The sequence below is a fragment of the Chitinophaga filiformis genome (assembly GCF_021646545.1).
Taxonomy (GTDB): domain Bacteria; phylum Bacteroidota; class Bacteroidia; order Chitinophagales; family Chitinophagaceae; genus Chitinophaga; species Chitinophaga filiformis_A.
The window spans coordinates 1-57,433 of sequence record NZ_JAKIRP010000012.1 but is presented as its reverse complement, the minus strand read 5'-3'; the positions used below and the strand labels follow the sequence as shown (position 1 = coordinate 57,433).

The 57,433-nt window shown below is 45.8% G+C and carries 55 protein-coding genes and 1 tRNA gene (1 of these 56 cut by a window edge); 26 read left to right on the top strand and 30 right to left on the bottom strand.

Annotated features, from left to right (window positions below; genetic code table 11):
* The 4 genes from hemG to L3C95_RS24480 all read left to right on the top strand — a co-directional run.
* Positions 1–890, top strand: the 3' portion of a protein-coding gene (gene hemG, locus L3C95_RS24495; RefSeq protein WP_236391709.1) for a protoporphyrinogen oxidase. It extends 439 nt beyond the left edge of the window; only the last 890 of its 1,329 coding nucleotides appear in the window; its start codon lies beyond the left edge, outside the window; it ends in the stop codon at positions 888–890.
* 291 nt (positions 891–1,181) lie between these two features.
* On the top strand, positions 1,182–1,922 hold the full coding sequence (locus L3C95_RS24490) for a DUF72 domain-containing protein (protein WP_236391706.1): 741 nt from the start codon (positions 1,182–1,184) through the stop codon (positions 1,920–1,922).
* Between the two features lie 3 nt (positions 1,923–1,925).
* Positions 1,926–2,672: a hypothetical protein gene (locus L3C95_RS24485; RefSeq protein WP_236391703.1), complete on the top strand. Its 747-nt coding sequence runs from the start codon at positions 1,926–1,928 to the stop codon at positions 2,670–2,672.
* A gap of 8 nt (positions 2,673–2,680) precedes the next feature.
* Entirely contained in the window at positions 2,681–3,460 is a 780-nt protein-coding gene (locus L3C95_RS24480) for an Fpg/Nei family DNA glycosylase (RefSeq protein WP_236391700.1), read from the top strand.
* 157 nt (positions 3,461–3,617) lie between these two features.
* On the opposite strand, the gene L3C95_RS24475 is transcribed toward L3C95_RS24480, so the two are convergent.
* Positions 3,618–5,072, bottom strand: coding sequence for a hypothetical protein (locus L3C95_RS24475; protein WP_236391698.1), 1,455 nt, complete (start codon positions 5,070–5,072; stop codon positions 3,618–3,620).
* A 181-nt stretch (positions 5,073–5,253) separates the two neighbouring features.
* Between L3C95_RS24475 and L3C95_RS24470 the strand changes: the two genes are divergently transcribed.
* The 5 genes from L3C95_RS24470 to L3C95_RS34995 all read left to right on the top strand — a co-directional run bounded on the left by L3C95_RS24470 (position 5,254) and on the right by L3C95_RS34995 (position 10,747).
* Positions 5,254–6,384: a Re/Si-specific NAD(P)(+) transhydrogenase subunit alpha gene (locus L3C95_RS24470; protein WP_236391695.1), complete on the top strand. Its 1,131-nt coding sequence runs from the start codon at positions 5,254–5,256 to the stop codon at positions 6,382–6,384.
* A 39-nt stretch (positions 6,385–6,423) separates the two neighbouring features.
* The gene (locus tag L3C95_RS24465) at positions 6,424–6,738 is read left to right on the top strand and encodes an NAD(P) transhydrogenase subunit alpha (RefSeq protein ID WP_236391693.1); all 315 of its coding nucleotides are present in this window, start codon (positions 6,424–6,426) and stop codon (positions 6,736–6,738) included.
* A gap of 20 nt (positions 6,739–6,758) precedes the next feature.
* Positions 6,759–8,153 (top strand): NAD(P)(+) transhydrogenase (Re/Si-specific) subunit beta, encoded by a 1,395-nt coding sequence (locus L3C95_RS24460; protein ID WP_236391690.1) that lies wholly within the window; start codon positions 6,759–6,761, stop codon positions 8,151–8,153.
* 107 nt (positions 8,154–8,260) lie between these two features.
* The gene (locus tag L3C95_RS24455) at positions 8,261–9,655 is read left to right on the top strand and encodes a methyltransferase RsmF C-terminal domain-like protein (RefSeq protein ID WP_236391688.1); all 1,395 of its coding nucleotides are present in this window, start codon (positions 8,261–8,263) and stop codon (positions 9,653–9,655) included.
* Between the two features lie 48 nt (positions 9,656–9,703).
* The gene (locus L3C95_RS34995) at positions 9,704–10,747 is read left to right on the top strand and encodes a LysM peptidoglycan-binding domain-containing protein (RefSeq protein ID WP_262915925.1); all 1,044 of its coding nucleotides are present in this window, start codon (positions 9,704–9,706) and stop codon (positions 10,745–10,747) included.
* Positions 10,748–10,829: 82 nt separating this feature from the next.
* Here L3C95_RS34995 and fmt read toward each other — a convergent pair whose 3' ends face one another.
* The gene (fmt, locus tag L3C95_RS24445; RefSeq protein WP_236391686.1) at positions 10,830–11,777 is read right to left on the bottom strand and encodes a methionyl-tRNA formyltransferase; all 948 of its coding nucleotides are present in this window, start codon (positions 11,775–11,777) and stop codon (positions 10,830–10,832) included.
* Positions 11,767–12,933 carry an exo-beta-N-acetylmuramidase NamZ domain-containing protein gene (locus L3C95_RS24440; protein WP_236391683.1) on the bottom strand — a complete coding sequence of 389 codons (1,167 nt, stop codon included), beginning with the start codon at positions 12,931–12,933 and terminating at the stop codon, positions 11,767–11,769. Before L3C95_RS24440 ends, fmt begins: the two co-directional genes overlap by 11 nt.
* Before the next feature lie 135 nt (positions 12,934–13,068).
* Here L3C95_RS24440 and L3C95_RS24435 point away from each other — a divergent pair, with 135 nt between their 5' ends.
* A complete protein-coding gene (locus L3C95_RS24435) occupies positions 13,069–13,497 on the top strand; it encodes a peptidylprolyl isomerase (protein WP_236391680.1) in 429 nt (142 codons plus the stop codon).
* An 84-nt stretch (positions 13,498–13,581) separates the two neighbouring features.
* Here L3C95_RS24435 and L3C95_RS24430 read toward each other — a convergent pair whose 3' ends face one another.
* The 3 genes from L3C95_RS24430 to metE all read right to left on the bottom strand — a co-directional run bounded on the left by L3C95_RS24430 (position 13,582) and on the right by metE (position 16,698).
* A complete protein-coding gene (locus L3C95_RS24430) occupies positions 13,582–13,977 on the bottom strand; it encodes an acyl-CoA thioesterase (RefSeq protein WP_236391677.1) in 396 nt (131 codons plus the stop codon).
* Positions 13,956–14,237 (bottom strand): cysteine-rich CWC family protein, encoded by a 282-nt coding sequence (locus L3C95_RS24425; protein ID WP_236391674.1) that lies wholly within the window; start codon positions 14,235–14,237, stop codon positions 13,956–13,958. Before L3C95_RS24425 ends, L3C95_RS24430 begins: the two co-directional genes overlap by 22 nt.
* A gap of 154 nt (positions 14,238–14,391) precedes the next feature.
* A complete protein-coding gene (gene metE, locus L3C95_RS24420; RefSeq protein ID WP_236391672.1) occupies positions 14,392–16,698 on the bottom strand; it encodes a 5-methyltetrahydropteroyltriglutamate--homocysteine S-methyltransferase in 2,307 nt (768 codons plus the stop codon).
* A 233-nt stretch (positions 16,699–16,931) separates the two neighbouring features.
* Between metE and pepT the strand changes: the two genes are divergently transcribed.
* The 3 genes from pepT to L3C95_RS24405 all read left to right on the top strand — a co-directional run bounded on the left by pepT (position 16,932) and on the right by L3C95_RS24405 (position 19,451).
* A complete protein-coding gene (pepT, locus tag L3C95_RS24415) occupies positions 16,932–18,176 on the top strand; it encodes a peptidase T (RefSeq protein WP_236391669.1) in 1,245 nt (414 codons plus the stop codon).
* Positions 18,177–18,296: 120 nt separating this feature from the next.
* Positions 18,297–19,013, top strand: a complete 717-nt coding sequence (locus tag L3C95_RS24410; protein ID WP_236391666.1) for a MotA/TolQ/ExbB proton channel family protein — start codon at positions 18,297–18,299, stop codon at positions 19,011–19,013.
* A gap of 27 nt (positions 19,014–19,040) precedes the next feature.
* The gene (locus L3C95_RS24405) at positions 19,041–19,451 is read left to right on the top strand and encodes an ExbD/TolR family protein (protein ID WP_236391663.1); all 411 of its coding nucleotides are present in this window, start codon (positions 19,041–19,043) and stop codon (positions 19,449–19,451) included.
* A 160-nt stretch (positions 19,452–19,611) separates the two neighbouring features.
* Here L3C95_RS24405 and L3C95_RS24400 read toward each other — a convergent pair whose 3' ends face one another.
* From L3C95_RS24400 to prmC, 3 genes are read right to left on the bottom strand one after another with little or no spacing between them, the layout of a single operon-like run.
* Positions 19,612–20,301, bottom strand: coding sequence for a hypothetical protein (locus L3C95_RS24400; protein WP_236391661.1), 690 nt, complete (start codon positions 20,299–20,301; stop codon positions 19,612–19,614).
* Positions 20,302–21,579 carry an AAA family ATPase gene (locus L3C95_RS24395; RefSeq protein WP_236391659.1) on the bottom strand — a complete coding sequence of 426 codons (1,278 nt, stop codon included), beginning with the start codon at positions 21,577–21,579 and terminating at the stop codon, positions 20,302–20,304. It lies immediately after the preceding gene.
* A gap of 53 nt (positions 21,580–21,632) precedes the next feature.
* Positions 21,633–22,493 (bottom strand): peptide chain release factor N(5)-glutamine methyltransferase, encoded by an 861-nt coding sequence (prmC, locus tag L3C95_RS24390; RefSeq protein WP_236391656.1) that lies wholly within the window; start codon positions 22,491–22,493, stop codon positions 21,633–21,635.
* Positions 22,494–22,579: 86 nt separating this feature from the next.
* On the opposite strand from prmC, the gene ribD reads away from it, so the two are divergent.
* Genes ribD through L3C95_RS24375 form a run of 3 tightly spaced genes read left to right on the top strand, consistent with a single transcriptional unit; the run spans position 22,580 to position 25,750 of the window.
* Positions 22,580–23,638 (top strand): bifunctional diaminohydroxyphosphoribosylaminopyrimidine deaminase/5-amino-6-(5-phosphoribosylamino)uracil reductase RibD, encoded by a 1,059-nt coding sequence (gene ribD, locus L3C95_RS24385; RefSeq protein ID WP_236391653.1) that lies wholly within the window; start codon positions 22,580–22,582, stop codon positions 23,636–23,638.
* The gene (locus tag L3C95_RS24380; RefSeq protein ID WP_236391651.1) at positions 23,638–25,149 is read left to right on the top strand and encodes a hypothetical protein; all 1,512 of its coding nucleotides are present in this window, start codon (positions 23,638–23,640) and stop codon (positions 25,147–25,149) included. Before ribD ends, L3C95_RS24380 begins: the two co-directional genes overlap by 1 nt.
* Before the next feature lie 4 nt (positions 25,150–25,153).
* The gene (locus tag L3C95_RS24375) at positions 25,154–25,750 is read left to right on the top strand and encodes an IMPACT family protein (protein WP_236391648.1); all 597 of its coding nucleotides are present in this window, start codon (positions 25,154–25,156) and stop codon (positions 25,748–25,750) included.
* Between the two features lie 140 nt (positions 25,751–25,890).
* Here L3C95_RS24375 and L3C95_RS24370 read toward each other — a convergent pair whose 3' ends face one another.
* Both L3C95_RS24370 and L3C95_RS24365 read right to left on the bottom strand, forming a co-directional pair.
* Positions 25,891–26,793 (bottom strand): 3-hydroxybutyryl-CoA dehydrogenase, encoded by a 903-nt coding sequence (locus L3C95_RS24370; RefSeq protein WP_236391645.1) that lies wholly within the window; start codon positions 26,791–26,793, stop codon positions 25,891–25,893.
* Positions 26,794–26,830: 37 nt separating this feature from the next.
* The gene (locus tag L3C95_RS24365) at positions 26,831–27,496 is read right to left on the bottom strand and encodes a carboxypeptidase-like regulatory domain-containing protein (RefSeq protein ID WP_236391642.1); all 666 of its coding nucleotides are present in this window, start codon (positions 27,494–27,496) and stop codon (positions 26,831–26,833) included.
* Between the two features lie 168 nt (positions 27,497–27,664).
* Between L3C95_RS24365 and L3C95_RS24360 the strand changes: the two genes are divergently transcribed.
* Positions 27,665–28,762, top strand: a complete 1,098-nt coding sequence (locus tag L3C95_RS24360; protein WP_236391640.1) for an Mrp/NBP35 family ATP-binding protein — start codon at positions 27,665–27,667, stop codon at positions 28,760–28,762.
* 70 nt (positions 28,763–28,832) lie between these two features.
* On the opposite strand, the gene L3C95_RS24355 is transcribed toward L3C95_RS24360, so the two are convergent.
* Both L3C95_RS24355 and L3C95_RS24350 read right to left on the bottom strand, forming a co-directional pair.
* On the bottom strand, positions 28,833–30,188 hold the full coding sequence (locus L3C95_RS24355; protein ID WP_236391636.1) for a Gfo/Idh/MocA family protein: 1,356 nt from the start codon (positions 30,186–30,188) through the stop codon (positions 28,833–28,835).
* 12 nt (positions 30,189–30,200) lie between these two features.
* The gene (locus tag L3C95_RS24350; RefSeq protein ID WP_236391633.1) at positions 30,201–31,070 is read right to left on the bottom strand and encodes a sugar phosphate isomerase/epimerase family protein; all 870 of its coding nucleotides are present in this window, start codon (positions 31,068–31,070) and stop codon (positions 30,201–30,203) included.
* Positions 31,071–31,294: 224 nt separating this feature from the next.
* On the opposite strand from L3C95_RS24350, the gene pyrF reads away from it, so the two are divergent.
* From pyrF to L3C95_RS24335, 3 genes are all read left to right on the top strand, one after another.
* Positions 31,295–32,122: an orotidine-5'-phosphate decarboxylase gene (gene pyrF, locus L3C95_RS24345; RefSeq protein WP_236391631.1), complete on the top strand. Its 828-nt coding sequence runs from the start codon at positions 31,295–31,297 to the stop codon at positions 32,120–32,122.
* Positions 32,123–32,250: 128 nt separating this feature from the next.
* Positions 32,251–33,429 carry an acyl-CoA dehydrogenase family protein gene (locus L3C95_RS24340; protein WP_236391629.1) on the top strand — a complete coding sequence of 393 codons (1,179 nt, stop codon included), beginning with the start codon at positions 32,251–32,253 and terminating at the stop codon, positions 33,427–33,429.
* A 46-nt stretch (positions 33,430–33,475) separates the two neighbouring features.
* Positions 33,476–34,507, top strand: a complete 1,032-nt coding sequence (locus L3C95_RS24335; RefSeq protein ID WP_236391626.1) for an FAD:protein FMN transferase — start codon at positions 33,476–33,478, stop codon at positions 34,505–34,507.
* Positions 34,508–34,571: 64 nt separating this feature from the next.
* Here the strand turns inward: L3C95_RS24335 and L3C95_RS24330 are convergent, their stop codons facing one another.
* From L3C95_RS24330 to L3C95_RS24300, 7 genes are all read right to left on the bottom strand, one after another.
* On the bottom strand, positions 34,572–35,192 hold the full coding sequence (locus L3C95_RS24330) for an outer membrane beta-barrel protein (protein WP_236391623.1): 621 nt from the start codon (positions 35,190–35,192) through the stop codon (positions 34,572–34,574).
* 24 nt (positions 35,193–35,216) lie between these two features.
* Complete coding sequence (locus tag L3C95_RS24325) at positions 35,217–35,849, bottom strand: DUF4136 domain-containing protein (RefSeq protein WP_236391621.1); 633 nt, start codon at positions 35,847–35,849, stop codon at positions 35,217–35,219.
* Between the two features lie 487 nt (positions 35,850–36,336).
* Positions 36,337–36,984: an HAD family hydrolase gene (locus tag L3C95_RS24320; protein WP_236391618.1), complete on the bottom strand. Its 648-nt coding sequence runs from the start codon at positions 36,982–36,984 to the stop codon at positions 36,337–36,339.
* Between the two features lie 82 nt (positions 36,985–37,066).
* On the bottom strand, positions 37,067–37,948 hold the full coding sequence (locus L3C95_RS24315) for a hypothetical protein (protein ID WP_236391615.1): 882 nt from the start codon (positions 37,946–37,948) through the stop codon (positions 37,067–37,069).
* Positions 37,926–40,271, bottom strand: coding sequence for a DUF2339 domain-containing protein (locus tag L3C95_RS24310; protein ID WP_236391613.1), 2,346 nt, complete (start codon positions 40,269–40,271; stop codon positions 37,926–37,928). The genes L3C95_RS24315 and L3C95_RS24310 overlap by 23 nt, the downstream gene beginning before the upstream one ends.
* Positions 40,272–40,779: 508 nt before the next feature.
* Positions 40,780–41,211, bottom strand: coding sequence for a GNAT family N-acetyltransferase (locus tag L3C95_RS24305; RefSeq protein ID WP_236391611.1), 432 nt, complete (start codon positions 41,209–41,211; stop codon positions 40,780–40,782).
* Between the two features lie 92 nt (positions 41,212–41,303).
* Complete coding sequence (locus L3C95_RS24300; RefSeq protein WP_236391608.1) at positions 41,304–42,782, bottom strand: PLP-dependent aminotransferase family protein; 1,479 nt, start codon at positions 42,780–42,782, stop codon at positions 41,304–41,306.
* Between the two features lie 254 nt (positions 42,783–43,036).
* Between L3C95_RS24300 and L3C95_RS24295 the strand changes: the two genes are divergently transcribed.
* Complete coding sequence (locus L3C95_RS24295; protein WP_236391606.1) at positions 43,037–43,666, top strand: FMN-dependent NADH-azoreductase; 630 nt, start codon at positions 43,037–43,039, stop codon at positions 43,664–43,666.
* A gap of 267 nt (positions 43,667–43,933) precedes the next feature.
* Entirely contained in the window at positions 43,934–45,685 is a 1,752-nt protein-coding gene (locus tag L3C95_RS24290; protein WP_236391604.1) for an SGNH/GDSL hydrolase family protein, read from the top strand.
* Positions 45,686–45,885: 200 nt separating this feature from the next.
* Here L3C95_RS24290 and L3C95_RS24285 read toward each other — a convergent pair whose 3' ends face one another.
* Positions 45,886–46,437 (bottom strand): hypothetical protein, encoded by a 552-nt coding sequence (locus L3C95_RS24285; RefSeq protein WP_236391602.1) that lies wholly within the window; start codon positions 46,435–46,437, stop codon positions 45,886–45,888.
* Positions 46,438–46,655: 218 nt separating this feature from the next.
* Here L3C95_RS24285 and L3C95_RS24280 point away from each other — a divergent pair, with 218 nt between their 5' ends.
* A complete protein-coding gene (locus L3C95_RS24280; RefSeq protein WP_236391601.1) occupies positions 46,656–47,447 on the top strand; it encodes a glycerophosphodiester phosphodiesterase in 792 nt (263 codons plus the stop codon).
* A gap of 44 nt (positions 47,448–47,491) precedes the next feature.
* On the opposite strand, the gene L3C95_RS24275 is transcribed toward L3C95_RS24280, so the two are convergent.
* From L3C95_RS24275 to L3C95_RS24235, 9 genes are all read right to left on the bottom strand, one after another.
* Positions 47,492–48,232: a pirin family protein gene (locus L3C95_RS24275; RefSeq protein WP_236391598.1), complete on the bottom strand. Its 741-nt coding sequence runs from the start codon at positions 48,230–48,232 to the stop codon at positions 47,492–47,494.
* Positions 48,233–48,280: 48 nt separating this feature from the next.
* Positions 48,281–48,877 (bottom strand): isochorismatase family protein, encoded by a 597-nt coding sequence (locus L3C95_RS24270; RefSeq protein WP_236391595.1) that lies wholly within the window; start codon positions 48,875–48,877, stop codon positions 48,281–48,283.
* A gap of 153 nt (positions 48,878–49,030) precedes the next feature.
* The gene (locus tag L3C95_RS24265; protein ID WP_236391593.1) at positions 49,031–49,609 is read right to left on the bottom strand and encodes a Crp/Fnr family transcriptional regulator; all 579 of its coding nucleotides are present in this window, start codon (positions 49,607–49,609) and stop codon (positions 49,031–49,033) included.
* A gap of 114 nt (positions 49,610–49,723) precedes the next feature.
* On the bottom strand, positions 49,724–50,599 hold the full coding sequence (locus tag L3C95_RS24260; protein WP_236391590.1) for an AraC family transcriptional regulator: 876 nt from the start codon (positions 50,597–50,599) through the stop codon (positions 49,724–49,726).
* A 111-nt stretch (positions 50,600–50,710) separates the two neighbouring features.
* Entirely contained in the window at positions 50,711–51,577 is an 867-nt protein-coding gene (locus L3C95_RS24255) for an alpha/beta fold hydrolase (protein WP_236391588.1), read from the bottom strand.
* Positions 51,578–51,783: 206 nt separating this feature from the next.
* Positions 51,784–52,581 carry an MBL fold metallo-hydrolase gene (locus L3C95_RS24250; protein ID WP_236391585.1) on the bottom strand — a complete coding sequence of 266 codons (798 nt, stop codon included), beginning with the start codon at positions 52,579–52,581 and terminating at the stop codon, positions 51,784–51,786.
* A gap of 186 nt (positions 52,582–52,767) precedes the next feature.
* Positions 52,768–53,382 (bottom strand): pyridoxamine 5'-phosphate oxidase family protein, encoded by a 615-nt coding sequence (locus L3C95_RS24245; RefSeq protein ID WP_236391583.1) that lies wholly within the window; start codon positions 53,380–53,382, stop codon positions 52,768–52,770.
* A gap of 391 nt (positions 53,383–53,773) precedes the next feature.
* A tRNA-Leu gene (locus L3C95_RS24240) sits at positions 53,774–53,857 on the bottom strand.
* A 64-nt stretch (positions 53,858–53,921) separates the two neighbouring features.
* On the bottom strand, positions 53,922–55,070 hold the full coding sequence (locus L3C95_RS24235; protein ID WP_236391580.1) for a sensor histidine kinase: 1,149 nt from the start codon (positions 55,068–55,070) through the stop codon (positions 53,922–53,924).
* 115 nt (positions 55,071–55,185) lie between these two features.
* On the opposite strand from L3C95_RS24235, the gene L3C95_RS24230 reads away from it, so the two are divergent.
* The 3 genes from L3C95_RS24230 to L3C95_RS24220 form a co-directional block, all read left to right on the top strand.
* Positions 55,186–56,211: a glycosyltransferase family 2 protein gene (locus L3C95_RS24230; protein WP_236391577.1), complete on the top strand. Its 1,026-nt coding sequence runs from the start codon at positions 55,186–55,188 to the stop codon at positions 56,209–56,211.
* A gap of 51 nt (positions 56,212–56,262) precedes the next feature.
* Positions 56,263–56,463, top strand: a complete 201-nt coding sequence (locus tag L3C95_RS24225; protein WP_236391576.1) for a hypothetical protein — start codon at positions 56,263–56,265, stop codon at positions 56,461–56,463.
* Positions 56,464–56,996: 533 nt separating this feature from the next.
* The coding region (locus tag L3C95_RS24220) for a hypothetical protein (protein WP_236391573.1) at positions 56,997–57,433 on the top strand (437 nt) is incomplete at its 3' end.

Genomic DNA, 57,433 nt, shown 5'->3' with positions numbered 1-57,433 from the left:
GTGAGATTAATGAATATCTGTTTGAGCCTATTTTGTCGGGCATCTATGCCGGTAATCCGGATCTGATGTCTATATCAGAGGTATTACCGATGCTGCCGCAGTGGGAGAAAAAGTATGGCAGTGTAACGAAGGGGCTCATGAAGAATATGAAGACGATGGGTGGCCGTAAGATCATTGCTTTCAAAGGCGGAAATGCAGTGCTGACAGAAAAGCTGCTATCCCTGCTGACTGGTAAGATAAGGTTAAACTGTGCTATCACAGGCGTTACCCGTGGTGCGTCAGATTATATCGTACAATATAATGAAAACGGCAGCACCGGTATGCAGAATGCAGAACGGGTGATCTTCGCGACTCCTGCTTACAGTACTGCTGTTGCTATACAGGGCCTGGATGCTTCGCTGGCATCACAGCTGCATGATATTCCTTATCCCCGTATGGGTGTGTTACACCTGGGATTCGGCGCTGAAGCACAGGGGAAGGCTCCTGAAGGTTTTGGCTTCCTGGTGCCGCATGCAGCAGGCAAACATTTTCTGGGAGCGCTCTGTAATACGGCAGTGTTCCCGTCCCGCGTACCGGAAGGAAAAACGCTGTTCACCGTTTTCGTAGGTGGCGCCCGGCAGGAACAACTGTTTGATCAGTTAGGGGCGGAGAAGTTACAGCAAACAGTAGTGAAAGAACTGATGGAGTTATTGGGCTTGAAAATACCGCCGGAAATGCAGCGTTTCAGTCAGTGGAACAGAGCTATACCGCAATTGAATGTAGGACATGCACAGATAAGGCAGCAGATACACTTTTTTGAGCAGCGGTATCCGGGGATAAGACTGGCAGGGAATTATGTGACAGGAGTGGCGGTACCGGCGATTATTCAGGCCGCGAAGGGGTATAGTTGAAAATGAAAAACAGCACCCCACGGCGAGATTTTTTTATATATAGGCTCTGTTGTTTTTAATAAACAAGCCTTCTCTATACAATAACTGATTGTCATATGGGATGTTCCATTGTTGTGTCAATACCTTTTCAGGTTGGGGCACTTACACCCATACCGGCTGGCTATCGATGATAGCAGCCTTATCGTACGAACTGGACCATATTTACCGGATCTGTGATGAAACAGACAGTTTATAGCAGATCGATTACGCAGAGCACGCCTGTATTGGCACGCTTTTCCGTTGCATATTCGTATGGCAGCAGGTAAAATACATATAGGTACATCGGGATGGAGTTATAAACACTGGCGGGAAATATTTTATCCGGACGAGCTAAAGCCAACAGACTACCTCGCTTATTATGCTGATCATTTCCAGACGACGGAGATCAATACCAGTTTTTATCACTTGCCAAGGCCATCCACTATTGAGAAATGGACGGACACTGTCAACGCCAGATTCCGTTTTTCTCCCAAGATCAGCCGCTTTATCACTCATATCAAAAAGCTGAATGATCCCGAGGATACCCTCCCTAAATTCTTCGATATTTTTGATCCTGTGCACAAGCACCTGGGGCCAGTACTGCTACAGCTTCCACCAAACTTAGGATTCAACGAGGAGAAAGTCGCTCACTTCTTTAAGATACTCAAAACGTATAAAGGTTATACGTTCGCCGTCGAGCCACGTCATGATACCTGGATGGAGGATGCTGCTATTGCGTTGATGGAGAAGTACAAAATAGCGTTCGTGATCGCCGAGTCGGGGAAGCGATGGCCGTACGGAGAATTCGTGACAGCGAAACATATTTATGTGAGATTTCACGGCCCTGACGGTTCTTATGCAAAATCTTACCCCGACAAGGTATTGAAACAATATGCAAAAAAAATGCTGGCATGGCAGGAGGAGGGGCATACCATATGGGTGTATTTCAATAATGATGTTCATGGGTATGCGATTGAGAATGCGAAGACATTGATTGAATTGACAAAACCTTAATTTATGAAGACAGCAGCAAAAAAAACTGCAGCCAAGAAAGCGACTAAGCGGGCAACTGCTACACCAAAGAATCTGGTAAAGAAAAGCGCAGTGGCCCAGAAAAAGGCTGTGAAAGAAGACCTGTCGAAAACATATAATGAGTTCAAGGAATTTGAGGGACAGCAATATACAGGTATGACAATAGGGCGGAGTCATAAGTGGAATTATGATGCAGGTGTGTGGAGAGAGACGAAGATTACGCCCGACCTCTGGGAAATTTCTTATGCTGTAACCAAACGCCGGGCGGGTCGTGCTCCGGAAGGATCAGGCGTGCCCGTAGGAACAGAGTATCACTGGTACATAATGGCTCACCAGAATGTCCGCAAGCTGAATGCGAACGATTATACGACATCGCTGGCCGGCCTGAAGCTAAAGTTGGCGCACAAACGGGCAGACAAAGAAAAGTGGAGCCTTTCAGGAAAAACACAACGGAAGCACCTTATTGAATTTTTACAGGAAATGATTGCGCAACTGGAGAAGGAACCTGCAGCACTTGATTTTACATACAACGAAAAGCATTACCTTGGAGAAGCAATCCCTATCGGGCAAACTTGTCATGACGGTCTCTGTGAAGAATACGATATCATTCTCAATGATGCCAGTATGGGCATTATCAGGCGAATGAAGAGAGGTTGGAAAATAGATGGTGTCGAAGACAAGAAATTTGTCGGTGCGATAGGAGATGCGATAGTACAATCATCACCCAAATAATATTGCATATGCCGGAATTACCAGATCTGCAGGTATTCAGCCATAACCTTGATAAGAAACTGGCAGGAAAAGTAGTGAAAGACGTGGCCTTAGAGAATACCAAAAAAGCAAAAGATACACCTGCCGCATTTAAGAAAGCCATTAAAGGGGAAAAACTGGAGAAGGTATACAGGGAAGGGAAAGAGCTGCGCTTTAAATTTAAAAATGATGTGGTGCTGGGCATGCATCTCATGTTACATGGCAAACTATATTTCTTTGAGGAAAAGAATACAAACAAACATACCATTCTCGAATTATTGTTTGAAGACGGAACAGGGCTTGTGCTGACCGACTATCAGGGGATTGCATTGCCGTCACTGAATCCTGAAGAGACAGATGTTCCAGATGCCTTATCAGATGAACTAACGGTGAAGTACCTGGAAGAACAGTTAGGAAAGAAGAGAACAGCCATTAAAAAGATATTGCTGGATCAGCATATTATTCGTGGTATCGGTAATGCCTATGCTGATGAAATTCTGTGGGAAGCTGGCATTTCCCCGTTTTCTGTCAGCAATAAGATACCTGCAGCAAAGATCAAGGCACTGCATCGCGCTATACAAAAGGTGTTGAAAGAAGCAGAGAAAAATATTCGGAAGGAGCACCCCGATATCATTGCCGGAGAAATACGGGATTTCTTAAAGATCCATCAGCCTAAGGAAACCCACAGCCCCACGGGAGGTGAAATAGAACAAAAGGAACTGAATGGAAGGAAGACTTATTATACGGACGAGCAGGAGTTATTTGATTAAGACCTCCTGTTAATTTTTTAAATGAGGATAATGGAAATGAAATCACTCCTATAGGAAAAGCATTTACAGGATTGCTTATCCGGTATTGTGGTTACAAACAGCGAACTATTATATAAAATGAAGACTGACCAGCAACTATCTGGTCAGTCTTCTTATTTTACGGATAGCGTAATGAAGCCGCTATACTACTCTCAGCCGGCATTTTCTCCTTCTCCAGGATGAATACATCGCCGTTATGGAGAATTGTTTGTGCTATTGCATTATTTAGCAAGCACTCGTCTTTGGGTTGTTCGGTTTCATGGATAACAATCTTATTCTCATTCGCATCAAAAGTACCCCACAGATGCGATCCTTTTTCAACGAACAGGCAGTCTACCTGGCCATAATAAGTGGCCGGGATGACGTCATCGGGTATAGATGAGGTCAGTGCGCCGGCAGAGCCATTGTAATACTTTTCCAATGCAACCTTTTGTCTTTTCTCGTAATAGGGCTGCATTTTTTCTCTTGCCTGTTTATAGATATTCACCGGTTTTTCATGTTCAAAATTGCCGGTCAGAGCCTCCTCTGCTATATTCTGATAGCGGGTGATCTTACGGTAGATTGGTAGCAGGTAATCTACCGCCGCCAGCATCAGCGGGATATGTTTATCGAACAGTACTTCTTTCCAGATGGTCTTATCGACTTCCTCCAGGTAATTGGCGATATCTGTTTTATGATCAGGGTTAGAGTTCATCCCGTGATAATTGGCGCCTTCTCCGGCACCGGAGCTTCCCGTGCGGAATAACATCTGGTTTCCTTTTTCTTCAAAATGTATAACATCGGCCATACCATCGGGCATGCCTTCCACAGTTATTTCCTGCATACTGAATGCATCGGCGAGAAACAGCCTTGCATTGTGCTTGCTGAAGGTCAGAAGATAGAACTGTTCATAGCAGGTGATAATTGGCAGGAGCGGTGTTAACATGAACGAATTATTGCAGTATATCTGCTCCTGCACGGACACCGGAAGCTGCAGATAACAGAATGAATTTTCCGTAATGAAGCAGGCCAGTCCTTCCTGTTGGTTGAGCCAGAACTGGTCATCTCTTAACAACTCATATCCTGGCTGGAGCATCTGCTGTATTAATGAGGCATCTGTTTCCTTTTCCTCAAGCAGCTTCTGCGATTTTTGAAGCATGTTTTTGAATACAATAAGATCCTGCTGCTCATTCACTTCCTTACCGGAGGAATGGGTCGGTAGATAGATCGAGAGGCATATATTGCCCTTTTGTTCCGCTAAACTGGTAAATATTTCCCTATCCGGTCTGCCGGAGATCCTCCTGGCAGCAATAGCCGGACGTTCTTTATCGAATGTCTCCTCGACGGTTTTATCCGCAGGCGCTTCCCTTACATTTTGCTGTTGCACCGCCTTTTTGGCTGTATCCCTGTTGGGATGGCGCATATGAACGGCGGGTTGCAGTTCATCTGGCCCCATTGTGTATTTATCCGTCATTGCAAGATCTGACTCCAGTTCCTCCGGAGAAATGGATTTTCTTAATCCCAGGCCTTCCTTTCCGCTACCCGAAGGTTTCCCCTTAATTGGCGTAAATTTTCCCTTTTGATCTTTTGGCATAATACATAAGTTTAGATTTCTGCTAAAACAAACTCAGCCTGAATAAGGACTGATACTATTTTCAGCACACCAATATCCTGCCAAGCGTGTTCTGATGAGCCGGAGGAGTTTTTTGTTCAACTTGCCGTTAAGCGTTATATTTAGAAAAACTACCGTAAATTCAGCGTATAAATTCCATTAGATGATCGCAGGCGTCCTAAAAGAACAGCCAGGAGAAAACAGGGTTTCTTTAGTGCCGGACATTGTTAAGCAGTTAGGAAAGCAGGGAGTAACGGTTTGGATAGAACCGGATGCCGGAACCCGGGCATATTATCCTGATGAATCCTATATACAGGCAGGTGCTGTTGTAAAGCCTGCCGCTGAAATCCTGCAACAGGCAGACATCATCCTCAGCATCCAGATCCCTGATGAACAATCCTGGAAGTCCATACCGGCGGGCAAAGTACTGACCGGGATCTACCAGCCGTTCAGCAACACTGCAACCATGCAGCAATGGGCTGACAGGCAGCTTACCACTTTCAGTCTTGACAGTATACCGCGTACTACCCGTGCGCAGAGTATGGATGTACTGAGTTCACAGGCGAATATTGCCGGATATAAGGCCGTATTACTGGCAGCGTGGAGTTACAGCCGTTATCTTCCCATGTTTATGACCGCCGCGGGCAGTATTGCCCCTGCAAAAGTGCTGATATTGGGCGCCGGTGTGGCCGGATTACAGGCAATTGCTACCGCGAGGCGCCTCGGCGCTGTGGTAGAAGTATTTGATACCCGCCCGGCTGTAAAGGAGGAGGTAATGAGCCTGGGCGCCAGGTTTATAGAAGTAGAGGGCGCGGCAGATCCGTCTGCTGCGGGAGGATATGCTGTAGAGCAGACCGAGGCATATAAACAGCGGCAACAGGAAAAGATAGCAGAAAGTATAGCCAAATCGGATATTGTGATCACAACAGCGCAGATACCTGGTAAAAAAGCACCCATCCTGATCACTGCAGAAATGCTGGACAAAATGAGACCCGGAGCAGTGATCGTTGATCTGGCAGCAGCTACAGGAGGAAATACGGCGCTTACTGAGAACAATAAGACCGTTGTGCATAAGGGCATTACTATTATCGGTGATTCCAATCTGCAGTCTTCCATGCCTTCGGATGCCAGCAAACTATATGCAAAGAACATTTTTAATTTTTTGCAGTTACTGGTAAAAGATGGCGACCTGGTATTGAATTTTTCTGATGATATCGTGCAGGGAGCCTGTATCACCCATAGCGGTGTCATCACCAATGAACGGCTCAGGCAAGTGGATAGTGTGAAATTATAAAAGCTGTTCATCTATTCCTGAAATCAACGATCCCCAATAATGGATGCTCTTTTTTCTTTTTTACAGCAGCACCTGGACGCGGTGTACATAGTGATTCTTTCCATCTTCCTGGGAGTAGAGGTGATCTCGCGGGTGCCTTCCGTATTACATACACCACTGATGAGTGGCGCTAATGCCATTCATGGCGTTGTGATCATCGGCGCTATCATTGTGATGGGAGAAGCCGAACCTGATAATTACCTGGCCCTGGCATTGGGTTTCCTTGCCGTTATACTGGGTACTATCAATGTAGTGGGTGGTTTTGTAGTGACAGACAGGATGCTTGAAATGTTCAAGTCAAAAAAGACCAAATAATTGTATCTAATCATTACACTATGTTATCGCTGATCTATCTGATAGGCTCTGTTACATTTATCATAGGGTTAAAGATGTTAAGTAATCCCGCTACGGCCCGGAAAGGTAATGCTATTGCTGCGGGAGGTATGACCCTGGCCATATTGGGCACTATCTTTCTCTACAGACACCATGGGCAGGGATTGCATAATTATGGATGGATTATAGCAGGCTTGCTCATCGGCGGTGTTATAGGGTTGGTATCGGCCAGGAGAGTGAAAATGACGGCTATGCCGGAAATGGTCAGCCTGTTTAATGGTATGGGGGGCGCCTGTGCGGCACTGATCTCAGTTGTGGAATTTGAATACATGAGAGCAGTGATTTTCACAGGGGCGCCGGTGAAAATGCAGTTGATGATCATTCTGGCAGGTATGGTGATAGGATCGGTGTCTTTTGCCGGTTCAGTCATTGCCTGGGGGAAACTAAACGGCAGTATAAAAGATATTTCATTTAAAGGCCAGCATATTGTCAACCTGGTTATACTGGCAGTGATACTGCTGCTGGCAGTAGTGGTAACCGTTGCTCTGCCAGCTGCAACGGCTATACTTTTTGTAGTAATACTCTTGTTGTCGCTTGTATACGGTGTATGTTTTGTATTGCCAATAGGTGGGGCGGATATGCCGGTAGTCATATCGCTGTTGAACTCATTTACAGGTGTAGCTGCGGCCTGCGGTGGCTTCCTGTATAACAATCCGGTGATGCTGACAGGAGGGATACTGGTAGGTTCCGCAGGTACTATCCTCACGATCCTGATGTGTAAGGCGATGAACCGTTCTCTGAAGAATGTGCTGATCGGTTCTTTCGGCGGACCAAAAGCAGCGGGGGCCAGCAGGGAACAGGGTGCATACAAGGAGATCTCTTTGTCAGATACTGCAGTTATAATGGCATATGCCCAGAAAGTGATGATCGTGCCGGGATATGGCCTGGCAGTGGCACAGGCACAACATGCTTGTCATGAACTGGAAACCTTGCTGGAAGCAAGGGGCGTAGAAGTGAAATACGCTATTCACCCGGTGGCCGGACGTATGCCGGGCCATATGAATGTGCTGCTGGCGGAAGCAGATGTGCCCTACGATAAATTACTGGAAATGGAACAGGCCAATGGCCAGTTTAACACAACTGATGTAGTCTTAGTGCTGGGAGCCAATGATGTGGTGAACCCCGCCGCCAAAAGTGATCCGGCCAGCCCTATTTACGGAATGCCGATCCTGGAAGTGGAAAATGCCAGAAGCGTAATTGTCAATAAACGAAGTATGAAACCCGGTTATGCCGGTATTGAAAACGATCTGTTCTTCCAGCCAAAGACCTCTATGTTGTTTGGAGACGCCAAGCATGTCCTGCAGCAACTGGTGGCTGAAATAGTTAACTCTCTGTAGTGACGCGGCCTCCAGGCATGGTTGCGTTACGCCTGTTGAACTAACAGCGGCAATGTCACTTTAGCGGTCATCCCTTTTTTTCAGTATTTTGCCGCAAAAATAAGGGGTTGGATTTCTTACCAAAAAAATTTACAGATACACTCATAGGACTGCCAGGCATGGATTTGGCAGCCTTTTTGCGTATACATGAGGCAGGCGAAAAAGTTACTTCTCTCAGGATCAATCCAAACAAAATACAGGATGAAGGCACAGTACAAAAGGTACTTGCCTCGCTGACAGAAGAACCGGTAAGCCGGGTGCCATGGTCACAGTATGGCTATTACCTGCCTTCAAGGCCTTCGTTTACCTTTAATCCTTTTTTTCATGGAGGCGCTTACTATGTACAGGAAGCGTCTTCGATGTTCCTGGAACATGTGATGCGTCATGTCTGCGACCTGCGTGCACCATTGAAAGTGCTGGATCTTTGCGCTGCGCCGGGAGGTAAATCCACGCTGCTGCAATCCCTCCTTAGCCCGGACAGTGTGCTGGTTTCCAATGAGGTGATCAAAAGCAGAGCGGCATTGCTGGCGGACAATATCAGCAAGTGGGGAGCTGCCAATGTGATTGTGACGAACAATGATCCCCGGGACTTCGCAAAACTGCAGGGATATTTTGATGTGATGGTTGTGGATGCACCCTGTTCCGGTTCCGGTCTTTTCCGTCGTGAACCGGAAGCCGTGGCGGAATGGTCGCCCGAGAACGTGATCCTTTGCAGTCAGCGGCAGCAGCGTATACTGGCAGATGTATGGAATGCGTTAAAAGAGGACGGTATCATGATCTATGCTACCTGTTCCTATTCAAGAGAAGAAGATGAGGAGATCATGGAATGGATACAGGAGAACTTCGCAGTAGAGAATATCGCAATACCGGTCGACGATAACTGGCACATTGTAAAAACGAAAGCAGGACCACAGGTAGCTGAAGGATATCGTTTTTATCCTGACAAAGTAAAAGGGGAGGGCTTTTTTATTACCTGTTTCCGTAAGACGGCAGGTGATGTGTACACCGCTAAAAGGCAACGTGATACGCTTCCTGCAGTTGCTAAAAAAGATCAGGGAAAGGTAGCGCAATGGCTGAAAAATATGGACAACCTTTTCCTGATGGACCATCAGGGAGAGGTATTAATATTTCCGGAAAATATGGCGCCTGTTGTTTCTTTATTACAACAGCACTTATATTTGCGGAAAGCTGGCATAAAGGCCGGTCAGCTGGCGGCAAAGGAACTGATACCCGATCACCAGCTGGCGATGAGCACTATGACGAGTGAAACGATCCCGCAGATTGGGTTGACCCGAGAACAGGCCTTGCGTTATCTGAGAAAAGAAGAACCGGAGATATCAACAAATGTGAAGGGCTGGGCACTGATGATGTATGAGGGGATGGCGCTCGGATGGGCGAAAATATTACCGAACCGTATCAACAATTACTATCCTAAAGAACTCCGTATTCTGAAAGAAGTGTAGGCAAATAATTTTTAATCTAGTTACCCGAAAGGTATAAACAGCGTAGTAATGGTAAAAACGTTCATGACAATTGCAGGACTTGTATTATGTGTAGCCGGTGGAGTACAGGCACAGGACAGGTTGCAGGTACAAGGTACCTCTCCCGATCTGTATGTATTGCACACTGTAAAAAAAGGGGAGACCTTTTACAGCCTGGGCAGGTCCTATAGTTTGTCTCCAAAACAAATAGCAACCGAGAACAATATTTCGTTTGAACAAGGTTTGCAATTAGGGCAACAGGTAAAGATCCCGCTAAATAATACCAACTTCTCACAGAAATCGGAAGCAGATCCTCATGGCACGCCTGTATATCATAAGGTAGAGGAAAAAGAAACCCTTTATCGCCTGAGCGTTAATCATAACAAGGTACCCCTGGACAATATTCGTCGCTGGAACAATATGACCGGTGACGGTTTACAGAAAGACAGTTATGTGATAGTTGGATGGCTGAAAGGTGGTGGTATTCCTGCACCTTCAGCACCTGTAGCAAATGTACCGGCAGCTACGCCTCCGGCAAATCATCCGGCGGCTACACCACCAGCTTCCACACCTGCCCCTTCTAACCCGGCACCATCCAATCCGGCGCCGTCAACTCCGGTAGCAACACCTCCGGCAAGCACCACGCCAGCGCCTCCGGTTACTAAACCGGACCAGCCGGCAGCGCCTGCAGAACCAGTAAAAACACCTGATAGTAACAATACCGGTAGTAAACCACCGGTTACGTCTGCGCCGGCAGGATCTTCTTTTGAGCAGTTATACAACCAGCAGACAGGCAACGGTAAGAACGTAACTTCTGAAAAAGGTCCTGGTGGCTGGTTCAAGAGCAATGCGAGCCCCGGTAAATATTATGCGCTGCACAATACTGCACCGAGAGGTACCATTATCAAAGTGACCAATCCACTGAATGGTAGATTTATCTATGCAAAAGTGCTCGAGGCCATTCCGCAGATTAAGCAAAATGAAGGTCTGATCATCAAGCTGAGTGATTCAGCACTGGAGGCATTAGGAACTAATGAAGCGAAGTTCTATTGCCAGTTGAGTTATGAAGACTAAATAAAAAAATCAGGAATTAAGTACCAGGGCTGAATGATTGTTCCTGATGCTTAATTCCTGATTAAATATTATCCGGTTCCCCTTAATTGATCTTGTTGCCCCTTAGGAAAGCCTCAATATCCATCCGTTTTTTCCCTTCCAGTTGGATCTCCAGTAAAGAAAGATAACCGTCTGCTGCTGCAATTTTCAGGTAGGTCTTATTATCACTGATCACTTGTCCGGGTGCTACACTGGGCGTAGCTTGTTCTCTTGTTGCTTTGAAAATTTTCAGTCCTTTGCCATTAAGCGTAGTCCAGGCAGTAGGATAGGGACTAAGGCCACGTACCAGGTTGTAGATCTGTTCTACAGGCTGTTCCCATTTTATCTGGCAATCTTCCTTAAAGATCTTCGGTGCATGTTTAATGTCTTCCGCTCTGATATGCGCCTGTGGTGTTCCTGTGGCAGTACCGGATGCCAGTGCCTGTACCGTCTTCAGTAATAGACCGGCGCCGGTTGCCATCAGGTTGTCATGCAGATCTCCGGCGGTTTCGTCATCGCGGATGTCTACTGACTGACTGAAGAGAATATCACCGGTATCGATCTCGTGCTGCAGTTTGAATGTGGTTACGCCCGATTGCTTTTCACCATTGATGATGGCCCAGTTGATAGGAGCCGCACCTCTGTAATTAGGCAGCAAAGAAGCATGCACGTTGATAGTGCCTAAAGGCGGCATATCCCATACAACTTCCGGCAGCATACGGAAGGCTACCACTACCTGCAGGTCTGCTTTCAATGAACGCAGTTCCTCCAGGAATTCAGGGTTCTTCAGTTTTTCCGGTTGTAGTACCCGGAGACCTTTTGATACGGCATATTGTTTCACGGCACTCTGTTGTAACTGCAACCCTCTTCCGGCAGGTTTATCAGGTGCGGTGATCACACCTACTACATTGTATCCGTTCTGTACCAGGATATCCAGTGATGCCACTGCAAAATCCGGGGTTCCCATAAAAACGATCCTGATATTCTTTTGATCCGTTAACTCACTCTGCATATAATAAATATTTCTTCCTGGTAGTTTTAAATTGCGTTAAAGCAGGTTCCCAGCTTTTGCGTATTTCGGCTTCGCTGAGGCCTTTTTTTATTTGTTGCTGTAAAATAGTATTGCCGGCCAGTTTATTGAAAAAAGGAATAAAGAATTTATCCTTGTCTGGGAATAGCTGATATGCCTGTATGAGCCATTTCAGCTGTATTCTGCCGTTCATTTCCTTCCTTACTGCATCTGGTGTGCCTGTGAGATTGTATCCATAACAGGTAACATCTTTTAACGGTGGTTCCTTTGCGCCAGGCGTGCTACGTGGTGTGAAGGAATACAGGTTTTTCGGATAAGAGGGATGTCCGAATACCTGGAAAGGAAGATCAGTTCCCCGGCCCAGGCTCAGTGCTGTTCCTTCAAATAAACAGGTAGCAGGATACAGATAGATGGCCGCCATATTGGGCAGGTTAGGTGAGGGTTTCACCGGTAGCTGATAGTAAGTATGATGATCATACTGCTGGCAGGTGATCACTGTCAGGTCGCATTGTACACCATTTTTCAACCATTTCTCTCCGTTCAGCATTTTAGCATATTCGCCAACTGTCATACCATGCACAATGGGAATAGCCTGCATGCCGACAAAGGAGCGCAATGTGGTGTCCAGTAGTACCGGGCCGTCAACATAGTGTCCGTTAGGATTGGGACGGTCCAGCACGATAAGTGGTTTATGATTTTCTGCGGCAGACTCCATGAGTTCCTGCAAAGAAGAAATATAGGTGTAAAAGCGCGTGCCTACATCCTGTATGTCAAAGATGAGGATGTCTACATCTTTCAGGTCAGCTGCAGTGGCCTGACGGTGTTTACCATAGAGCGATACAATCGGCAGTCCGGTGCGCTCATCTTTCGTGTTGCCAACTTTTTCACCTGCATCAGCATTGCCTCTGAAACCATGTTCGGGACTGAATATTTTCTGAATACGCACATGCAGTTTCAACAATGAATCCACCAGGTGTGTATTGCCCAGTATAGCAGTCTGATTAACCAGCAATGCTACTCTTTTGCCTTTCAGGAGCGGAAGGTATTCATTGGTCCTTTCGGCTCCTGTTATTACCTGGGCGCATGCAGCAGTAGTGACTGCCAGCCATAATAGGAGTGGAATTATGATCTTATACATAGCGTAAAAATAGTTTAAATAAGGGAAGATATATAAGGATTGGTAGTTTAGAGGAATTATGCTAAATTGAATATCTATTCACTATTTTCTTACCTTGCAACAATTAAATCCTGTAACACTTATAATTAAATTATTATGCAAGCAGTTAAAAACGGAGATACGGTGCGTGTGCATTATCATGGCCGCCTGACCAACGGAACAACATTTGATTCTTCCGAGGGCAGGGACCCGCTGGAGTTCAAGGTCGGCGCCGGTATGGTTATTAAAGGCTTCGACAATGGTGTGGTGGACATGAAAGTGGGTGAGAAAAGAACGCTGAATATTCCTGTAGAAGAAGCATACGGCCCGAAGAATGATGAGCTGATCATGGAGTTTCCAAAAGAAAATATTCCGGCTGATCTGAACCCTCAGGTGGGTATGGATCTGCAGATGAGCAATCCGCAGGGACAGGTATTCCCTGTGAAAGTTGCCGCTATAAGCACGGACTTCATCACTTTGGATGCTAACCATCCACTGGCTGGTGAAGCGCTGATATTTGACATCGAACTGGTAGAGATCAAATAACAGAACCGAAATTTTTAAAGTAAAACGCTGATTGCCTTAGAGGTGATCAGCGTTTTGCTTTTATCGTCATGTGGTAATATTGCACTATTCGTGTGGCAATACGATCCTGGTCGGTTTTTTCTGCTCATCGATTGCTACAAAGGTAAATGTACCCGAGATCGCTTTTTCACGGCGTGTATTGTACATCTGTTCCACAAAAATATCTACTTCCACTTTCAGGCTGGTAGTACCTACATGTACTACCTTTCCCACCAGTTCTATAATAGTGCCATGAGGAATGGCCATCTTAAAGTCTATTCTGTCGCTCGATACCGTCACCATACGCATACGGCTGAAACGGGTGGCGGTGATAAAAGCTGCTTCATCCATCAGCTGCATAGCTGTACCACCGAAAAGGGTATCATAATGGTTCACTGTGTTAGGAAAGACCGCTTTGAATATCCGTGTAACGGAATCGGCTATCTGTTTTTCGTATGCCATATTGTTGATTTACTGTTTTTATCTTTTAAGCGCTGGATATGCAGTTGCAGCAGGCGTTGTTTAAATTGTGTCTGTCGGTAGGAGATCTTCAGATCGTTCAGGCACGCGGCGCAAAGGCATCCGGCATAGGCGCCGGCTATGAATGTACGCTCTTCTTCTGTCAGCTTTACCTGCTGACACTGGCAGCGGAGGATAGAACCAACACGGCACTCAAAAGCTGTATTACAGCGGGGACAGTTGATGGTTTCATGACAAGCCATGAAGTAAAGTTACGAATCAGCGCGCACGAAACAGGATTTGTTTCATAAACAGCTGGCAGCCTGCTGCTTGTAATAAGGAAAGTGCAGCAAAAGCAAATGCTTCTGCCACACTTCCTGGTTTTGAATGGCGGATAAATGTATATTGAGGGTATGGTTATACGGTTGCTGTAACAGCCATGCGCATGTTGCGGGCTGCAGCCACCATGTTACGCAGTGCCTGCTCTGTTTCCGGCCATTTGCGCGTTTTCAGTCCGCAGTCAGGATTTACCCAGATATTCCGCGCCGGCAACAGCTGTATGGCTTTTTCCAGCAGTGCTGTCATTTCTGCTACAGTGGGCACCCGTGGTGAATGTATATCATATACGCCTGGGCCGATCTCGTATGGATATCTGAAGGTGGAGAACACTTCCAGCAGTTCCATTTGTGAACGCGATGTTTCTATGGTGATCACATCTGCATCCATCGCAGCTATATTGCTGATAATATCATTGAACTCGGCATAACACATATGCGTGTGGATCTGTGTGGCATCTTCCACGCCGGATACTGATACACGGAATGCTTTTACCGCCCAGTCCAGGTAAGATTGCCAGTCAGCTTCGCGTAGCGGCAGGCCTTCCCTGATAGCCGGTTCATCTACCTGTATCACCCTGATGCCTGCTTTTTCAAGATCTGTCACTTCATCACGGATGGCCAACGCAATTTGTAATGTGGTGTCAGCACGTGGCTGATCGTCACGGACGAACGACCACTGCAGGATGGTAACCGGACCTGTCAGCATGCCTTTCATAGGTTTGTCTGTCAACGATTGTGCATAGCTGCTCCACTCAACAGTCATAGGCGCATTGCGTTGCACATCGCCGTAGATCACGGGAGGTTTCACACACCTGGAACCATAGCTCTGTACCCAGCCATTTTTCGTAAATACAAATCCCTCCAGTTGCTCTCCGAAATACTCCACCATGTCATTACGCTCAAATTCTCCATGTACCAGTACATCTATGCGCAAGGTTTCCTGTAGTTGTACAGAATCCTGTATGGCCGTGCGGATAGCAGTTTCATATTCGTCCTGGGTAATAGCTCCCTTTTTTAAATCGGCACGCAGTTTCCTGATATCTTCGGTTTGCGGAAAAGAGCCGATGGTTGTGGTGGGGAATAGCGGCAGTTTTAATATCTCTTCCTGCGCTTTCTGCCTGATGGGGAAGGCGCTCTTACGTTGCGCATCAGCCGTTGTCAGTGCCGCCAACCGTGCTTTCACCGTTGGTTTATGGATGATCGCTGCGGTGCTTTTCTCCTGCATGGTGGCCTGGTTAGCTTTCAGTAAAGTTTCGTTGCCGGCAATGATATCCCTGAGTGCGATCACTTCATGTACTTTCTGTTTAGCAAAGGCCATCCAGTTTTTGATCTGCGGAGTAAGCACGGTTTCATCGGTTTCCAGCTCAAGATCATAGGGTGTATGCAGCAATGAACAGGAGGTGGCTATCAATACTCTTTTTTCTCCCAATGCAGTGACGGCTTTACGTAACAGCTGCAGCGACTGTTCATAATTGTTCTTCCAGATATTACGGCCATTCACTACACCTACAGACAATTGCAGTGTCTGCGGAAGAGAGGCCAGTATGGTGTCCAGTTGTTCCGGCGCCCTGACCAGGTCTATGTGTAAGGCATCCACGGGAAGCTGCACGGCTAATGGTGCATTGTCCTGCAGTCCGCCGAAATAGGTGGTCAGTAGTATCTTCAATGCAGGAACGGCTTCCCGCAGCTGTGTATATGCGTGGTGGAACAACTCCTGTTGTGCCGGTGTGAGATCGAGGACCAGCGTAGGTTCATCTATCTGTACCCAGGTAGCACCTGCCTGCTGGAGCGATTGCAGCAATGTGATATAAACCGGCAGCAACTGATCCAGCAGGTTGGACTCCTGTAATGTTTCTTCTTTGATCTTACCCAGCAGCAGAAAGCTGACAGGACCTATCAGTACAGGTTTAGTATGTATACCTAAAAAAAGTGCTTCTTTGAACTCTTCGAGGCATTTGTTGTGCAGCAACCTGTATTTTTGAGAGCTATCGAATTCAGGTACCAGGTAATGATAGTTGGTGTCAAACCATTTGGTCATTTCCATGGCAGTGGCATCAATCCCATTCTTCTGGTAACCACGGGCCATAGCGAAATATAACTCAGGGCTGCTGGGTGTTACGAGGCTTTCCATCAAAGGTTTAAAGCGGGCAGGAATAGTGCCCGTCATTATACACATATCCAGTATCTGGTCGTAATAAGAGAAATCGTTGGAAGGGATCAGGTCTATGCCTGCATTGTGGAGGGTTTCCCAGTTCTGGCGACGTAGCTGCCTGGCGGTGAGCTGTAATTTTTCTAACGAGATCTTTCCCGCCCAATAGGCTTCATTTGCCTTCTTCAATTCCCGGTTGCTACCGATACGGGGGTAGCCAAGAATGTTGGTTTGCATACTTACTAATTTTAACGATGATAACCCTGTGTCTTTACTGTGCAAACTTATAATTATGGAACAAAATATTGATCATATATTTTTATTTGGTGTTTTGTTCTCTAATTATGTTTTATAAAGATAAATATGCTGTTTTGTGATGAAAGCAATGCGGAAACAGTGTTTTTTTCTGTTGAACTGGGAAATCATATGATGTTTATTCCCCGGAATCTTAAATTCCTTACGTTTGCACTATGTTCAACAATTACAAATACACGGTAACAGAGCGCTTTATGCGCTACGTACAGATCGATACACAATCAGATCCACTGAGTAAGAGCTTTCCTTCCACAGAGAAGCAGAAGGATCTTGGAAAGCTGTTAGTACAGGAATTGCAGGAAATGGGTATTAAAGATGCTGTGATGGACGAGCATGGATATGTCTTTGCTACTATTCCCGGAAACACTGATAAATCCGTGCCGGTGATCTGCTTTTGCTCACATATGGATACCTCCAGTGATTGCAGTGGCAGGAACGTGAAGCCTATTATCCATCAGCAATATGATGGGGGCGATATTGCGCTGCCCGAAGAAGGAACAGTGATCAGGGCTGCCGAACATCCCTATCTGCAATCGAAAAAAGGAGATGACGTTATTACTGCCAGCGGTTCCACATTGCTGGGAGCAGACGATAAGGCGGGTGTAGCCGAGATCATGGACGCTGCTCATTTCCTGCTGGCGCATCCTGAGATCAAACATGGCGATATCCGTATCCTTTTCACGCCGGATGAAGAAGTAGGCCGTGGTGTTGAAAAACTGGACATGAAAAGATTAGGCGCGCAGTTTGGTTATACAATGGATGGTGGAGAACGCGGTTCATTGGAGGAGGAAAGTTTCTCTGCTGATGCGGCGAAGATCGTTATACAAGGTGTAAGTGTACATCCGGGTGCTGCAAAGAATAAATTGGTAAGCGCCATCAAGATAGCCAGCGAGATAGTAGATGCCCTGCCCAAAGACGGCCTGTCTCCCGAAACAACGGAAGACCGCCAGGGCTTTATTCATCCTGTGAGAATGCAGGGGATTGTAGAACATGCGGAGATCGACTTTATTCTCCGTGATTTTGTTACCGCGAAGCTCGATGAGCATGCGGCTTTTCTCCGGAATATTATGAACATGGTCATGGCCCGTCATCCGCAGGCCAGTGCAACGCTGACCATCACACAACAATACCGCAATATGAAAGAAGTGCTGGACCTGCATCCGCAGGTAACGGCCAATGCAGAAGAGGCCATCCGCCGTGCCGGTGTTGAGCCTTTACGACTGATTATCAGGGGAGGAACGGATGGTTCCAGGCTCTCTTTTATGGGATTACCCTGCCCTAATATTTTCACCGGAGAAATGGCCCTGCATAGCAAATATGAGTATGTAAGTATCCAGGATATGCAAAAAGCGGTGCAGACTATTGTATATCTGGCACAGGTTTGGGAAGAACGTAGCTGATTTAGTTGGTTGATTGGCAATAATTTGCCAGAACATACGTTAAATGTTTACCATATTATTGGTATCTTCCGGCCTTGTTGCATCTGAATTTAATACTTTTGCAGGGTTAAAATTTTTTTCATGCTCTTAGGACTCGTTACATTATTACAGGATTCTCTATTACAGCCAAAGGCAGATACGGTTGCCAATGCGGCTGCAAATGTTGCAGCTGCTGATCAGCAGATAAAATTACTTGACCTGCTGATGAAAGGGGGCGTACTGATGATCCCATTGGGAATACTTTCCGTTATCGCCGTTTTTGCTTTCGTGGAAAGGTATCTTACTATCTCAAAGGCAGGTAAGCTGGAGGACAACTTCATGCCCATGATCCGCGATCATATCTCCAATGGCAATGTCTCCGCTGCCCGTTCTTTGTCAAAGAACACCAACAGTCCTATCGCACGTATGATCGATAAGGGCGTACAGCGTATCGGTAAACCGATCGAGAGTATCGAAAAATCTATGGAGAATGTAGGTAAACTGGAAATCTACAAGATGGAAAAGAACTTAGTGGTCCTGTCTATTATTGCAGGTATTGCGCCTATGTTCGGGTTCCTCGGTACTATTGCCGGTATGATCCAGACCTTCTTCAATATCTCTATCACATCCGATATCACGCTGGGAACTATCGCCGGCGGTATCTATGTAAAAATGATCACCTCCGCTACAGGTCTGATCATCGGGTTGGTGGCCTACATTGGTTACAGCTTCCTGAATGCACAGATAGACAAGGTTATCAATAAAATGGAAGGCGCTTCAGCAGAGTTCATTGATATTTTGCAAGAACCAACGAGATAATTCATTGATAATTCGTAATTGTAAAATATGAACCTACGCAATAGAAGAAATAAACGGCATCTGGAGTTGCACAACGGGGCATTGAATGATATCCTGTTCATTCTCCTGCTCTTCTTCCTGATCGTATCCACACTGGCTAATCCTAACGTGATCAAGCTGACGCTGCCTAAAGCCAAAAGCAATACCAAAGCCAAACAGACAGTGGTGATCAGTATCAATGATAAAAGGGAGTTTTATGTAGGTACCAACAAAGTGCCTTTTGAAAGCCTGAAACAGATGCTGATACCTGCTATAGGACGTGAAACCGTGGACCCTACGATTGTGATCAATGCAGAGAAAACGGTGCCTGTGGAAGATGTGGTGAAGGTAATGGAAGTGGCGCGTGAAATAGGCGCAAAAGTGGTGCTGGCTACGGCTAATCCGCAGAGTAAAGGATAATATAATTATATTACTAAAGGCTTGCGATCCGGAAGTTGGAGTATTTTCAGCTTTGGGGTCGCAAGTTTGTTTTGGGGAAATACTGTAAGAAGTTGAATCTTATCAGTTTTGAGGTCAATAAGTGGTGATATGGCACAAACTTACCATATGCAATGATTCATCACAATATGATATTTTGAGCCTTGAGATTGTCGATAAATGTTCCAAGGCTTATATTATCATAAGCTTTAGCCATTAATATTTTGTTTTTCATGTATGGTTTGCTGAATTTCCAATAATCATTGACCATGTTGTTCTTATTGTCTTCATCAATATAACGACCCTTAAAGTTTGCCCTCAGCATTGGGTTTAATTTATGAATGCAATTGTTGGTAGCCGATTTTATCTTGTCAGTAAAATAGAGAGGTAACAGCCAGCATTCAATCTCGTCCAAGCATATCGCATAGATCAGTCTGTCTTTAAATTGATTATACTTATCTATTCCAAAGCATGTAACGAAAAGTAATTCAAATCTGAACATAATATCTCTTATCAGGTCGTCGGCTGATTTGGCACTTCCGGTTTCAGTTGTTTTACGTACATCAAAATTTTTATGTTCGCAAACATCTGTATCAACTTGTATAATAAGATAATCGTTTTGCTCAAATGCTTCCAGGAAATATGTCGACTGACAGTATTCAAATACTTTGGGCCAGCCACCCTGTCTCCTGGCTTCATCTGTTGCGTCTCTTAACGGTTGTAAAAAATTAACCGAAGAGGGAAGTTCATTATTGTCGAAGAATCCTACTAAAATATTTTGAATAACAATTTGATCCGTTGGACCTTCAGCTATTATCCCAAATGTTTTCATTTAAAAGTTTTTTGGTAACCCTCCGATGTATCCTCTTAAGAATTGTTCAGATAATTTCACTGGTTGTTCGCCTTCCAGGGGAGCTTTCTTTTCAATTCGTTTGACACGGGTGTTACCAACTGCATTTCTTGAAACGACGAATAGCCTTTCTTCGTCGTTGTTTAGATTTAATCCGTCAAGTACGGAGGGGTTGTGGGTGGTAATGATTACTTGCTTGTTATTTTGGGCGGCAAGCTCGGAAAGGACGCTTATTAACTTGCTACATAGTTTAGGGTTGAGAGCGGTGTCTATATTGTCGATTGCAAAGAAAGGGGGCGTATAATCACTTGTAAAAAGTGTAACATAGAATAGTATAAAAAAGAAACCTTCATTAGCATTTCTAATGTCGAAGGACTTAAGGCCGTCTTCCAGATACTTATCATCAATAGAGAACTCGATTTCTCCAAGAGAAGATTCCTCCTTGATATCAAAGGAACTAAACCAGTCGATTAGAAATAAATTTTTGATAATGCTTGTATATTGATCGCTTTTTCCCTTTTTGATGATTTTAATTAGATTTAATAATCCTTCACCCCTGTGCCCCAGGGGTTCAACATAAGAGTTTTCATACTCAAATCTTCTAAGAAAGAAATTCTCAGGTGAGTAAATCATGTAATTGAGCAAGCCGGCTTCATCATCGAGTGACTTAAAAAGCCTATTTGTTAGTGAATGAGTTAACTCTGTCTTTACTCTAATTATTTGATCATTAATTCTTTTCAGAATGGATTGAAGGTTGTTACTTAATTGTTTGTTAGTTAGCTTTTCATCTTCAGACCCAGGTATTTGTTTTTGTAGGGTTTCCAAATCTCCAAGCACTTCTTCTTTTAGCTTGCTCAGGGGCTCAAGATCATGAGTCTCAGATATTGGATTGATATCTTTTATTAGGGTATTGTCATCCAATAAAAGAGAAGCTTTCCATTTTGAAAACGCCTGGTTATCATTTTGAAAAGAAAATGAATATTTATGGTCTTTGACGTTGATGTCTATAAGAATATCTTTTGAAAGCATTTCTTTGTCAAATCCACTTCTCATCAATAAAGGAGCTGATGTTCTTGCTCCTCTAAGCGCTAAAAACTCATTTTCGATATTTTTATTGAAAGCAGCTGAAGTATATACGATGCTTTCCAGAATATTGCTCTTTCCACATCCATTTTCACCTATGAAAACATTAAATCTTCCTAGATCAATAGACAGGTCGTCAATAGATTTAAAGTTCCGTATTCTGATTTTGTCCAGCATTATTTTGTTTCTTTCTATGATAAATTTATACAATAAAATCCTTTATTCCTTATTCAGCCTAAAACAGCCTTCACCATCCTGTCTTTTCCAAACAGATCCTTCCTGACTTCCACATTCAAATATCCCTGTCCCCGTAACAACTCTGCCGTCTGTTCCCCAAACGCCTCATTGATCTCAAAATACAGTGCCCCGCCCGGATGTAACTTCTGTTTTGCCAGTAACCCTATCTGCCTGTAAAACAGCAAGGCATCATCATCCGGTACAAATAACGCGATAGACGGCTCATAAGCCACTACCTGTTCCTGCATATCTGTGCGCTCCCGCTGGCAGATATACGGAGGGTTGCTAACAATAATATCAAACATGGGTAATGATTGCGTAGCAGCTGCATCGAGAATGTCTATCTGTTCAAAATGAACATCCAGCTTTTGCTGCTGTGCATTGGTTCGGGCTGTCTCCAGCGCACCTGCGCTGACATCAAGCGCCCAGACGCTTGCGGCAGGCAGTTCTTTTTTAATGGCCAGGGGGATGGCGCCGCTGCCGGTGCCTATATCGAGTATCTTACGGTTAAGTAGCTTACTGTTACGTACATCCTGCACAATCCATTCCACCAGTTCTTCCGTTTCCGGACGGGGAATGAGTACATTGCTATTTACTTGGAGCTCCATGCCATAGAACCAGCTGGTGCCGGTAACATATTGAACGGGCTGATGTTCCAGCAATGCTGTGAGGGCTTGCTGTAGTTGTGCAGCTTGCTGCGCTGTCAGTTCTTTATCCTTATAAACGATCCTGTCCATCTTTGACAGACCTGTCACATGCTCCATTACGATGTGCGCGATGTTGGCGGCTTCCCGCTGCTCGTGAACCGGTGCGAGGGACGTGATGAGTTGTGTAAAAGCTGCCTGTATTGTCATATGGAGCGTATAAAAATGTACTGCACAGGGAAAATCCCTGCTGAAACGATATTTTTGCACACAAAAGTATAATATCAGACGCTATCATGGACAGCTCCTTTGATGAATTTTATATGCAACGGTGCCTGCAACTGGCGAAGCTGGGAGCGGGGAATGTAGCGCCCAATCCTATGGTAGGCGCTGTATTGGTGCATGAGGGCCGTATCATTGGTGAAGGTTATCACCAGCAGTACGGCCATGCGCATGCAGAGGTGAACTGTGTCAGATCCGTCAAACCGGAAGATCAGCCGCTGATCCCTGCTGCTACCATGTATGTGAGCCTGGAGCCTTGTGCGCATTATGGCAAAACGCCCCCCTGTGCAGAACTGATCGTTGCGCAGAAAATAGGAGCCGTGGTGATTGGCTGCGTGGATACATTCTCCCAGGTATCAGGACGTGGTATAGCCATACTCCGGGATGCCGGCATCAGCGTGAGGACACATGTGCTGGAGAGCGCCTGCCGGCAGCTGAATGAGCGTTTCTTTACTTATCATGAACAGCAGCGCCCTTATATTATACTGAAGTGGGCACAAAGTGCGGCCGGCTACATGGCTGCTGCAGACGGATCTCCGGTGCGTATTTCAAATCCGCTGACCGACAGGCTTGTACATCGCTGGCGCAGTGAAGAGATGGGAATACTGGTAGGTACCAATACAGCTGTAGCCGACAATCCCCGTTTGAATAACCGCTACTGGACAGGTAAAGACCCTATCAGAATAGTAATAGACCGTACGCTGAAAACACCCCGTCATTATCATTTGTGGAATGGTGCAGCGCCCACGTTGTTTATCACAGCAGAAGCAGCCGCACAGGAGGGTGCAACTGAAACGGTTACGGCCGATTTTGAGCAGCCACTTCTCCCACAGTTAATGCGGCTTTTACACGAAAGACGCATATTAAGTGTACTGGTGGAAGGTGGACCTTATGTGCTGAATGAATTTATCGAAGCAGGTCTCTGGGATGAAGCCCGTGTCATCGTTGGCAGTCATTCGTTGCCGGATGGTGTGCAATCGCCCGTATTGGCACACAGCTTACTGACGGAAGAAACCTTGCTGGATGGCGATAGGATATTGTATTACCGCAAGAGAAAGGAGGGAACGGTATAATGAACTTTCTGAAGCGCCCTATATGCATCCTGATCCTGTGCTGTTGCTGTATCCTGACCACTTATGGCCAGGCTGACAAGTGGGTAGGTACCTGGACGATGGAGTACAAACCCTGGCCTACCACAAGTGGTATCAAGCTGCAGTTACAGATAGGCAAACCTGAAAGGAATATGTTATATCCTGCGCAACTGAAAGTGATCTATTCTCCCTTCTCAGGTACATACGAAGTGTTACTGGCCAAAAAGAATGACAACCAGTTGGGTATTGGCAGGGTAAAATACCCGACAGAAGAGACGCCGTTCCACCTGGGCGCCTGGATGCTTTACCTGAATGGTACTTTGAACTATCAGGCGAAGGGAGCGCCGGAACTGGCCCTGCAACGCATGTGGATCAACTCATATGAGTTATTCATGCAGGGATTGTATGCAGACGATGAAATGTATGCATATATGAAGGATCTGTTGCGGGAACTGCTCTCACGCAAAGACATTGTACTGAAAAAACAGAACAATACTCCCTGGCAACACAGGAATATACGCCAGATGTTGCATCCTGAAGAAGGCGCTGTTTACTTCGGGATTTATGATAAAGTGGATGTTTACGATTCTATTGTACCATTATCCATCAGAGATGAGGATGCTATTGACAGGGATACGGTGACCCTGTTGCTCAATGGTAAGCAACTGCTGGACAAGTCATTTATCAGCGAAACAGGTAAGACCTTGCAGTTGCCCCTGGACACGGGTATCAATATTGTAACACTGTTTGCCGATAACTACGGCCGTCTGCCGCCCAATACCGGTGCTTTTAAAGTAAAGACGACGACGGGTTCGTACATGTTTGACTTCACGGACAGGCAGAATTTGTATGCCACTTTCCTCGTCGCACAACTGAACCGTTTGCCTCGTAAGGCCGTTGATAGTGTGAAAACGGTGGCAGCTAATACGCCGGGAGGATCGGATAACATACCCCTAAGCGGCACTCCTGGAAAAGATAGTACAGGCCGGGGGATGAAAACAACTGCGGATGATCAGCAGGTGGTAGCTGCAGGGAACGATATTCAACATCTTACCGGCCGTAATGCCGGTCATCCTGTGAAAGATACCATCAGGCATTCTTTGCTTAAGCCTATTAATGATAAACGTATTGCAGAGCGGCAAACAAGCCTGCTGGAGAAGATCAATGTACAGCAGCCCGATGTGACCCTGGAATTGTGGGATGACGCCGCAGAAGATGGTGATAGCATCTCCATACGAATGAACGGACTGGAAGTGGTAACCGGCTTCCCGGTAAAACGGCAACGGCAGCAACTGAAGGTGACCCTGCAGGAAGGAGAGAACAGGTTGATCATGCTGGCCGATAACCTTGGCAGTATTCCTCCGAATACCGCCGTAATGAGGATAGTAGCAGGGGCATTGAGGAAATATGTGACAATAAAAACAGATCTGCAGCAGAATAATATGCTGGTGATCATTTACGAGCGGGAGGCGGATGCCACCAGCAAACAATAACAGCATGGAAGTTTATTTTACTATAGAGAAAACAGCAACCGCAGAATTCAAAGACAGGGGCAGCAAATTCCTTGCATATGCCTGGCCTGTAAAAACAGTGGATCAGGTAAAAGATTGTCTGCAGGAAGTGAAAAAAGAGCACCCCAAAGCCACCCATCATTGTTTTGCATACCGCCTGGGTACTGACGGATTACAGTTCAGGGCAAATGATGATGGTGAGCCCTCCGGTACTGCCGGTAAACCCATTCTGGGGCAGATAGACAGTAAACAGCTGACGGATGTACTGGTGGTAGTGGTACGTTATTTCGGCGGTACGCTGCTGGGCGCGCCCGGGCTTATCAACGCGTATAAGATGTCTACCGCTATGGTGTTACAGCTTATTCCTGTAGTACAGAAAAATGTGGAGGCGAAATTTCGCCTGAGCTTTGATTATACTATCATGAATGAGATCATGACCGTTCTGAAACAGCAGAACTGTACCATATATATGCAGGAATTACAGCTGTTTTGTGAGATGGAAATTGGTATTCCAAAAGCAGTGCAGGAGTTAACGTTGTTAAAGCTGAATGATATCAGGGGACTGGAGATAAAAAAGATATAAACAGAGGTCAGGAATTAAAATATACCGTGTATGATGAATATGCCACTCCAGGTGGTGCTTCAATGCAATAATGTCATACCGCTTATGCTGTACTACTTATTGCATATAAGGTTATTATCCGTATTCCTGACCCCTGCGGTTTAAATATGCACTTCTTTCGCGAATCTTTCGCTGACTAACAGGTCTTTACTTCCTTTCTCATATTTGTAAAACCCTTCGCCGCTCTTGGCGCCCAGATAACCTGCGGTAACCATATTTACCAGTAAGGGACAAGGCGCATACTTCGGATTGCCGAAACCATCATGCAATACGCGCATGATAGAAAGGCATACATCCAGACCTATGAAGTCGGCCAGCTGTAATGGCCCCATCGGATGCGCCATTCCAAGTTTCATGACGGTGTCTATTTCTGTTACACCGGCCACGCCTTCATATAGTGAATAAATGGCCTCATTGATCATCGGCATCAGGATGCGGTTGGCAATAAAGCCGGGATAATCATTTACCACGCAGGGCACTTTACCCAGTTGCTCTGACAACGTTACAATACTAGCCGTAACAGTCTGCTCGGTGGCATAGCCATTAATGATCTCTACCAGTTTCATCACCGGTACCGGATTCATAAAGTGCATACCGATCACCTTACCTGCTCTTTGTGTAGCCGCGGCAATACGGGTAATGGAAATAGAAGAAGTATTGGTGGCCAGTATGGCGTCGGGAGACGTATGAGCGTCCAGTTCCCTGAAGATCTTCAGTTTCAGATCTACATTTTCAGTAGCCGCTTCCACCACCAGTTCTGCGGTTTTTGCACCGGCAGGCAGGTCAGTGAAGGTGCTGATGTTCTGTAAGGTCTGATGCTTAATGTCTTCTGTAACAGACCCTTTCGCCAGTTGCCTGTCGAGGTTCTTTTCAATTGTCTGCAGGGCACGTTCCAGTGCAGGGGCAGAAACATCAATGAGGTTGACTTTAAAACCGTTCTGTGCAAATACATGCGCAATACCATTTCCCATGGTACCGGCGCCGATGACAGCAATTTGTTGCATGGTGTATTGATTTATTAAGAGATGGAGCTAAGCCAGATTAATAACCATAACTGTACTTATTGTTATTCTTACTCTTAAAGTCACCCCGCTTCCAGGCCTGAATGAACTGGGCCCAGGCAAGGGGATTAAGAATATTTTGTGGAGCCTGCTGACCAGCATAATACAGCGACTGCGCCTGTTTGTTCATGTACATGTTGGTCGCCTCGCGGGCATCCGGGGGTATATAACGTGAAAGTGCGCGCATACGGGCCTCTTCCGTATTCTTACGTGCCAGCTCGTATTCATCGTCCGGGATGTCGGAACTGACGAACGCTTTCTCAAATTCTTCCCTCGTAGGATAAGGCTTAATGATAGTAACCGGCAGATAAGTTGTGTCGTCTACCAGCAGCTGAATCATAGAGTAATTGTTTCCCGGCAGATTCATCGGGATCTTAAAATCTTTTTTCTTGAAACCCACTGCACTGAAGGTAAGGGTATCCCCTTTAAATGCAACGATCGAGAACACACCCTGGCTGTTGGAAATAGTCCCGCGGTGCTGGCCTCGCACCAGTATACTTACCGCCGGTACAGCTCTTAAGCTGTCTGCCGTCATGGTAATACCGGAAATCTGGATAATGCTGTCTTTGAACTGCGAGAGTTGGGCTTTCAGCAGGAAAGGAAAAAACAGGAAAAATAGCAGTATGTAGGTACTCTTTTTGTTCATGCCGCCTCTAAGATAAATTATTTGTTTTAAAACAGTCGCCATAGGATTGTATTCCAGTCATTATAGATGATGAATGGAAAAGAGATCGACAAAAACTATGACAGCGCTGACAAATTAAGTCGCAATTGGGTTAACTTTGCATTCTGGAATTAAAATTAACAACTATTTATGATCACAACGGAGCAGATATTGAAGGCTTTGAGCAATGTGGAAGAGCCTGATCTGGGAAAGGACCTGGTAACGCTGAATATGGTAAAAGATATTGAGATTGATGGTAATAAGGTGAAGTTCACGGTTGTCCTGACCACCCCCGCCTGCCCGCTGAAAGATCTGATCAGGAATGCCTGTGTGAATGCAATACATCACCTTGTTAGTAAGGATGCGGAAGTTCAGGTGAATATGACAGCCAACGTAAACTCCAACAGGAAAGATGGCAGAAGTGTATTACCAAACGTAAAAAATATCATCGTTGTAGCTTCCGGTAAAGGAGGTGTGGGTAAATCCACTGTAGCAGCTAACCTGGCTCTGGCCCTGTCTGAAGGCGGCGCCAGGGTAGGACTGATGGATGCAGATATTTACGGCCCGTCCGTACCCATTATGTTTGGTGTACGCGGTGAACGTCCGATGATGGAAACAGTGGAAGGTAAAGGCATGATCGTCCCCCTGGAGAAACACGGTATCAAACTGATGTCCATCGGGTCGCTGATAGATGAAAAGCAGGCAGTTGTATGGCGTGGCCCTATGGCCAGCAGCGCCCTGAAACAGTTCCTTACAGACGTGAACTGGGGAGAACTGGATTACCTGGTAATTGACACTCCTCCGGGTACGGGTGATATCCACCTGACCCTGGTGCAGACAGTGCCGGTTACAGGTGTGGTGATGGTGACCACTCCACAGGACGTAGCACTGGCAGATGCCAAGAAAGGTATTGCCATGTTTGGCGGTTCACAGATCAATGTACCGATCCTCGGACTGGTGGAAAATATGTCTTATTTCACACCGGCGGAACTGCCGAACAACAAATACTACATATTCGGCAAGGAAGGTGGTAAACGTCTCGCAGAACAGCTGGAAATACCATTCCTGGGTCAGATACCACTGGTGCAGAGCATCCGCGAAGGCGGTGATGACGGTATCCCGGCTATGGTGGGCGGAGATAGTGCCACCCAGCTGGCATTTATGGGCTTCGCCAGCATGGTAGCCCGTAACATTGCGATGAGAAACGCGAATGTACCGCCTACAAAGATCGTAGAGGTCTTTGTATAAGCGTAAAATATGCAAAGAAAAAGCCCTGCGCTACAGCGCAGGGCTTTTTTCATTATAGCAGAGAAGACAATTACAATACGAATGGCTTGCCACCCACCATTACTTCCTGGGTCGCTTCGTTGAAAGTAGCTTTCTGACCGGTGCGATAGGCCGCATTTGCCATAATAAGGGCAATGGAGTGAGAGTAAGCTGCTTCAATAGGCGCATTGGCGGGTTTGCGGTCACGTACGCTCTGCATCCAGTTGCGCATGTGGGCATTTGTCAGCGGATCACCTCCCATGTTGGCGCCGGTAGCTGCTTTGGTTTCATTGGCAGACAGTGTCATTTCAGGCAGCAGGTTAGCATGTAAGCCCATTTCCTGTGCCTCTCTTTCTGTAAGACCACCGGTAGGTGCGATCTTGTTTTTGTCAATATCGATGGTACCGCCATTGGAATAATACATTTCCTTGATACCGCCGGCAGAGTTGGAGAACCTGGAGCTGTAAGCTACCTGGAAACCGGTGGTTGGATCATTTTCAGGACCGTATTCGAATACCGCTGTGATGGTATCGGCATTGGTACGGCCATCTTTCCACATGTAAATACCGCCGTTAGCTACTGCGGTACGAGGGTGTTTCAGACCGCTGAACCAGTGTACGGTGTCGATCTGGTGGGTCATCCACTGACCGAAGATACCGGAGGAATAAGGCCAGAACAGGCGGTATTCCAGGTATTTACGTGGGTCCCATTTGTCTTTCGGACGACCAGCCAGGAAACGTTGCCAGTCAACGTCTGACTCGCGGATCTCGTTTACCAGCGCAGGTCTGCGCCAGCGTCCCGGTTGATTCACGTTCCAGGTCATTTCCACCATAGTGATAGGACCGAATTTGCCTTCCTTGATGAAATTGTTGGCAGCATGATAGCTGTCGCCACTACGGCGCTGTGTACCCACCTGGAATATCTTTCCGGAAGCTTTCACTGCTTTCAGTGCTTTACGGGCATCGTCCATGGTTTCTGCGAATGGTTTTTCGCAGTATACATCCATTCTGTTACCTACAGCTTCAATAGTATGAAAGGCGTGCTGGAAATCGGCAGTAGCAATGATCACCGCGTCCAGGTCCTTCATTTTGTATAATTCGTCATTATTAATGCAGGCCTTAACGTCATGTCCTGCTTTACCCTGCAGAAATGCCTTTCCTTCCTCACGTCTGCGATTCCAGATATCTGATACGGCAATAAGATCGAAGTTCAGCTCCTTACTGTTATTGAAGAAGCAGGGGAGCAGGGTTTGTCTCGCACGATCAGAAAATCCTACGAGTCCTACGTTGACCCTGTCATTGGCACCCATAATGCGGGCGTAGCTGCTGGCAGGCAGCCCCATTGCGCTGAGTGTAACACCTGCGCCGGTGAGCAGGGAATCTTTCAGGAATTCACGACGTGATTTCATTTCTATATAGATTTAAAGTTTTGACAGTTTATAGGCCGTTTTTATCTGGTCATGCATATACTCCAGCGTTGGTTTTCCCTGCTGCGGCATATTGTCCCAGCGGCATTCCAGGGAGATCCTGCCGGTATAATGAATACTTGCCAGTGCAGCGATATAAGGCGCTACATCGTTGCCGGTAGAACCGGGAGCCGTTCTTTTCTCTCTTTCTGCAATATGACAGTGCACCAGGTTCTTCGCTGCCTTTCTGATCATATCGGGCGATTCATGTTCCTTCAGCATATGATAAATATCGGCCGTCAGCTTGAAATTGGGATGGTGTACGGCTGTTACAATGGCATCTGCTTCTGCCAGGGTATTCACAAAGTTGGTCTCGGTGCTGTTCAGGTTCTCAATGGCAATAACACAATCGTATTTCCCCGCTACGACCGCCATTTTGCGGCATAGGTCGATGAACTGCAGGGTGGCTGTATCTTTATTATAATTATCCGGCAGTTTGCGGGAGCCACCACTGCCTAATACGATTACGTGGATGCCTGCCCGTTTGGCCCTGGCCATTACACCGTCTACATAGGTGAGTACCTGTTGCTCGTTGACATTATTACCTGTGAGCCGGATTTCCCCCGGGAAAAAGACATTACATACCTGTACCTTACACTGCATTTTCCGCAATTGCGCAAGATGGAGGCGAAATGTATCTTCCGGGATGGCGGGAGACAGCAGTTTCTGTACAGTTTCTTCAATGTAATCATAGCCGGCAGCATGTAACAAACTATCATTCATGCGCGAGGTAGCAACGCCAACCTGGGGAGCCTTCACTTGTGCATTCGATTGCAAAGCACAAAGGAAGAGGGCTAAAAATATCAATCCGGAATAGTTTTTCATATCATTTTTTTCATGAACGCGGTGGTCAAAAGTTAGGAACATTATTTTAAAAATCCAAATGGGTGGGGGATGAGCGGTATGCGGATAAACCCGTCAGGCACTTTCAGAATCTTTTTACTATATTTATATAAGACCGGAAATAGTATTCCAGAATTTGCTAATATTTTCATTTCAAACGGCATTGCTTAAGTTTTACTTAACTTTGCGCCCCAAATCAATCATTTATGAACAGACAGGAACTGGTGAATCTGATAAAGGAGAGGCAATCTTATCTCTGTGTGGGATTAGACACAGATCTTCACAAGATTCCCCGCCACTTACTCTCTCATCCTGACCCGGTATTTGCTTTTAACAAAGCGATCATTGACGCGACAAAGGATCTTTGTGTATCCTACAAGATCAATACTGCTTTTTACGAGTGTATGGGCATCCGCGGATGGGAAAGCCTGCAACGCACGGTGGAGTACATCCCTTCCGGCCTGTTTACCATTGCTGACGCCAAGCGTGGTGATATAGGCAATACTTCCACACAATACGCCAAAACATTCTTTGAAACATACAATTTCGATGCAGTGACTGTAGCGCCTTATATGGGCCGCGACAGTGTACTGCCTTTTCTGTCTTTCAACGAAAAATGGACCATCCTGCTGGGCCTCACTTCCAATGAAGGCAGCCAGGACTTCCAGTTACAGCAGTCTGGCGATGAGTACCTCTATGAAAAGGTAATGAAAGCCGCTATGAACTGGGGAACGCCTGATAATCTGATGTTTGTGGTAGGCGCTACCCAGACGTCGCAGTTAGGTTATATCCGTCAGCTGGTGCCGGACAATTTCTTCCTGGTACCAGGTGTTGGCGCCCAGGGTGGCGACCTGCAGGAGATTTCCTCCCAGGCAATGAACAAAGACTGCGGTCTGCTGGTAAATGCAAGCCGTTCAATCATTTACGCGGGTAATGGCGAAGACTTTGCCAATGATGCCCGCGCTGCCGCCCTGCAGTTGCAGCAGGAAATGGCGGAGTGCCTGGAAGCAAAACAGACATTGGCAGACAGCTAAACGGCTGTTGCCTGGCATAATGCAGTCCATAGTCAGTAGAATGGTCCATTTGGGAATGTTCTTCAGACTATGGACTTTTTTTGTGGATGAAGTCTTAAATTGAGAAAGACTTATAAAACGTGTTCCACATGCTTAAAGACCTGTTTCAATCCCCCGATTATTTCCACATAGACGATTTGTTGACCGAAGAACATCTGATGGTACGTGACGCCGTACGGCAATGGGTGAAAAAAGAAGTTTCGCCTGTTATTGAAGATGCCTGCCAGCACGCTACCTTTCCTTCACAGATTATCAAGGGCTTAGGCGAATTAGGCTGCTTTGGCCCGACCATTCCGCAGGAATATGGCGGCGGCGGTATGGACCATATCGCTTATGGACTAATGATGCAGGAACTGGAAAGAGGGGACAGCGGGATAAGGTCTACCGCCTCAGTACAGGGCTCCCTCGTAATGTACCCGATCTATACCTTCGGCAGCGAAGAACAGAAACGCAAATACCTGCCTAAACTGGCTACGGGAGAGTGGATGGGTTGCTTCGGACTGACCGAACCGGACTTCGGTTCCAATCCTTCCGGTATGATCACCCACTTTAAAGATGCAGGCGATCACGTTATCCTGAATGGCTCCAAAATGTGGATCTCCAATGCTCCCTTTGCACAGATAGCAGTTGTATGGGCAAAAGATGAAGAAGGCGTGATAAGAGGCCTCATCGTGGAAAGAGGAATGGAAGGATTCTCCACGCCGGAAACCAAAGGTAAATGGAGCCTCCGGGCCAGCGCTACGGGTGAGCTGGTATTCGACAATGTAAAGGTGCCAAAAGAGAATATCCTGCCAAACGTGAAAGGTCTCAAGGGCCCGCTCAGTTGTCTTTCTTCTGCCCGTTACGGAATTGCCTGGGGAGTAACAGGTGCTGCGATGGATTGTTATGACACCGCTTTACGATATGCTAAAGAGCGTATTCAGTTTGATAAACCCATTGCCGGTTTCCAGCTCACTCAGAAAAAGCTGGCGGAAATGATCACGGAGATTACTAAAGCCCAACTCATGAACTGGCGCCTCGGCGTGCTGAAAAACGAAGGGAAAGCCACTCCTGCCCAGATCTCTATGGCCAAGCGTAATGCCTGCGAAATAGCCACCAACATCGCCAGGGAAGCCCGCCGGATATTAGGAGGAATGGGTATCACCGGCGAATTCCCCATCATGCGCCATATGATGAACCTGGAAAGTGTGATCACTTATGAAGGCACACATGAAATTCATTTACTGATCACCGGGCATGATATCACCGGCCTGGATGCATTTCATTGATGCAATTGTCTATCTTTCCGCGAATAAAATTTCAGCTACGAGGTTCATGCATACTATTACGGATAGATTGGCAATTATAAAACAACTGGCCATTTTGTTGTTTTTCTTCTGCATCAGTGCCACCACTTTTGCCCAGCGACTGGTGACATTGGAAGGAAAAGCACAGGGCACCTATTATATCATCAAATATCTTTCTGACGATACCGTTTCTCTGCAGCACGCGATCGACTCCGTTTTTGCAGAGATAGACCAGTCATTGTCCCTGTATAAGCCGGGCTCTCTTATCAACCGTTTTAATGAAGGAAATGCAGTGCATATGGATCATCATATGCAGGCAGTCGTAACAAGGGCATTACAGATCAGCAAAGCAACGAACGGCGCCTTTGATATTACGGTGAAGCCGCTTGTAGATGCCTGGGGATTTGGTGTGCACAAACCTGCAGTACAAAAGGTACCGGCAGCCGATACTTTACGGCACATCCTGTCGTATGTGGGGTACGGGTATTTAGAGATCCGCAGCCAGCAACTTATAAAGAAGAAAAAAGGTGTGGAGATTGATTGTAACGGTATTGCACAGGGATATACCTCAGATGCAATGGCCCGCTTACTTGAACAGAAAGCGATCGGGAATTATCTCGTGGATGTTGGTGGTGAATTATGCAGCAAAGGGCATAATCAGCATGGCAAAATCTGGACAGTGGGTATCGAGCGTCCCGCAACAGACGATAATGCATATCCCGTGCAGGCACTGTTGGCGATGGATAACAAAGCCATCACGACCAGCGGCAATTACCGTCGTTTCTTCGATCAGGGGGGCACCCGTTTTGCACATAGCATCAACCCGGCTACAGGTGAGGCATTGCATAGCAACATCGTGAGTGTAACGGTTATAGCGGGAGACGCGATCACGGCAGATGGATATGACAATGCACTGATCTTGATGGGGGTGGAGCATGGACTATCATTTATCGCACAACATCCGGAATACGGACTGGAAGCATATTTTATCTACAAAGACGAACAGGGGAAAATCCGGGAACGTTTTTCTCCCGGCTTTGAGAAGCTGCTGATCAGATAAAAGAAGGCCCTGTAGTGATACAGGACCTTCATCGGAAAAGTGGTTTTTTATAGAATATGCCTACTTAGTTAATATGTACCCGCAGCCCCACGTTGGCCTGTACTACATTATAGTTTGTAATTTCCTGCAGCTTATACGGCGAATAGGTGTATTGCACACTGGCATTGAATAGCACCGGAGAGCCTTTGCCGAAAGGAATATTGATACCTACTTCAGGTGAAGCGGCAAATTGCCAGCTGTTGTCCCTGTCTGTAAATTCCCCCCAGTATTTGTTGTACAACATATTTACTGTACCCACACCTAATCCCACATATGGAATGATGGCGCGATCGGGTTTGGTCAGCTGATACTGCACAGTAGCCAGTATTGGCGTAACTTCCAGTGAACGGGATTGCACAGCTGAGATATCCCCGCTCTTTGTAGGATACACTGCGCGAGGCAGTCTTTGATAGAACTGCTGATAGCCGCTTCTGAGGCCCACCGCCAGCTGGTCATTTAACTGGTATTGGATGCCTGCCCGCCAGCCGCGGAAACTTGTTTTATCGGTATAATCTTTCAGCGAACCGAGAGGTTGCCCTATAGAATAATCTACGTTAATGGATAAAGGGGAGCGTACCTGTGAAAAAGCAGTTTGTACTCCCAGGAAAGCGATCATTGTCAATATCCAAAGCTTCATACTTTTCATCTCTGTCTCTTTTAAAGTGAATCATTAATTGTTTGCCTTCAGGTAAGTAGACTGTGCAAAAACAGCAGATACCATACTATCAACGTTGCTGATGTTCCATACGCCGCTGCCACGCAGCATAGCATTCCATACGGCCACCAGCTGATTGTTCTTTGCGTTTTTCAGGTCAACAATGTCGATGGACACTGCGCGTTCTTTCTGGTACACCTGGTAGTAGGTTGGCCAGTAATAGCCGTAGCCTGGGTACCCCCAGTAGAAGGGATCGAAATAACCACCTATGCCGCTCCAATAGCCGGGGTCATAGTAAACAGCGCTGTAAGTGTTGTCAATCCGGGTGAGGTTCACAGCCAGGTCTGGTTTAGCAGCCCTGCTCACCTGTGTGTATCCTCTTGCCGTCAGCGACTGCGTCACGTCTGCAATCAGTTTTTTGTCATAGTCCGTCAACGCACGCTCATCGTTATTGGAATTACTGGCGACCGCTACGGAGTCGACAATACTAAAGGTCTTGTAGGAAGTAAAATCGACACTGTCTGCGCGGTTTGTTACGTAGATTCTTGATTCTTCTTCTGTCATGTCTTTAAGTGGATCTTTGCCACAACTGCTGAATGACAATACCAGGCCCAATGCTGCGCTCATTAATAACATTACTCTTTTCATATTCACGGGTTTTTATTTTGTTGCTATTTCAGCAGGTAGAGGGAGGAAATGAGACAGGCTGTTACGTATGATATAACAGTAAGTGTGCCAACAGCTGGTTGCAGAGCAGCACAATCTTTTAACGTATTTGAACTGGTGATGTTACATGAAGTTTATCTGCGAAATGTTAAGGTATTCCTAAAATAAGGGAGACATTCTTCAGGCAGGCAGAAGCATGTAACGTAATCTTATCCAGTGTATTGTATTAATCCGGGGAATGTATGTAATAATAAAGGCAACTGGTCGCGGCCGAGGATCGCGTGTGTGTAACCGAGGACCCACTGGAACATAACACAATTATACGCGGCAATCGGCTCCGTAGGTGCGGTGCGTTTGTAGCGCGGGGTTTCAACCCCGGGTAATAAAATCGGGAAACAAAACATCAATCGGTCCGCCCTGGCCGATCGTGCGTTTGAACGCCGGGTTTTCAACCCCGTGACATAAAAATTCAGGAATGATGTAAAGAGATAGGAAGGATCGATTTTTCCTCTAATATGGCCTTTAATTGCCCTGCAGACGTAAAATGGATACCATCTATACCACAGGCTGCAGCGCCGCGTATATTGCGCTCATTATCGTCAATAAAAAGGGTTGACGAGGCGTCCAGCTGGTAGCGGTCCAGCAGTAGATTATAAAACGCAGGGTCCGGCTTACGGATCTTTTCCCTGCCGGATACCACAATACCGTCAAACCATTGCAGGAAAGGGTAATTCAAAAGCGCCAGGGGGAATGTTTCATTGGACCAGTTGGTCAGTGCGTAAAGCTTATATTGGTTACTTTCTTTCAGTTCCTGTAAAATATCCACAGTTTCCTGGATAGGCCCGCCCAGCATCTCCTTCCAGCGGCCATAATAAGCCCGTATTTCGGCCTCAAACTTTGGAAACTGGCATATCAGCATCTCGGTGGCTTCCTGCAGACTTCTGCCGGCATCCTGTTCCTCATTCCAGGCAGAGGTACAGACATTGGTGAGGAAAAACTCAGTTTCTGCGGCTGTTGAAAAGACCTTATTATAGAGATAACGCGGATTCCAGTCTATCAGCACAGCACCCAGATCAAACACCAGATTGGAATAATTTTTAACAGCAGCAGTCTTCATGTGGATAAAGGTAGTCTATTTTATAGATTAAGGAAAAATATAAATTGTTACAAGATAATAAGATATCCTGAATATATTCTGGTTATTTCCGCTCCCGCATCTCGCGAAGTAAACGGATACTTAACAGGGTGATGAGCACAATAATGCTGACTATTCCTGTCCAGATCCACCTTTTACTCGTGAAAACGGTATTATTCGTTTCAGCTGCAGGTGAAGGCACATTTTTTATAACGGCCGGAACGGGTGTGATATTGCCTGCTTCCAGTGCAGGTATCTGTGCCGGCAGCTTATTGGCGAAATAAGGAAGGTCATAAACCGGTGCGGCCACATCCGGAGCACCTGTTTTCAGGATGTAGCTCTTTCCTTTTTCCAGCCAGGCAGTAAGATAAATATGCCGCTGCAGGACGCTGATATCTTTGACCTGTAAAGCCGGATTATCTTCATTTTTTATAATGATGTAACATTGTTTTGTTTTGAGTGGCGTATTTAATTTAAAAACAGCCGGCTGGCCGGAAACAAGGGCAAATTCTTGCGAAGGCGTCAATCCACTGGTATCTTCCGTAACGTATAAATACCGTTTGAAATAGGCCGGAGCAGCCACTGTCAATTTCAGTTGCTCAATAAGGTATTTCTCTTTGAATTGCAGTTGGATAATCGTTCTACGGGATACTGTATTGTTTTTCACAGTTATAACCGGAGAGGGCAGGTCGACGAATGGTGTATCATGCTGTAAAATGTAAGAAACAGCGGTCTCCCCGTCAAAGAGCCGTACATCTGTCAACGCAGTATCATAGCTTTTGGCAACGAACGCCGGATGTAAGGTGATATTATAAATACCTGTTTCGCCAATAGCGGGCAAACCTGCCTGCCAGGTAAATTGTTGTGCACTGGCAGGCAGTATACCCGTTACGATGAACAGGAAAAGGAATAATTGTATAAACTTAATTGGCAGTCTGGTTTTCATCTGTCAGTAATATTTTTTTCAAACGCTGATACATAAAGGAAATGATCAGCAGTATAACACCAAGCGAAATAAAAGCGGCAATCTTGCCTCCTTCTGACAGATCGTGCAGATCGAATAAAAACAGTTTCAGCAAAGTCAATGCAAATAAACTGATGGAGATGATACGTACCTGTTTGGATTGCCATTTGAAGCCCAGATAGATCAGCATAAATGCAAAAGCGCCCCAGAGGATGGTATACCCTGTACGTTGACTGTTGTTGGTGATATCGCTGGTATGGACATTGGGTTGCCAGGTGCTCAGCGCTACTATATGATCAAGCGAGGCGCTTAACACGTATACTAATGAAAAGGTAGCTACCCATTGGAAAATATGCACGTATTTTTTATTGCGGATCATCTTCACTGTCAGGTATGCCTGGTAGAGCATAGTCAGTAACGAGGCGATCAGCACGTAAGTAAGCAGGAAATGCCCCAGCGGTTTATGTTCTTCGAGGTAGGCTGAGCGTACATCGATGATATCGTCATTATACAGCACCATGAATACCAGTATGAAGACCGCAGAAAGTCCTACAGACAACATTCTGAATATAACATGCTCTTTTCTGCTGAGGTAGTGCAGGGTGCAGATGAACAGGTAATTATAAATACCTGTGTTAATGATCGTAACAGCAGGCCAGTAAATCTGGGATTGATAGTATAGTTCCAGTATACCCACTATATAAATAACAGCCAGCGCAAAGACACCCAGGGCCCGCCTTAGCATAGGTACCGGGATCTCAATGAAGTATTGCTTATCCAGGTCTTTTTTCAGTAACCGTCTTATGATGAACAAGGCAGCGATGCATACAATTCCGGTAATAAATCCCTGGTTGAGCAATGGCCACATATGCCGGCCACCGGCATAACGCAGGTCGTCATATGTCTGTTGCCAGTCTACCATAAGACTGACACTCATCATGAAGAAAACAATCCCCGAAGCATATTGCATCAGCGCTATACGTGAGCGTTGGTATAACCATAACAATAACACCGATTCCGCCGCCCAGAAGAGCGTAATGTGGTTACCTTTCAGTTGTACCGGCGCAGCAAGGCTCAGGAAGCTCAATGTCAAGCCGATCAACAGGTAGATCAGGTTCTTATCGGCGTGCTGATTGCGGTACAGTGAATAGGCGAAAGCAAAGTTGAACACTGCCATGCACGCGGTAAACAATCCATGGAAGACGCCTCCATGTATATGCGACAATATGATCATGCCCGCGGCATAATACAGGAAAGTATTACTGAGCAAGATCAGTATCTCAGCTGCCTTAAAATGCACACGCTGCCGGAGGTTGTTGATCACATTCATCAGGAAGAACACTACATAGAACAAGGTCGCAAATACCAGCCCTGTAACATAGGGAACGGGCCTGGTAGCTTCCTGTGCAATACTGACAGACAGCCAGCTGCCAAAGAGCAGGACAGTAGCTATATAACTGATGATGTTAACGATATTCCACTTCTTGTAATATGCCAGTATCAGCATACCCACATTCAGGATCAGGATATAAGTAAACAGTACGGCTGCATTGCCCGCGCCAGTACTGATCAGCAGGGGAGAGGAGAATCCGCCGAGTATTGCCAGAACGGCCAGTTCTTTCCGGTCGTAACTGAGCGACAATAGAACAGTGAAGGCGGTGATCAGCACCATCATAATGAAAGCCAGCGTCTGACCAATCAGGTGATATTGCTGGAAGGCAATTGTGATACTGAAATAGAGGACTGCCACCCCACCGCCTACCAGTACAGAACTGAAAGCTGTGAAGGTCTTCCGCAGGCGGTGTGCGACGCCTATCAGGATACCGCCGCAAACGATGCCTATAAAGGTCCTGCCGATCTCGTTGATCCAGTTTTTGTCTATCGCGTATTTCAGGAAGAATCCGATACCGATAACGAGAATAGCGATACCAATCTTGTTGAACAGGTTCTCTCCGATGAATTTTTCCAGATCCGGGTTCTTTTCCCAGAAAGTAGGAGTGGGTTCCTGCGGCCTTGCCGGTTCATGCATAGCTACAGGCGCTGTTACCGGAGCAGTAAATGCCGCCTCCCTTGCCGCCTGTGGCAATTCAGGGACAGGCTCTGGCGCTACAGATGGAGTGACCACCTCAACAACAGGTGGCGCTTCCGGTACCACGATCGGAGGAACTACCGGTGGAACAGGCGGTGCAGGCTCAGGCTGCATCGTTGGTTGCCTATGGTAGTCAGGTGAGATAGTTTTTTCTTCTTTTGTTGTTGGGGCAACTCTATCCCGCTGTCTCATGAGAAGATCCAACTTATGGTTCATCTCTTCTATTTTACTTGTGAGGTCATTCTTTGTAATAAACACCATTATGAGAATGACGATCAGAAGTATAAAGGTAAATACAGCCATAAAGTGTAGGTATTGTTGGGAATATTACATGAATATAGTCTTTTGTTAATAAAAAGCCCCGTATTCAGTGCGAACACGAGGCGATATCAACATTGCAACTGAGTAAACGAATGGTTGGTTATTCAGCATCTCCGGATCGGCCTGCACTGGTTTGAGCGAAAATCTCCTGAAAAATGTCCCATGCCTTTCAGCCAATAGAGTAACAGCACCGCCGTCGGAATACAGGTGATTGATTTTCATTATTAAACAAATATATTATATATTTTAATAAAAAGAAATATTAGAGAGAAATTGAGGTGTTTTCCCACTATTACCCTGGAAGAATGACAGGAACAGAGGCGGCGTGCCCTGATCTTTGCACTAATTGAAAAACCCTGCGCACAAATGCACAGGGTTCCACTTTATTCTATACGGAACAGTATTACTTTATCTCCTTGGCCAAATGATGGCAAGCCATCACATATCCTTTACTAAGATATAACCGGTGTGCCGGATGTAATGCATATCCACTATCCAGATGAACATTTTTTATTCCCCTTTCTTTCGCCTGATTATCCACATAATCCAGCAAAGCGCCTGCATAACCATGACCTCTGTATTCAGGCAGGGTAAACAGATCATCAATGTAAATGATCTTTCCCGTTCTCAGCTGGGTTAAAGTCCTGAAACTTGTAAAAGCTGCGGCTTTTTTCCCATCATCCGAAAGAATGTAAACGAGCTCGAAGAACTCATGCTTCATCGCTTGCAGGATCTGTTCCACAAAGGTTTTCGGATCAGCATTTTCCCTGAACTGAAGGATCGCTTCCCTTGCAAGTTCGATGTCTTCTTTTGTCTGTGCTTTTACTATTTTCATATGGCGTTGTTTTAAATGCTACAACGCAAAATTAAAAGCGCAGACAAGGCGTGTCAGGGACCAGATGATTATTATCGGGTGTACCACCAAAATTATTTCCCCAGGCTGTCTGCGGCTTTTCTTAAAATACGAACAGCTTCTTTCATTTCTTCTTCCTGCAGAGAAGCAAAGCCAAACCTGCATGCATTGAGCCTGCCATTTATCTCCTCATTGTAGACACTGCCTGTAAAAGCCATTCCCATAGTACCGGCTTTCTTAATTATCATAGATAAAGGGTAAGCTGGTTTAAACCTTAACCACAGAGCCATACCACCGGTTGGCTTCGTGAAATCGACAACATCACTTAACTGATCGCTGATCAGATCAGATAACACATCACAACGCTGTGCATATAACTTGTTCGCCTTCTTTATATGTCGTGCGAGTTCCCCGCTGTTTATAAGACCTGCAATAGTTTGTTCCATGAGCACTTCTCCTCTCAGATCGATCAACGCTCTCAATTTAGCTGCGGACTGTATAAATTCCCGTGTGGCGATCATGTATCCAAAACGGAAAGGAGTACCCAGCACTTTCGTAAGTGATCCGATATAGATGATCTTTCCTCCATGATCTCCACTTGCCAAAGGTAAATAGGGATCATACTGGAATTGGAAATCATAATCGTAATCATCTTCAATGACAGCAAGATCATAGGCTTTTATCAGCTGCAGCAAGTGATTCCTCCGTTGGGCGCTCAACGTAACAGTAGTGGGATGATGGTGATGCGGAATAACATACAACAAGCGCACGTCATTGTTTTTGAGGATCTCTTCCAATGGTTCAGTACACATGCCATCTTCATCCATCGGCACGCGGATGAGTTGTGCGCCAAGTTGTTCAAATAGCGTATCAGCGAGTATATAGCTGGGATCACTGACCACTACTTTATCGCCCGGTTGGATGATCAATGATGCGGCAACATAAATTGCCATTTGTGCGCCGCGGGAAGTAAGCAGGTTTTCCAGACCAATGTCCATTCCCCGTGTCTGGTTGAGGAAGCTACACAGCGACTTCCTGAAATCGGGTGAACCTTCCGCATTCCATTCTGTGCCGATCCTGTTCAGCGTAGCATGCTCCAGTACACTTCTGTATTCCTTTAATATAGCTTCTGTCGGAAGAATGGAAATATCAGGGAAACCATCATTTACAACGATGTGCGATTTAGCAAGAGATACTGAAGGATAAAATACCGTTTCCAGTTTTTCGTAGCTGAACCCACTGATCCCTTTATATGCGCTCAATCTGTTTGTATTATACGACCTGGGTTTGATCACCGGTAAACGGGGCGACACCGCGTAACCTTTGCGTGGCAGATTGTCTACCCAGTCTTCCGTTACCAGGGCATTATAGGCAGCCATGATAGTCTTCCTGTGCAATTGCAGGTCGTTTGCCAGCGTACGGGTGCTGGGCAATTCAGTGCCGGGCAGAAGTTTTCCCTCCTGGATCAGGTTGATGAATTGAAGCGCAAGCTGCCTGTATACTGCTACACTACTTTTTTTATCTATAAGGATGAGATTCTTGTACGGAAGCATAGCTGAAAATTTATCTGTCACGTTGCACAGGCCGAAGATAGGCAGGGACTAAATGAAATCAAAATGGCGAAATGTAGTTAAACGCACGTTCAAAAATGGTTTCATGAAACGCAGTATCTGCTGGACTACCTGGGTATACACTTCTGGTACCTCTTATATATTGCAGGCCGTAATACATTTGTTTCCGTGAAATGAAAAAACAGGTAAGAAGAAAACGATTTCGAAAATATAAATCTTACAAAAATAGCAGGAATATGAGTAAAGTACTGGTCATTAACGCAAGCGCAAGACAGGACAGGTCTTTCAGCAGGATTTTGGCAGCAATATTCGTTGGAAAATGGAAGCAGAAGCATCCGGAAGATAGCGTAGTACATCGTGAAGTAGGACAAGAGAATATCCCGCATGTGTCTGAAGCGTGGATAGCAGGGGCTTTTAAACCTGCGCACTTACGTACAGAAGAAGATGTAGCTGCACTCAGCGTGAGTGATACATTGATTAGCGAGTTGAAGGAGGCAGATATTATTGTTTTAAGCACACCAATGTATAACTGGTCCATTCCAAGCGCCCTGAAGGCCTACATAGACCAGGTGCTTCGTGTAAATGAAACGGTACTGATCGAGCCGGGAAAACCTGATCCGTACACCGGACTTTTGAAAAATAAGAAGGCTTTCTTATTACTCGTACGTGGAAACAAAGGTTATGAACCGGGAGAGTATTTTGAACACATGAATTTTCAGACGAATTATCTGAAAACCGTATTTCGTATCATGGGTATTCAGGATGTAGAAGTAGTTTTATTGAATGGTGCAGCTCATGGTGAAGAAGCTTCGTCGGCCGCGTTGACTGCTGCACAGGGAAATATAGAAGAACTGATCAATAGATAGGATTGGTGAGAATAGATAGAATATCACTGTGGTGACTAAGAAAGGTGGAAAAGTAAAATGCCGGGCAGGGTTTAGGCTGTCTGGCATTTTCGTTTATGTAAGCCTTTTCCAGCGGAGCGGCTGCCAGAAAAGATCAAACCAGCTTTTGTCCTATTCAGCGTTTTAAGTGATGGTATATGAGAGTTGATTTTTTTGAGTTATTTTGTTTGAACAGGAGATAAAATGCTGCATCCCACCTGTTCAATTGAAGCAACTAATCAGTATATCATGCTTAAAAACTTACTTTTCCTGCTGGGCCTTATTTGCGTTGAAGCAAAGATCTATGCACAAACCAGTTATGACTGGCATGAAGCCAGATGGACGATCGGCGTTTGCGAGCAGGATACTGGCCATATCTTTTATCGCCTGCCCGCAAGATTGGAAGGGAAAGTAACCGCTGGTGTGTGGAAGCAGTCAATAAGTAGTGCCGGCGAATATCTTCATTTCAAAACTACTGCCCGTACTTTTATTGTAAAATATATAGTGGCGGGAAAAAACTACGCGCTGCCACACATGCCTGCTACTGGTGTAAGTGGGGTAGACTTGTACGGAAAAGACATGCATGGTGGCTGGAACTGGTCTCCGCCTGCAAAATATTCTTTTGGTGATACCTGCGTATATGAGTATCGGAATCTTAACATTGCCGCAAGCGCACCGGCTGACTTCTACCTGTACCTGCCCTTATACGCAAGTTTACAATGGATCTCTGTAGGTGTGCCCGGGGGACAAAGCTTTGAATATACCCATGCTCATAAGGACAAACCAATTGTAGCATACGGCACATCCATTATGCAGGGAGCAGTGGCTTCACGGGCAGGCATGGCATGGACGAATATACTGGAGCGAAAGTTAAGCCGGAAAGTGATCAATCTGGGCTTTAGTGGAAATGGCCGTTTCGACGCACCCATCTTTGATCTGATAGCAGGTGTGGATGCGAAGCTCTATATACTCGATTGCATGCCCAATCTTGTTAGTAAAAAATCTTATCCGGCAGACACGATCCGGCAGCGCCTGATTTACGGCATAAATAAGCTGCGCGAACAACATCCTGGTGTGCCCATTTTACTGGCAGAACATGCAGCCGGGAACATGCCTTTAGGCATGGATACTGCTGTTGTCAATGCCTATCACGAAGCCAGCCGTACTATCACAGAGATATTCAACGAGCTGAAGAAAAATGGCGTGAAGGAACTGTACATGCTAACAGAGAAAGAGATCAACTTTGACATTAACAGTACCACGGACGGTACACATCCCAATGATTATGGCATGATGCAATATGCTACGGCATATGAGAAGAAGATACGTGAGATATTACACGAACCTACCGGCGACCTTACAACGCAATATCCTGTTGAACAATACCGCGATGGCTACGACTGGAGGAAACGGCATGAAGAGGTCATCGCCAATATTGAAATGAATAACCCGCAGGCAATCATTTTTGGCAATTCCATTATCAACTATTGGGGCGGCCTGCCTAAAGGAGAGAAAGTGGCTGACCGCGGAGAATCAGCCTGGCAACAGTATATGACGCCCCTGCGGGTACAGAATGCCGGCTTTGGCTGGGATAGGGTAGAAAACGTGCTCTGGCGGGTGTATCATGGAGAACTGGACCATTTTAAAGGAAATAAGATCGTGCTCATGATCGGTACCAACAACCTGGGACTGAATTCCGACGAGGACATTGTAAAAGGGCTAACCTTCCTGCTACAACAAATCAGATACAGGAAACCGCAGGCTACCATTTTTGTAGGTGGTATCCTTCCCCGCAGAGATATGCTGCAACGGGTCTTGACAATAAATCCCAAAATAAAGGCGATGGCAATGGCGAATGGGTATAAGTTTTTCGATCTTTCGAAAAATTTCATGAATGGGAATGCGTTGAATGATGCATTGTTCACAGGGGATGGATTACATCCGAATGAAAAGGGGTATGAGGTGTTAGGTGAGCAGTTGAGTGGGATATTGAAGAGATAGGGAGATAAGAATATTAATCGTAGTGAAAGCCTGGCATTAACCAGGCTTTCACTTTTAATGTGGGACTCATAAAGACTGCTTGTTTGGCCTATAATTAATGCCGACACTGCCTTTATTTCAGTTTTGAAAAGGTAACATGCCCGCTACCTGACAAGCAGTTTTAGCAAAAATAGCTGGGCCTCTCAAACCCTTTCCAAATATTATTTTTCCGCTAATAAACGCGCTGCTTTTTCCACATGTTCAACAGTCAGATTATATACCTGGCTCTTTGTTTCAGGATCATCCGCATAATCATCAGAGGAGCTAACTGTTGTAGAAACCGATTCGAGCACTTCCAGCAGGCTGTCGGCATCACTGCCTGAAATAATGTCCACCAGGTCAAGAATCACTCTATAAAGGAAAATAACCGGTACAACTGCACGGTCATCGGCATAAATACCGAATTCGTAAGAAACGCCGCCTTTAGTTAATATTACTGAAACTGTTGTTTCAAAAAGGGACTCCGGTGCAGCTTCACTATCCTCTGTCGCTTCTTCTTCCCAGGCCTCCTGTTCTTCTCCGTTTGTCTCAACTGTTTCTTCCCACTCTTCGGATTCTTCCTCTTCCTCGTCGGGCTCATATTGCCATTCAGACAAAACGACAATAATACCCTGTTTCAGCATGTTGTTTGTGAAGGCGTAGCTTATCTGAGAGCCTTCTTCATCAGTATACGATAGAAATTCTATCCCTTTTTTCGCCAATAGTTTTTCCATTGCCTTGAATTTTGGCCGGCAATATAGTATTTTATTTACATGTGTGGTGTTTTTAGAAGGTCAATCCTGTCTAATTAACCTGCTGCTGCGCAGGTTAATTTTCCACAGGAATTGAACAGGGAACGAAAATATAACAGGTAATTGCTGCACTTAATTTTGCATGGCGAGAAAAATATTACAACTTTAATGCAACATCAAGGATGGTTTAAGCATTGCACATGAAAAAATTAATAGTATCTATTCTATTTAGTAACCTGTTACTGGCCGGTATTTCTTCCCATGCACAATCTGCTAGAACAAACTTCCGTTTGATTGCGCACCGTGGTGGTATCGTTGATAGTACCACCGACCAGAATAGCCTGCAGGCGCTTAACAAAGCCATTAAGAAAGGTTACTGGATGGTGGAGATTGACCTGCGTATGACCAAAGACAGTGTACTGGTGACCCATCATGATAAGACCTTCAAAAACTCTTTCGGATTGGATGCTCCTGTGTCTTCCATGACCTGGGAAGCCGTGTCTAAACTGCGCAATGCAAATGGTTACCGGGTATTGAAATTGGAAGAGGTTCTACGGCATTGCAAGGGAAAGCTTGGCGTAATGATCGATAATAAGCTAAGTGGTAACGATACTGTTGTATGGATGCGATTGATCTCACTGTTGAAGAAGTATGATCTGTATAGTAGTGCGTTGATGATCGGCACGGATGAATCTACCGAATTTTTTACAGGAAAGATTAAGCTCAGTTGTACCCGTCAGCAGCTGGAGGATAACATGCGCAGGGCTTATTATAAATCTTCAAATTACTATCTCTTTTCAGACAATATCAGTAAAGACGACAATGACTGGGCCAGTCGCCACGATATACTTGTTGTAGGTGTGATCAATGCCTGGGCGTTTCATGGCGCGGATGCTGCATCCCAGGCTGCTGCGCAGGCAGAACGCCTGAAAGCGGCGGGTGTAAGGAACTTTCAGATTGATGCGGAGTATGCGCCGCTGCTTGGATATTAGTGCTTTGAGGTTGTTCTGTTGTTATACTAAACATGTGTTATCAATTAAGTATTTCCTTTGTTACCGCTGTACATACCGTCTTTAAAAATGGGTGCATTTTCATCGGTGAGGAACAGCACCAATTCAGCTCCCTTGTCTGATTGAATAGAAATGACTTCATTTTTCAGAACCAGCGCCTCTCTTTTATCGAGTACAGTGTCATTGTTTACCCTAACTGAGCCCTGATACACATATAACAGCGCAGTAAGTGCCGTCCCGGGCAAGGCTGGTAAAGCTAAGGCTTTGTGAGCCGTTAATTTTACATCGTACAACCAGGTCTGACTGCTGAAGTGAAGAGCTGTCTCAAATGCAGGTGAGGCCAGCAGCCGCCATTGGTTTTCACTGTCATGCTGTTTGAGATCCTGAAAGATCACCTCAGGAGGCAGGTCTTTCTCGCCGGGCCTTATAAATATCTGCAAGCCTTCAAATGGTTCGTCCTGGCCATCGATATACTCTTCATGATAAAAGCTTTTTCCTGCTTTCATCAGCATCAGGCGTGTGCCTCCAATAGTATCTTTATAGCCCTCCGAGTCGATATGCTCGACCTTTCCGGCCCTGAAGTAAGAAAGGATCTCGTCGTTAATATGCGGGTGCATGCCGATATGCTGTCTGCCATGTACTGAAGCATGGTCTATCCGGCCAATGCTACCTATGCCTGAATCCTGGCCGGACATTGCCAGGCCAGGATAGAGTATCTGAATAGAGCCGTGGCTTTTAAAAGCATCATGTGTTATTTTCTGTAACATAACGAGATAGTATTAAGCAGTGCCGGTACCGCCGACACTGCTGCTGTATTACTTAAACAATTTGGAATAAATTTCCTCAAAAAGAACAGGTTTCACCTTCTCACCTTCCGGTGTGGCCCAGCTGTGTACCAGTTCTGAAATAAACTGGCTGATAGTGGTGGTACGTACACCATGGCTTTCCCAGGTATGTCTGGCTATATCCTCAGCAATCTGGCTTGGTGCACCTCCTCCGTCAATTACAACCTGCACATCAAAACCGTCTTCCACCATGGAAATGGAAGGCCAAACAATACATACGTCATTGGTGAGGCCGGCCATTACTATATTTTTTCTCCCGTCTGCAGCTTTAAGTACAGCCGCCTTGAATGCGTCGTCTTCCCACGCATTCGTAATGCCCTGTCTTTTCACACGGTTTGAAAATTGCTGGGGCAAAATTTCCTCCATATCTTTTAGTAGTGGCCCCTGTGCCAGGTCTTCCTGGCTGGAGGTCAGCACAACCGGTATATTCAGATCTCTGGCAACTCTTGCCAGGGTACGTGCACGGGATATGATCTCTTCATGAGACCTGTTGGCGGAGAAATTAATGGTACCTTCCTGGTGGTCGATCAGTAGCATCACTGTATCTTCAATTTTGAACTTTTTCATAATTTATGTTTTGCTTTCGATAAGTTTTAAACGATGTTTTCTTTGAACTTATGAAGCAAAGTTACATTGCTGAAAGAGCTGCAAACGATGATAAATGTCACAATCGGATGATGACAATTATCACAGAGAATTGAAGATACGAGGTAGGAAAAATTAACGGGAGGAAGGGCGCCTTATTCTGCTCAGGGTTTCTCTGGCTATTCCAAGATAGGAGGCTATCTGGTGCTGCGGAAATCGTTGGACGATCTCCGGATATAAACGTTCAAAATTTTCATAGCGTTTTATTGCGCTGAGGCTGATGGTATCGTCCACACGCTTCTGAAAGGCAATATGATTATTTTCGCTCATTTGCCAGAACATGGATTGTATAACCGGCAGTTCTAAAATAATGTCAAGTTTTGCCCGGGGTAAGATCAACAGTGCTGTATCTTCCCAGGCTTCGATAAAGTACCTCGATGGCGTCTGATTAATATAGCTTTGCCGATCTACTACCCACCAGTTTTCAATAGCTAACTGAAGTATATGCTCCATGCCGGTGTCATCCACACTGTATTGACGCAAGGCTCCCTTCAGGATGAACCCTGTATACAGACAAACCTTTCCTTCTTCAACTAAATATTGTTTTTTTCTGAGCCTTTTAGGTTCAAATGAAGACCTGATGATGTCTTTTTCATCTTCTGTAATGCTTGCCTTGGCATAACGTTCTATATAGTCAAAAAGCGGCTCGTACATCTTAACAGATCATAAGGTAAATTGCCCGTCTGGCGGGACTTTTCAATTTCTCAAAAATAAGTCTTTTCGCTCTATCCTCCTAAGGCGCAAACATACCGCTTTGCAGGTTTATGTTCAGGCCTGAATATTGGTGTCGGAATGTGTTTTTAGCTGCCGGGAGGCCCGGTCAAATTTTTCACGATACTGAATGGGCGACATGCCTTCCTTGCTTTTGAAGAAACGACTGAATGTCTGTATATCATCATACCCCAGTTCATATGCAATCTCTTTGATGGACCGGTTCGAGTAATTGATCTGGCGCCGGGCATGGATAAGGATCCTGTCGTGAATGATGTTCAGCGGACTACGTGTTGAAAAAACGGAAAACAGATTGGAAAGTGTTTTAGGGGATTTATTCAGCTTGGATGCATAAAAAGCAACTTCATGCTCCTGGGTAAAATGTTTTTCCACCAGCCAGTAGAATTCCCGGACAATATCGCCCTGCCTTTTTTGCAGCTTATGGAAAGCTGTTGTCTGGATCAGTATCCTTACCGAAAGAATGAGCATGCGTTTGAGAATGGCCTGCAGCATATCCTGCTTTAATAGCTCATCCTTTTTCATTTCTGAGCAGAACATCTCCCATGACATCTCAAAATCCCTGATCTGATGGTCTTGCAGCGATATCAATGGTACACCGGAAGCGCCAAAGAAGAGCAGTCCTTTGCTGCCTACCTCGTTGTCATGGTTCACAATACAATAGAATGGCTGGTTGAAACGCACCATCCTTGCAGACTCCAGTTCTATATTATCGATCTTATGAAATTCGGTCAGAAAAATGATCTGGTTCTTTTTAAGCGGGTAGGGTATTTTATCAATGGTAATGTTCATCCGTTCTCCTACGTTCCAGATAAATGTCATATCGGTTTCTCTCACATCGGTAATCGTCTCAATGCTGGAGTTGTCGAGCTCCGATACAACGAGGCGTTCTTTGGTGTTGTTTACAAAAACCATGGACTTTTTTTACAAAGATAGAAGCTTAGGGCAAAGATGCAAACAAGCGTATCCCGCTACCAGTGAAAGGTCCGGAATACGCTGACTACGATGGGTTATTAATATTTATTGTTATTTGACCACTTTTCGGGAAAGGAAATTGCTGATGATGGCCGCAATTTCATCGCCAAAGCTTTCCAGGGCAAAGTGTCCTGTCTCGAACAAATGAAATTCCAGATTTTTCAGGTCTTTCTTGAATGCCTCTGCTCCCGGGCCGGGAAAGATATAATCGTTCTTACCGTATACGATCAGCGTTTGTGGCTGATGGTCCCTGAAATATTGTTGCCATTGTGGATAGAGGGTGACATTGTTCTGGTAGTCGTAGAACAGGGCCAGCTGAATGTCGCCATTTTCCGGTCTTTCGAGGTGTCTCAGATCTATTTCCCAGTTGTCGGGAGATATCAGATGCGGATCAGGTACATTGTGGGTATACTGCCATTTCAGACCATCGGGGCTATGGAAGCCACGGAGTGTATTTTCTGCTTCTTTGTTATTCCTGTCTTGCCAGTAGGTCTTGATGGGATCCCAGAAAGTTTCAAGTCCTTCTTCATAAGCACATCCGTTCTGTATAATCAGTGAATCGATCTTTTGCGGGCTCGCGCTGGCAATGCGGAAGCCTACAGGAGCGCCGTAATCCATGAGGTACAGGCTGTATTTCCGGATGTCCAGTTTTTCAAGCAGGGCTGTGACGATCTTTGCAAAGTTGTCAAACGTGTATTCAAATTCGGCTATTGGTGGCTGCTCGCTTCTTCCGTAACCCGGATAATCCGGCGCAATGAGATGATATTTGTCAGACAGATCCCTGATCAGATTCCTGAACATGTGAGATGAGGTGGGGTAGCCATGCAGCAATACGAGAGTGGGGTTGTTCCTGTTACCTGCTTCACGGTAGAAGATGTCCACGCCATTAATCTTAATGGTATTGAATGTTGTTTTCATGATTTATCATTTAGCGTTGAGTGAATCATTATTGATGATCGGCAGAAGTTTGGGAAAGTCAATGTCGGTTAACGCGGCAATGTTGACAGACATGACAGTTAAGTTTATTGATGGAGGAAAAGACGAGGTGTCCATGCCTGTATGGCACGATTCCATCTGTATCTGTTTACGGTCACGCTGGTATAACTGATGCGGGTTAATTAAAATCAATCCGGGGAAAGTGCTGTCACCACACCTGGTGCCAGGATCTTCAGCCGGTCTGCGATGCCGAGTATACTAAAGGCCTCCAGCAGGTTGTTGTTGTTCTCCGTGTAATGTGACCAGCCCTCTGAATGCAAAGGGATCAGCGTTGCATTGGGAAAGGCATGAGCAGTGTCGATTACATCATTAGTGCCCATAGTTAAATTAAAAGGCCCACGTGGGCGTGCTGCTCCGGCGAACACGAATATGTACTGCGGATCTATACGTTCCCCCAGCTTTTCGATTTCGTTATAGTATACAGTATCGCCGGTTACATACAGCTCAAATGACTGGCTACCGCTTACGGCGATATGAAAACCAATCACATCCCCGGTTATTTTAGTGACGCCTGCCGGACCATGTCGTGCCGGTGTGGCTGTTATTTTTATGCGGTCGCCATTTGGCGCCACATAGGCGCGATACTCGCGGGGATCAAGACCCAGGCTGTTGATACCTGTCTCTTTCAGTCTTCCCGCTCCGGCCTTTGTTGTTATAGTAAGCTTTGCCTCTTTGAGGAATGCTCTTCCACCTCCGTCGAGATTGTCGAAATGCTGGTCGTGACTCAGCAAAACAATGTCGATGGGTTGCTCAGGGAAAACTGCCGGACCTGCCAGTTTCTCCTCCGTACTTTTTTCGCTCAGCACAAACTTTGTACCTACAGGGTCGAGTGTTGGATCTGTCATTAATCTTAGTCCACCTATTTCAATAATGACGGTGGGTCCGCCCAGGTAAGTTGCCTGGGCCTGTGTTGAAATGTTCGACATGATTTTTTGTATTGATTTATTCCGATTGCGTTTAACTAATCTTCTTACCCTATTTGCTGCGGCAACATAGCCTCCTGATGTTGTGATGACGTTTTTTCCTGATCCGGGTCTGTTGCCATCAATCGTGACATAGCGGTCAATTGCTGATGTAACATGTTATATACTGGATATTCACACGCCCGGGTGTTACTTAGCTTCGAGCTTTTTTCTAAGGTCAGTCAGCTGTTGCTCCAACTGTTGTATGTGCCTGTCCTTAGAAGACATCAATACTTCTATTTCCGCTTCAGTAAACCTTGGTGTGATGTGCTGGGGGCAGTTCCAGTCATAGGCTTTGATACGGAAGATCATCATTCGCTCCGGCCTGTATTTGTAATCCTCCGGTTTGAGAAGGTCAAAGAGAGCGGGGTTGTCCTGTATTTCCACAATTTCTGCTTCTGCATAGATCTTCAATCTTGCCCGCAAGGGATATGATAAGAGGATAAGAGAAACCTTCGGGTTTTTCGAGATGTTGCCTACCGAGATATACTGGCGGTTACCACTGAAGTCAACAATACCGATCGTTTCGTTGTCTATTACCTTAATAAAGCCTTTCGGCCCGCCGCGATGTTGAATGTAAGGGTATTCATTCTCGCCGAAGGAAGCCATATAAAAGCTGTCCAGCTGCCCGATGAATTCCTCCTCAACCGGTGTTAACCCATCTACATAACTCATATTTTCCACCCGCTCATAAGTGCCCCTGCTGCCGAGTCGTTTCTGAATGGTTTTGATGGCGTCTGTAAAAGCGAACTTTGAATAGTTCATAACATTGAATTAGATGACAGTACAAAGTTCCGTTTCAAACAGGTGAGCATGGTAGGCAGCAATTCCCTGAAGGTTGACAATTCTTCCCGTCGGGCGAAACAAAGGAGCTGAAAGGAGCGCTTAAAAAAGTGTGGTGGATAGCGCAAATAGCGGCACAGGTATCCACCGCAAGGAAACACCGGGGAATAGTATTATCACTGAAGAAGAAATGGTGAGGCGATAGAGCGATATCATAACGACCCGGTCCGGAAGTCTTAAGCGGGACAAAAGAAAATACAACAACAATAAAATGGAAGGGGGAGAGTTGGGATCAACGGGCTTCATTTGGTCATGATTGCCATGGTAAGTATACAAACAAAAAAGGCTTTCATATGAAAGCCTTTTTTGTTTGTGCGGAAGAGGAGATTCGAACTCCCAAGCCCTTTCAGGCACTACCACCTCAAAGTAGCGCGTCTACCAATTTCGCCACCTCCGCAGGTCTGAAGTGGGTGCAAATTTAATCGCTTTTTGATAACCAACAAATTTTATTAATAAGATTATCATTTTCTAAGCAAAATCCTGAACGTCGTCCCCTTGTTAAGCTCGGAAGAACGCACTGTCAGCCGGCCTTTATGGTACTCTTCTATAATACGTTTCGCCAGTGAAAGGCCAAGTCCCCAACCTCTTTTTTTGGTACTGAACCCTGGTTTGAAGACTTTTTCGAAGTTCGCTTTCGGGATGCCTTTCCCGCTGTCGGTGATGTCTATCACGATATTGGCCGGGTGATTTTCGATATAAATATCAATGGTGCCTTTGCCTTCCATGGCATCCAGGGCATTCTTCAGCAGATTTTCAATGACCCAGTCAAACAATGCGGGGGAGATCATGGAAGGGATCTCATGTTCCTGGCAGTGCATGGTCAGTATCACCTTCTGTGGCGCTCTTTTCCGGATGTAGGTCACCATGGATTCCACCTGGCTGACCACATCGCGCTCTTCCAGCTGCGGTACGCTGCCTATTTTGGAAAAACGTTCGGTAATGAGTTTCAGCCTGTCGACATCTTTCCGCAGTTCGGTGGCCACCAGTTCATTGGCTTCATTATCCTTGAGGATCTCTATCCATGCTTCTATAGAGGAGAGGGGAGTACCCAGCTGGTGGGCGGTTTCTTTGGCCATTCCTACCCACAGGAGGTTCTGGATGGCGCGGTTGGAGCTGGAGAGCGCTACCAGTACAATGCTGATGAACAGCGCTACTACAATGAGCTGTATATACGGGTAATAGCGCACCTGTTTGAGAATGAGGGAGTCTCCGTAATAGATATAATTATAGAGATTGTTTTTTGCATCGATCTCCATAATGAATGGGGGATGCTGGTTTTTGAAAGTGGCCAGTTCCTCTTCCATGTATTTCGGATTGCGTGAAAGCCTGGTGGTATCGAGATTACGGGAGTCTATAATACGACCGTTTTCATTGGTGATAATAACGGGAATGCTGGTATTATTTGTAATGATCTCGACAGCCAGGTTGAGGTTTGCTTCGTCGGAAGCCTGGAGCAATTCGCGGTTGGCAGCCACCCAGGTAGCCACTTTTTTGGTTTCTTCTTCTTCCAGTTTGCTGGCGATGCTGCTTACATACCATATCGTACCCACAATGATGATCACTGCGGTGGATACCAGTACAAACTTCCAGCCTATAACCTGTTTAAACATACCGGGGCCTAAATTAAGCATAAACCGCAATTAGTGCGGAGGTGTTCCGAAGCTATGATAATTTGTTGCATATTTGTAACGCAAAAAATATTATTCACGTGTAAAGAGTGTGCTTTTGGCTGTATTACCATCGGTAGCTGTTGTTATTTTGAATTGGAATGGACGTAGTTTTCTGGAAAAGTTCCTGCCTTCAGTGTGCAGTTCCACTTACGGGAATCTGCAGTTGTATGTAGCAGATAATGCTTCGACAGATGATAGTGTGGCGTTTGTGCGTGCTCATTTTCCGGAAGTTAAGATTATTCAGAATCCTGCCAATGACGGCTTTGCAGGAGGTTATAATATGGCCCTGCAGCACGTTAAGGCTGATATTTACGTATTACTCAACCAGGATGTCGAAGTGGAACCGGGGTGGATCGAGCCGGTAGTGGCGCAGATGATGGCCGACGACAGTATCGCTGCCTGTCAGCCGAAACTGCGGTTTTACGATAAGAAGACTGAATTTGAGTACGCCGGGGCGGCAGGAGGCTGGATGGACATCCTGGGGTATACCTTCTGCAGGGGCAGGATACTTTATACAACAGAGGAAGATAAAGGACAATACGATGATGCCCAGGACATTTTCTGGGCTACCGGCGCCGCCTTGTTTATACGTTCGGCCTGTTTCCACGAAGTGAACGGCTTTGACGCCGATTTCTTCGCACACATGGAGGAGGTAGATCTCTGCTGGCGACTGAAAAGGGCAGGGTACAGGATCTGCTATTGCCCGGAATCTGTTGTGTATCATGTGGGAGGAGGTAGCCTGCCACAGGGTAATCCCCGTAAACTTTACCTGAACTTCCGGAATAACCTGATGATGCTTTGGAAGAACCTGCATCCGGCCGACCGCTGGATCATCTTATTCCAGCGTTTTTTCCTGGACCTGCTGGCTGCGGTGAAAAGCCTGGTGGCAGGTAAGCCGAAAGACATGCAGGCTATTTTCAGGGCTTACAGGGACTATGCCCGCTGGAGAACGAAGTACCAGTTCTCAAAAGATCGCTTACCACAGAAAAGACTGCTCGAGATGACCGGCGTCTTCCATGGTATCATGATCTGGCGATATTATTTCCTGAACCGCAAGACTTTCGGGACCCTCGAAAAATAACTTGCATTATTATTTGACATGACGTAAGTTTGCAATGCGAAATTTTTAGCTATGGAACACAATACTGTTGAAAATAAGAATGACTTTACCGGTAGCTGGGTATCATCTTCCCGTTTCCTGTTTTATGTAACAATCTTCTGCCTCCTGAGCTTTGTATTAGGCGGTTGCTTTAATCTGTTCAAACATCGCTACAAGGGTAAACCTGAAGTAGTTGTACCGGAAAATACCCTGTACAATCCAAAGTATAAATAAGCCACTTAATCATATTAGCGAAAGCCCCCTGGTCTGACCAGGGGGCTTTTTTATTGCCTTCAGCAGTCCTGTCCGCTGCTAATGGGATGTTATTCCAATCATTTGTTACCTGTAACTCATATACAAACTATGGATCAAGCCGGGAATCCGGGGGATCGGGCATACATCTTAGAACGTCTTAAAAAGGGAATTTCCATTTCCGCACCCCCTCGGGATCGCAATCCTGAACCGAATGGCTTCAGCAATTCGGCAATCCCCACACACTATCGGCAATCCCCACATATCTAAATGATAAGACCACCCAGGTTAGTTAATCCCTTCTCCGGCTCGGGAAGAGCTATCTATCGGTGTGCGGTACACTTGCTATAAGGTCTCCAAAAGGGTAATAAAAGGACATCAAAAGGGTATCTATATATCCTTTCGATATTGAAGTGACCTTTAATTACTATTTTAGTGCCTATTATCATAGTTTATCTCTACCTTAGAGAACCGAAACATTAACCTTGTAATCAATAACCTCAAAAAACCTTTTTATGGCCATTGTTAAAGACAATATCCTCCTGCAATTTGTACGGGGAACCCTTGGCAAACAACTCACGATCTATGAACGGAACGGGCAGATCATTATGGCGACAAAACGCGGCCCTTCAAGGAAAAAGCCTACCCAAAAGCAGTTAGAAGCAAGGGAGAGGATGACCATTGCTTCGGCACGAGCGCAGCGAATGATGGCCGATCCGGAGGTGAAAGCCTACTATGCGTCACTGGCAGGACCAGGACAAAATGCCTATAATATGGCAGTCAAGGATGCTTACCGCAGTCCTGAAATCCAAAGTATCAGATTAGAAAAGGAGGAGGTGGTAGTAACTGCGAAAAATGAGTTCCGCGTAGCAGAAGTAGAGGTAAAGGTAGTAGACGCTGAGGGTGTTGTTACGGAGAGCGGGCGGGCAGTTTTAGGCTGGAACGGCGTTGA

Bases quoted from the DNA above. Each gene is read 5' to 3' on its own strand.
- L3C95_RS24490 (WP_236391706.1), top strand. From the start codon at position 1,182: ATGGCAGCAGGTAAAATACATATAGGTACATCGGGATGGAGTTATAAA.
- L3C95_RS24485 (WP_236391703.1), top strand. From the start codon at position 1,926: ATGAAGACAGCAGCAAAAAAAACTGCAGCCAAGAAAGCGACTAAGCGG.
- L3C95_RS24480 (WP_236391700.1), top strand. From the start codon at position 2,681: ATGCCGGAATTACCAGATCTGCAGGTATTCAGCCATAACCTTGATAAG.
- L3C95_RS24475 (WP_236391698.1), bottom strand. From the start codon at position 5,072: ATGCCAAAAGATCAAAAGGGAAAATTTACGCCAATTAAGGGGAAACCT.
- L3C95_RS24470 (WP_236391695.1), top strand. From the start codon at position 5,254: ATGATCGCAGGCGTCCTAAAAGAACAGCCAGGAGAAAACAGGGTTTCT.
- L3C95_RS24465 (WP_236391693.1), top strand. From the start codon at position 6,424: ATGGATGCTCTTTTTTCTTTTTTACAGCAGCACCTGGACGCGGTGTAC.
- L3C95_RS24460 (WP_236391690.1), top strand. From the start codon at position 6,759: ATGTTATCGCTGATCTATCTGATAGGCTCTGTTACATTTATCATAGGG.
- L3C95_RS34995 (WP_262915925.1), top strand. From the start codon at position 9,704: ATGGTAAAAACGTTCATGACAATTGCAGGACTTGTATTATGTGTAGCC.
- fmt (WP_236391686.1), bottom strand. From the start codon at position 11,777: ATGCAGAGTGAGTTAACGGATCAAAAGAATATCAGGATCGTTTTTATG.
- L3C95_RS24440 (WP_236391683.1), bottom strand. From the start codon at position 12,933: ATGTATAAGATCATAATTCCACTCCTATTATGGCTGGCAGTCACTACT.
- L3C95_RS24435 (WP_236391680.1), top strand. From the start codon at position 13,069: ATGCAAGCAGTTAAAAACGGAGATACGGTGCGTGTGCATTATCATGGC.
- L3C95_RS24430 (WP_236391677.1), bottom strand. From the start codon at position 13,977: ATGGCATACGAAAAACAGATAGCCGATTCCGTTACACGGATATTCAAA.
- L3C95_RS24425 (WP_236391674.1), bottom strand. From the start codon at position 14,237: ATGGCTTGTCATGAAACCATCAACTGTCCCCGCTGTAATACAGCTTTT.
- metE (WP_236391672.1), bottom strand. From the start codon at position 16,698: ATGCAAACCAACATTCTTGGCTACCCCCGTATCGGTAGCAACCGGGAA.
- pepT (WP_236391669.1), top strand. From the start codon at position 16,932: ATGTTCAACAATTACAAATACACGGTAACAGAGCGCTTTATGCGCTAC.
- L3C95_RS24410 (WP_236391666.1), top strand. From the start codon at position 18,297: ATGCTCTTAGGACTCGTTACATTATTACAGGATTCTCTATTACAGCCA.
- L3C95_RS24405 (WP_236391663.1), top strand. From the start codon at position 19,041: ATGAACCTACGCAATAGAAGAAATAAACGGCATCTGGAGTTGCACAAC.
- L3C95_RS24400 (WP_236391661.1), bottom strand. From the start codon at position 20,301: ATGAAAACATTTGGGATAATAGCTGAAGGTCCAACGGATCAAATTGTT.
- L3C95_RS24395 (WP_236391659.1), bottom strand. From the start codon at position 21,579: ATGCTGGACAAAATCAGAATACGGAACTTTAAATCTATTGACGACCTG.
- prmC (WP_236391656.1), bottom strand. From the start codon at position 22,493: ATGACAATACAGGCAGCTTTTACACAACTCATCACGTCCCTCGCACCG.
- ribD (WP_236391653.1), top strand. From the start codon at position 22,580: ATGGACAGCTCCTTTGATGAATTTTATATGCAACGGTGCCTGCAACTG.
- L3C95_RS24380 (WP_236391651.1), top strand. From the start codon at position 23,638: ATGAACTTTCTGAAGCGCCCTATATGCATCCTGATCCTGTGCTGTTGC.
- L3C95_RS24375 (WP_236391648.1), top strand. From the start codon at position 25,154: ATGGAAGTTTATTTTACTATAGAGAAAACAGCAACCGCAGAATTCAAA.
- L3C95_RS24370 (WP_236391645.1), bottom strand. From the start codon at position 26,793: ATGCAACAAATTGCTGTCATCGGCGCCGGTACCATGGGAAATGGTATT.
- L3C95_RS24365 (WP_236391642.1), bottom strand. From the start codon at position 27,496: ATGAACAAAAAGAGTACCTACATACTGCTATTTTTCCTGTTTTTTCCT.
- L3C95_RS24360 (WP_236391640.1), top strand. From the start codon at position 27,665: ATGATCACAACGGAGCAGATATTGAAGGCTTTGAGCAATGTGGAAGAG.
- L3C95_RS24355 (WP_236391636.1), bottom strand. From the start codon at position 30,188: ATGAAATCACGTCGTGAATTCCTGAAAGATTCCCTGCTCACCGGCGCA.
- L3C95_RS24350 (WP_236391633.1), bottom strand. From the start codon at position 31,070: ATGAAAAACTATTCCGGATTGATATTTTTAGCCCTCTTCCTTTGTGCT.
- pyrF (WP_236391631.1), top strand. From the start codon at position 31,295: ATGAACAGACAGGAACTGGTGAATCTGATAAAGGAGAGGCAATCTTAT.
- L3C95_RS24340 (WP_236391629.1), top strand. From the start codon at position 32,251: ATGCTTAAAGACCTGTTTCAATCCCCCGATTATTTCCACATAGACGAT.
- L3C95_RS24335 (WP_236391626.1), top strand. From the start codon at position 33,476: ATGCATACTATTACGGATAGATTGGCAATTATAAAACAACTGGCCATT.
- L3C95_RS24330 (WP_236391623.1), bottom strand. From the start codon at position 35,192: ATGAAAAGTATGAAGCTTTGGATATTGACAATGATCGCTTTCCTGGGA.
- L3C95_RS24325 (WP_236391621.1), bottom strand. From the start codon at position 35,849: ATGAAAAGAGTAATGTTATTAATGAGCGCAGCATTGGGCCTGGTATTG.
- L3C95_RS24320 (WP_236391618.1), bottom strand. From the start codon at position 36,984: ATGAAGACTGCTGCTGTTAAAAATTATTCCAATCTGGTGTTTGATCTG.
- L3C95_RS24315 (WP_236391615.1), bottom strand. From the start codon at position 37,948: ATGAAAACCAGACTGCCAATTAAGTTTATACAATTATTCCTTTTCCTG.
- L3C95_RS24310 (WP_236391613.1), bottom strand. From the start codon at position 40,271: ATGAACCATAAGTTGGATCTTCTCATGAGACAGCGGGATAGAGTTGCC.
- L3C95_RS24305 (WP_236391611.1), bottom strand. From the start codon at position 41,211: ATGAAAATAGTAAAAGCACAGACAAAAGAAGACATCGAACTTGCAAGG.
- L3C95_RS24300 (WP_236391608.1), bottom strand. From the start codon at position 42,782: ATGCTTCCGTACAAGAATCTCATCCTTATAGATAAAAAAAGTAGTGTA.
- L3C95_RS24295 (WP_236391606.1), top strand. From the start codon at position 43,037: ATGAGTAAAGTACTGGTCATTAACGCAAGCGCAAGACAGGACAGGTCT.
- L3C95_RS24290 (WP_236391604.1), top strand. From the start codon at position 43,934: ATGCTTAAAAACTTACTTTTCCTGCTGGGCCTTATTTGCGTTGAAGCA.
- L3C95_RS24285 (WP_236391602.1), bottom strand. From the start codon at position 46,437: ATGGAAAAACTATTGGCGAAAAAAGGGATAGAATTTCTATCGTATACT.
- L3C95_RS24280 (WP_236391601.1), top strand. From the start codon at position 46,656: ATGAAAAAATTAATAGTATCTATTCTATTTAGTAACCTGTTACTGGCC.
- L3C95_RS24275 (WP_236391598.1), bottom strand. From the start codon at position 48,232: ATGTTACAGAAAATAACACATGATGCTTTTAAAAGCCACGGCTCTATT.
- L3C95_RS24270 (WP_236391595.1), bottom strand. From the start codon at position 48,877: ATGAAAAAGTTCAAAATTGAAGATACAGTGATGCTACTGATCGACCAC.
- L3C95_RS24265 (WP_236391593.1), bottom strand. From the start codon at position 49,609: ATGTACGAGCCGCTTTTTGACTATATAGAACGTTATGCCAAGGCAAGC.
- L3C95_RS24260 (WP_236391590.1), bottom strand. From the start codon at position 50,599: ATGGTTTTTGTAAACAACACCAAAGAACGCCTCGTTGTATCGGAGCTC.
- L3C95_RS24255 (WP_236391588.1), bottom strand. From the start codon at position 51,577: ATGAAAACAACATTCAATACCATTAAGATTAATGGCGTGGACATCTTC.
- L3C95_RS24250 (WP_236391585.1), bottom strand. From the start codon at position 52,581: ATGTCGAACATTTCAACACAGGCCCAGGCAACTTACCTGGGCGGACCC.
- L3C95_RS24245 (WP_236391583.1), bottom strand. From the start codon at position 53,382: ATGAACTATTCAAAGTTCGCTTTTACAGACGCCATCAAAACCATTCAG.
- L3C95_RS24235 (WP_236391580.1), bottom strand. From the start codon at position 55,070: ATGTTTAAACAGGTTATAGGCTGGAAGTTTGTACTGGTATCCACCGCA.
- L3C95_RS24225 (WP_236391576.1), top strand. From the start codon at position 56,263: ATGGAACACAATACTGTTGAAAATAAGAATGACTTTACCGGTAGCTGG.